Here is a 57,671-nt window from a genome sequence, read left to right as displayed (position 1 = left end):
AGTGGCTCTGTTTGATAATAAATATCAATACAATCAGATGTTGGTTGAAAAGGATATCACCTTCTATTCCAACTGCGAACATCATTTTGTGCCTATTATTGGCAAAGCTCATGTAGCCTATATTTCTTCAGGGAAAGTTATTGGTCTTTCAAAGTTAAATCGTATTGTGCAATATTATGCTAAAAGACCACAGGTACAGGAGCGCTTAACCAATCAAATAGCAATTGAATTACAAACTATTCTTGACACTCAGGATATTGCGGTAATTATAGATGCAAAGCATTTATGTGTTTCATCAAGAGGTGTTAAGGATAATACCTCTGCCACTGTAACTTCCTACTACGGAGGTGTCTTTAAATCGTCTCAAAAAATTACTGAATTACAGAATTATATCAATTCTTAAGCAGCAGCTAAACCTTCAGTGCTCTGGATAAACATCATCATATTCGACATCCCTGGAATTAATTCTGGGCTACAAAAGCTTATATAATGCTGATCTTACTAAGAAATAATCATTTATTGCTAAATTTGCCCCTGAATTAATAAACTCAAAACTGAACTTAATGAAATATCCAAAGATCTTTTTCGCACTGGTTGTGCTATGTTTAACATTTAATACAACTGCATTTGGTCAGGCCAATATTGAAGCAGGGGTTCGAATTGGTGAGAACATAGGAATTGATGCCACAATCCCACTGGGAATATCTCCCAGGCTCCATCCAACGGTCTATTTAGAAAATTTTGGAGTAGGAGCCTATTTCGACTGGATGTTTGCCTTAACTGACGGACCCGAAGGATTGAAATTTTATCCCGGGGTAGGTCCGGAATTTTTCTTCGAAAATGATTTTGACTTTAATATCGCAGGCAATTTTGGCGTAGAATATTCCTTTAGATTTCCTTTAACCATTGGATTTGATTGGCGGCCTGGTTTTGCGGTTACTAATGATTTTGACTTTTACACGAATAATTGGGGTTTCATGGCAAGATTTCGCTTTAAAGAAGGGGGATTTAAAAAGGTAAATTAGTACGAATATAAAATACTCTTCTTACCATTTTGATTCTTGTTTTCTGCAAACCAACTTATTGAAACCAGACAACAAATACATTATTGGTTTATGATTTTTTTCTAAGGACCAAATAAATCACACCGCCATATGTTCTCATTTTCAAAATCAGGGATAAGCTTTTTCCTTATGCTCATTACTTGTGCAACCACCCTGGCTCAACAAGATTCTCTCCTATTAGATTCTAACACTACAATTATTGGTGAGATTAAATCTATGGACAAAGGCGTTTTGGTTATCGAAACTAATTATAGCGATTCTGATTTTAACATTGAATGGTTAGAAATTAAAAAAATCTATACTCAGTCTGTATTTTTAACAAGTTTGGCAGACGGAAACAGACTCGTTGGAAAACTAAGATCTAATGAGGATAACTCTATTACTATTACCAACCGCGAAGGAGTAGATGAAAGAGAAGTATTGATATCTGAAATTGTTTATCTGCAACCTCTTGAGAGAGGGTTTTGGAGCCGATTAGACGCCGCTATTGATTTTGGTATAAGTTTTACAAAAGCTAATAACCTAAAACAGTTTACCCTGGGAACCAATTTGAAATATACAGAGGATAAATGGTCAGCAAATATCAATGCCAATTTACTTCGTTCCACTCAAGATAATGCTGAAGATATCAGAAGGGAAGACTAATTATTTTCTTCCAAAAGACTGGTACCTTTCTCCCCAGGTATCTTTGTTGTCAAATACCGAGCAACTTTTGGATTTAAGAACAGTAGTTTCCATGGGGGTTGGTAATTACCTTGTAAATACCAATAAAATGTATTGGGGTGTGTTAACCGGTTTATCCTATAACAATGAGAGCTTTTCAAGTGATACAGAAGGCAGGTCAAGTTTTGAAGGCATATTAGGTACTGAACTAAATTTATTTGATGCAAAAGACCTGAGTATTATTACCCGATTAATAGCCTATCCAAGTTTTAGTGAAAGTGGTCGATGGCGTGTAGATTGGAATTTTGATTTGAAATATGACCTTCCATTAGATTTCTATGTAAAAACAGGGATTACCTTAAATTATGATAACCAACCAGTAGCCGGGGCCAGCGATTCAGATTATTTCTGGAATTTAGCATTTGGCTGGGAATGGTAATTAAAATGGTATTTTAAAAGCAGTTGAATAAATAGCCAAATTTTCCTTCAACCAGGCCGTGAACCTTAGTAAAATGATGCGTTTCAATACATTCTTAATTGTTATAAATGCGATTTAAATATCCTATTACAACAACTTTTCAGCAACTTCTTTCCAGCTATTTACCCGTTCAAAACCATTAGTGTTTATATTATGAGGTGAGCTGAACATAATAGATCGCCCCATAAAATTTTCCAGGTTGTATTTGCGGTCGTCAATTAGGATATCGCCCCTAAGGATGTGCTTATCTCCACATAAAATGCGTTTCTTCCAATCTATGTAAGGAAAATGTTCATCCAACCAATAGTGCTTTTCTATTAATGAATTAGGAAATTGCATTGCGGCAGACGCAATAAAAACATCGTATACTTTAGTCAACTCCTTTATCACTTCTTTACTTCCTTCAATTGGGGGCAGAGCACGAAAAAACCCTACTTCATGGCAGTGTCGGTGAATTCGGTTTCTGCGATGTTCCGGTACACTTTGCCATACCTCACCTCCTATACAATCCTGTGCCGTAAGGTTTTCGCCAAATTCCTTATTATAAAGTGTAATATGCGCCTTGTAGGTGTCGGCAATTACCTCATCCATATCTATAAACAATGTCATTTCTAAATTTGTATTTGCTAAAAATTAATAATTATAAGTTTTGAGATTTCTTAATCGCTGGTATCACTCTCCCAAAAATACTCAATCCCATATTGAAAAAATTCTTTTTTGGTTTTCATAGTGAATATATTGTTTTCATCGATATGGCCAAAAAGATAACAGCCGTTTCCTTACCTTTAAATTAGATATGAAGATTTCCATCAAGAAGAAATATCGCTTTCTATTGGCCCTATTGCTGCTCTTGTCAATTCTGGTCGTAATTATTTCCAATTTTACGATTGAAGTTTCAGCCAGGGGGAAAACTTTCACAGATCCTGCCAATACCCCAAAAAACAAAGTGGGCCTGGTTTTAGGCACCTCAAGGATGCTTGTGAAAGGAGGAGTAAACCCATATTATGCCAATCGCATCAAAGCTACCATTGAATTGTATAAGGCCGGAAAAATTGAGTTTATCCTGGTAAGCGGAGATAATGGAACTATTTACTACAACGAACCAACTACAATCAAAAAAGACCTGATCAAAGGAGGAATCCCGGATGAAAAAATATTTCTTGATTATGCCGGTTTCCGAACCCTTGATTCAATGGTAAGGGCAAAATATATATTTGGCCTAGATAGTGTTACGGTAATCTCACAAAAATTTCATAATGAGCGGGCTATTTATTTGGCTGAGAAAAAGGGCCTTAAAGCTATAGGGTTTAATGCCGAGGGAATTACCGGAAAACAAGGTGTAAAGGTTCAGTTTCGGGAATATTTTGCCCGGGTAAAAGTGTTTTTGGATCTTCTTTTCAATACACAACCCCGCTTCTACGGTGATAAAATAGAGATAAAATAGGCGTCTGTAAATTTTGCTTGAAAAAAACCTATTTTAGTCACAGAAAATTAACCTTAGCTCCCATGTCAAAGTTTAAAACGCTGCTTAGAAACCTCGGACCGGGTTTGTTGTTTGCGAGTATGGCAATAGGCACTTCACACTTAGTATTATCCACTAAAGCAGGTGCACAGTATGGCTGGGTAATGGTTATTCCTATTATTCTGGCAAATATTCTTAAGTACCCTTTTTTTGAATTTGGTATCCGATATACCAATGTCACCAATAAAACCCTTATAGAAGGCTATCTTAATCGGGGAAAGGGCTATTTATGGCTTTATGCCTTCATTACACTTGTTACAACATTTACTATCCTTGCCGCACTTTATGTGGTTACTGCCGGATTGTTCATCAACCTGTTTAAGGTACAGGACATTTCAGTAGCAATGGTTGCCCTTGGCTTATTTGCTTTCATTAGTACGCTTTTAATTATTGGTCGTTACCGATTTTTGGAGACCTCTTTGAAATTCGTAATCTCCATCTTGTTTATAGCCTTATTGGTAACCACGGTCCTTGTTATATACAAAGGGAAAGTGGAACCGGTCCCGGATTTCGCTCCTCCTTCCATCTTCAATGAAGCGGGCATCCTCTTCTTAATCGGATTAATTGGCTGGATGCCAACAGCAGTGGAGGCTTCCAGCTGGATTAGTCTGTGGAGCCTCGAGAAATATAAACTAAACAAAATTAAGCCTACACTCAAAGAAGCATTGCAGGAATTTAATTCAGGATATTTGATGACTGCAATACTGGCTATATTCTTCTTAATTATCGGATGGATGACCCTGTATGGGACGAATACTGAACTGAGCAGTAACGCCATTATTTTTGCAGATCAGGTAGTACAATTATTTACCACCCATATCGGAGAATGGGCCTATATATTTATTGCCGTGTCTGCATTCGCTACCATGTTTAGTACCTGCATGACAGCCCATGACGCCATATCGAGGGTATCTATTGATATCATTGGTCTATTAACTCCTAAAAAAAGAAATTTTTCAGGAAGAAAGTACTATGCTTCCGGGGTAATAATTTTGGCCTTAGTGAATTTTGTGGTGATAACCGCCTTCAGTGCAAATATGGGTGACCTGGTGGCTCTTGCTACTTTTGTCTCCTTTGTTTTAGCCCCTATAGTAGGTTATATGAATTTAAAAAACGTTATGAGCCATGACCTTCCAAATAGATTTCATCCGGGCAAGGGGTTACAAGTCCTGACGTTTGCAGGCATAATATTCCTGTCCCTGTTTGCAATTTATTATTGCTGGATGGTCCTTTTTTAAGATTCGTTGACCTGAATGAAATGTGTCATACAACTTAAGTTATCAATATGCCTTTTTATAGGGTATTATCCATAATTTCCTTAACTACTTCGGGATTTAATAGGGTGCTAATATCTCCCAGGTTTTCTGTGTCTTTGGAAGCGATTTTTCGCAAAATACGCCTCATAATCTTACCACTTCGTGTTTTAGGCAAACCTGGAACAAACTGAATCTTGTCTAGTTTGGCAATAGGGCCAATATGTTCGGTTATTTGCTGATTTATTTCCTTCCTGAGATTATCCCTATCGCGTGCTTCGCCAATTTCCTTAAGGATCACAAACCCATATAAAGCATTCCCTTTTATATCATGTGGAAAGCCCACAATAGCAGATTCCGCTACGGCAGGATGTTCATTAATAGAATCCTCAATGGGCGCAGTACCCAGGTTATGTCCGGAAACAATAATTACGTCATCAACACGCCCTGTAATCCGATAATAGCCTACTTCATCACGCAAAGCCCCGTCACCTGTAAAATAATTATTTTTATAGGCTGTAAAATAGGTATCCCTATACCTTTCATGATCACCCCATATCGTCCGGGCCATAGAAGGCCACGGAAATTTAATACACAGACGGCCATCTACCTGAATTCCCATAATTTCATTTCCTTCCTCATCCATTAAAGCTGGCTGAATTCCAATAAAGGGTAAGGTGGCATAGGTTGGTGTTGTTGGGGTCACATAAGGCAAAGGGGTTATCATTATTCCTCCGGTTTCCGTCTGCCACCAGGTGTCTACAATTGGACTTTTACCATGTCCAATATTATTATTGTACCAGTGCCAGGCTTCTTCATTAATTGGCTCACCTACAGAACCCAGGACCTTGAGGGAGCTAAGATCGTATTTCTCAACATACTCCAGGTTTTCCTTGGCCAGGGCCCTTATAGCTGTTGGAGCAGTATAAAACTGATTTACTTTATGTTTCTCAACCACCGCCCAAAATCGTCCATAATCCGGGTACGATGGCACCCCTTCGAACATAACTGTGGTAGCTCCGTTGGCCAATGGACCATAAATGATATAGGAATGACCGGTTATCCAACCAATATCTGCCGTACACCAATACACATCACCCTCTCTATATTGAAATACGTTTTTAAAGGTATAGGCTGTATAAACCATATAACCTCCACTGGTATGTACCATTCCTTTAGGCTTTCCGGTAGATCCGGAAGTATAAAGAATAAAAAGGGGGTCTTCAGCTTTCATCCGTTCAGCATCATTGTCTGCGTATGCATCATTTAATAAAGGTTTTAACCAGTAATCCCGGTTTTTCTTCATCGTAATTTTCCCTCCTGTACGTTTTGCAACCAATACTTTTTCTACCCCGGGACAATCTTCAAGAGCAGCATCAACGATACCTTTCAGGTCAATGATTTTATTGCCCCTGAACGAACCGTCAGAGGTAACAACCATTTTACAATCACAATCATTTATTCTCGCCGCTAATGCGTTTGAAGAAAAGCCGGCAAAAACTACCGAATGTATAGCTCCAATCCGTGCACAAGCCAATACGGTATAGGCCAATTCAGGGATCATCGGAAGGTAAACACAAACACGATCTCCTTTATTTATTCCGCTTTCTTTAAGGACATTAGCCATCCTGCACACTCTTTCATGCAATTGCCCATAAGTAATGTGTTGTGCTTCTTCTTGCGGGTCATTTGGTTCAAAAATGATTGCAGTCGAATTTCGCTTCGTGGGTAAATGCCTGTCCAGACAGTTTTCTGTAATATTAAGCTCAGCACCTTCAAACCACTTGACCTCGGGTTTTGTAAAATCCCAACTGAGCACTCTATCCCATTTTGAACGCCAAACAAAATGCTCTTCAGCAATTTCTTCCCAAAATGCTTCAGGATGTTGTACTGACTTTCGGTATACCTGAAAGTATTCCTCTAAATGTTTAATGTGATAATTGCTCATGCTGCTTATTTTTAATGCGAATTCGCTTCTTTAACTCCGCTGGGTATTCTAATATTCTCCACTATTTCCTGGACCTCTTTTGGAGGATCCGGGGTAAATAAAGAGATAATTATGGAAACCATAAAGTTAAGTAACATAGCTACAGTACCAAAGCCTTCCGGAGAAATTCCAAACCACCAGTCTTTGGACGAGCCACCTCCAAACATGTCGAATTTAAACTTTAGCATATAAAACAGCATAACAACGATACCCACCAGCATCCCTGCCACCGCACCTTCTTTATTCATCTTCTTATAAAAAATACCCATTAAGATCGCAGGGAAAAAAGAAGCTGCAGCTAAACCAAATGCCATGGCCACTGTGGCTGCTACAAAATCGGGTGGGTTAATACCAAAATAACCTGCAATACATACAGCAACGACAGCAGACATTCTTGCAATAATTAATTCACTTTTATCAGAAATTGTTGGATCGATCTGCTTTTTAACCAGATCATGTGAGATGGAGGTAGATATCACAAGTAATAAACCCGCTGCAGTAGAGAGTGCCGCGGCAAGTCCTCCGGCGGCTACCAGAGCGATCACCCAATTGGGTAAATTTGCAATCTCAGGATTGGCGAGGACCATAATATCCTTGTCCACATCAAGTTCATTAATTACCGGATCCGCTACATACTGAATGATACCATCAGAATTTTTGTCATCAAACTTTAACAGGCCCGTAGATTCCCACTTGGAAAACCATTCCGGCATCTCTTCATAATTCTTATTACTTACGGTCTCAATTAAATTTGTTCTGGCAAAAACTGCGATTGCCGGGGCAGTGGTATACAAAATAGCAATAAAAAGCAGGGCGTAACCTGCAGATTTTCGGGCATCTTTAACTTTGGGAACAGTAAAAAACCTAACAATAACATGTGGTAAACCAGCCGTTCCGACCATTAAAGCGGCTGTAATAAAAAAGATGTCGATCATGGGCTTGGAACCATTTGTATATTTATCAAATCCGAGATCCATAGATAATCCGTCCAGTTTGTCAAGCAGGGAAACACTTTCTCCAATGACATTGGCTCCCATCCCCAGTTGAGGAATAGCATTTCCTGTCATTTGAATGGATATAAAAATTGCCGGTACCATAAAAGCAAAAATCAAGACACAGTACTGGGCAACTTGCGTATAAGTGATTCCCTTCATACCACCCAGGACAGCATAAAACAAAACGATTATCATTCCAATGATAACTCCGGTATTAATAGGGACTTCCAGAAATCTGGAAAAAACGAGTCCTACCCCGCGCATCTGACCCGCCACATAAGTAAATGAAACCAACAGGGCACAAACAACTGCTACGGAACGGGCTATATTAGAATAGTAGCGATCCCCAATAAAATCCGGTACTGTAAATTGTCCAAATTTTCTGAGATATGGTGCAAGCAGAAGGGCAAGCAGAACATACCCCCCTGTCCAGCCCATTAAATATACCGAGCCGTCATAGCCGTTAAATGATATTAATCCTGCCATTCCGAGAAAGGATGCAGCGGACATCCAATCTGCCGCAGTTGCCAATCCGTTTGCAAAGGCTGAAACCCCACCTCCGGCAACGTAAAAATCTTTGGTAGAGCTGGCTCTTGACCAGATTGCTATGCCAATATAAAGCATGAAGGTGAGGATCACTATTGTAAGCGTCCAGGTCTGTACATCCATAGAATGAATATGTTTGGTTGGCTTGATTTATTCGTCGAACCCGTATTTCTTATCAAGGCGGTTCATCAATCTAACGTAAATAAATATCAGGATAACAAAAACGTATATAGATCCCTGCTGGGCGAACCAAAAACCAAGTTTAAAGCCACCTAAGTGAATTTTATCGAGATCTTCCTTTAACAGAATTCCAAAACCATAGGAGACTATAAACCAAATCCCCAACAAAACGGCAAGGTATTGCAAGTTTTTTTTCCAATACCCCTTGGCATTAGTATCATTACTCATTTGAATAATTATTTGTCTAAATATAAGTATTCCGAATAATTAATAGGTATTGGAAAGAAAAATTTTGAATAGATGTCCTGTTGGATTATTTTTTGGCATGCAAGCCGGCAACTGGCAAACCATGAAGTGTAATTTAACCTAATATAACAGGTCGTAATTCAATACAACTATTAATTGTCGTTCATTCTGATTATGCAATTGCTCCAGACAGAATACACCACTTTTACAGGAATTAATTAATTTGTCTTCTCCGTATCCGATGGAGTACAAAATATTTGAAGTCGCCACCCCATGTTGTTCCAGGTAGTCCTTAATGGCATCAGCGCGTCTTTGAGATAATCTAAAATTTGTAGCACTTCCACCCCGACTGTCTGTGTGAGATTCTATTCGCAATTGCATTTGTGGAAAACTCTTTATTGCAATAACGGCTTTGTCAAGTTCGGTCGCAATTTCCGGGGTTATAGCATACCTTCCTTTTTGAAAATAGAATTTTTCCATTTTAATCACTGTCTGATCCTCCTTCTCCTGCACAAGGTCATCCAGAAATAAAAGTTCAATATCCACGAGGCTATCATCTTCCAGTTTCTCAACAGCAGTTTTATCAAAAGATTGTAATTTGGGAGAATACCGGTCTTTCGATACCTCTAGCACCATAGATTCCCTCCAGGGGATTTCCAACCTGTAACTCCCATCATCTTTTGTATAAATTTCCCTTATAAGATTTTTATCATTATCATAAATTCTGACCGCAGCCTTTGAAACACCTTCTTTTGAGCCAGAATTTCTTATGCTCCCTCTAAGGACTAATGTTTTAAGACCAGGTTTATTAGCCACTGTAAAGCCATAAATATCGTCGTTACCCTTACCACCGGGACGATTAGACGAGAAATATCCTATTAGACCATCGGTTATGTTATTCCTGATAATAAAACCAAAATCGTCTTCCTCAGAATTGAGACCTAAACCTAAATTAACCGGAATGCTAAAGAACTCACCGCCCTGTATTTCAGATTTGTAGATATCCATCCCCCCAAGTCCGTAAAAGATATCAGAGGCAAAGTATAAACTATTTTCAAAAACAAAAGGTGATACTTCATTACCGGGAGTATTTATCCTTGATCCTAAATTAATTGGTGTGGACATGATCTTGCCATCATTCGTATCTACATAATAAATATCAGTCCCTCCGTATCCATCCGGAAAATTTGCAGCGAAATAAAGTCTGCTGGTATTGCCGTCATAGAAGGGATAGTAAAATGAGGTGCTTAGATCTCTTAACAAATATTGCGATGATTCATCCTCTGAGGTTCTCATTACAGCCAGGCTGTTTTTACCATTTTCATTGAAGGTCAGTATATCATCTTCCGCATTGGAGCTGACATAAAAAACAGCGTCCATTGCTTTGGAATAAAAAGGAGTTGCCTGATGGAATTTAGATTTGGGAACCTTATCAAACGGATTTGGGTTAAGAATCTGACCATCCCCGCCTATTTTGGAAACAAATATTTTTAAGTACTCGGCCTCAATCGGTCCTTTTTTCTTAGAGGAAGCAGGCCTCCTCGAACTCGTGAAGAGCAATTTATCATCCTTGTAAAAAGATGGTGAAAAATCAGCTGCCGCGCTATTTGAATTAATATTGAATATCTGATATTCAGAATCATTGTTATTTACGGCCTCCTGAAGTTCATAATTGAATTCCGCGTTCTCCAGGAGTTCATTGGAAAGAACATCAGTTTTTGTTGCCAGAAATGCTTTGACCCTGTCCTGGCCGGAAGTTTTAGCCATAGCTTGCAACATATTATTAAAATGAAAGGTAGATATTTTAGTGTCTTCTTTATATATAGAAAGATAGGTGTCCGTAGCATTTTTATAGTTACCGGTATGCAAATAGGAATCTGCTAAATTCAGCAATTGTCTTTTACTTAAAGGATGATCATTTTTTTCCTTTTTATATTCAATAATTGCCTGTGGATATTTGTAAGCAAAAAAGAAGTCATCTCCTTTGGATTTTTTATCCTGGGCAATAGAAAAGCCATTAACAAACAAAAAAGCAATCAGAATTAAGAATGTATATTTCATTGCCTATACGTTTAGAAAAATCGTGGTGTATCTATTTGTTTTGGTTTGCCTTTAAGATTCTCGTTTTTTTCCTTTTTAGTTTTACTGCCTCTTCCAACATAAAACTTAAGTATTATTTCATGTGAACCATTATTGTATTGTCCAATTGGATTGGTATTATAATCGTAAGAATATCCTGCGAACATGCTGTTAGATATCTGAAATCCTACCAATCCGCTTATTGCATTATCAAATCTGTAAGAAGCCCCGGCAGTAAGTTTGCCATTAATTAGAAAGTTAGCCGATAAATTTGCGGTTGCCGGTGCTCCGGATACGAAATTTACTAAAAAAGCAGGTTTTAATTTAAGCTTTTCGGATAAATCAAATACATAACCCCCTATTAAATTAACCTGCAGTTTGTCATCTATAACCTGGGCCACATCGTTATTATAAAGCCCTCCGGGCAAGAAGTTGGGTGCAGAAGCCCCGAAATACCATTTGTCGTGATATAAAAACAACCCGGCACCAACAGTAGGGTAAAAGTTATTGATTTGTTCCCGACCTAAAATTGGCTCCCCGGGGTTTTCAAAATCTCCTTTGGAAAAATCGACATCTAAAAATGAGCCCCCCACATCAATACCAAAAGACAATTTGGTGATTGCGGAAATGTATATTTGATAGGAATAGGAAATATCTACAAACGTATTCGTTGTAGGCCCCAGCTGATCGCTTTGAACGTTAAAACCGAGTCCCATCCTGTCATTTTCAAAAGGGTAATTTACCCCAAACCTTATGGTTCTGGGTGCGCCTTCGATATCTATCCATTGTGCCCTGTAAAGACCTGTAATGTCTAAATTTTCTACACTCCCCACATAGGCAGGATTAAAACTGCCAATATTATACATATACTGCGTATACTGCGGTTCCTGCTGCGAATAGCTCGCACTGAACGTTGCTATTAAAAAGCCCAGCAATACAAAGACATTCCGATATAAAGTGTTACTTGTGGTACAAGTCATTATTTTTATCATCTTATGAGCTGAATCCAGCCTTTTCTAATTTCTGAACCATCTCCTAAATCCAGCACATAGTAATATGTCCCTGAAGGTACCTGTTCGCCATTTCTTGTTCCATCCCAGGTATTTCCTTCTGTCATACCCTGTACATCTAATATTTTGTTTCCGTATCTATCAAAAATCTGCAAGAAATTGTTAGGGTAATCTTCCAGATTGTTGATCTTAAGAAGGTCATTTGTTCCATCCCCGTTTGGTGAGAACTGATTAAAAAGGAAGCCGGGTTCTGTATTAGTGGGTTCACTTACATTTACACGGGCAAATGCTGCAGGATCCAATCCAGGTAGCAGGGGAGGACTAATAATAGTTGCTGTATTTCCCCATATACCTTCCCTTGGCACCGAGACCGTAATCTGTAATGTTGCCTGCTGGTTTAGCAATAAGCCGGGTATTTCCCATAAGCCGGTTGCACGCGTATATTCACCAATGCTCGCAGTATGGGAAACATACACAAATTCAGCATCAGCAGTGTCCGGTATTATATCTTCAACGATAATCTGAGATACCGTCCCTTCCAATGTTTGGTTTGTAACTACAATGGTAAATACAACTTCTTCGCCCACTAATGGGTTTGGGCTCTCAACGGTTTTCTCAATTAACAGGTTTACTTCTTGTGGCGGAACTATAGTAAGTGTTACACTATCCTCGTTATTTGTATCGTTGGTATCCGCCGGCAAAGAACTCACAAGAGTGGCAGTATTGGAATAATCACCCTGATCTAAGACCACTGCAGTTATATCAAGGGTAGCACTTTCCAAAGGCAGTAATTCACCAATGGTCCATTCTCCCAGGACATTATCATAGATTCCTAATGAAGTGGATTCTGATATATACTCAAACCCGCTTTGCAAGGTATCACGTATAATTACGTTCAATACCGGACTATCCGATAGATTGTTTACGGTAACCGTGAAAATCACTTCCTGCCCGATTTGGACATTTTGAATGTTTACTGTTTTTGTTATTTCAAGATCTGTATCTGAAGGCGTACTGCAGTCGGTCACAACAACCGTTACATCAACAGACTGGTTGGTACATGGCGGTAAGGCATCTGAAGTGGTATAGGTAAAGACGTAACTACCATCTGCAAGCCCATTGAAATCCACGATATTCTCACTGTCTATGACAACACTTCCTCCTGAGGGATCTGTAGTTATGGCCCAGGTCCCCGGATCGGCAGCTGTAAGGAGACTATCAAGATCAATGGTCGTTGCTCCGTTGTCTGCAAGGTTACATGCCGCACCATTGGCAGGGGTTCCGGGAGACGGTTGTAAATTAACCGTGACTATTACTTCTTCCCTGGCCGAAGTACAACCATTTGCGGTTGCCTCTACCCAAAAACTGGTAGTTTCGGTTAAAACAGGGGTGTTATAGGTGTTTGAATTAGATAAAACAACCGTACTGGTCTCTGTGGCATACCAGTTAAAATTTGGTGCATTTGCGCTGTTGGGAATTTCGCCTTCTACTGTAAGTACTGCCTGTCCGGAATCACAGAAGGTATCACCTGTGGTGGCAGTTATGACGGGTGTACTATTAACATTCAACGTAACTTCTGAAGAAGGACTCCAACATAGATCATCAGTGGCATAGAAAAAAGTATAATATGTACCAATGGTAGGATTGTCTATCTCAGCCTGACTTAAGTGATCGGTATCAGGGTCTGTTGGATTGGGGTTCCTGCTCCAAACCAAAATGGTCCCTGTCGGGGCAGTGCCATCCGTATAATCATCCAAACTAAGTGCAGGGTCTATTTCGTCACAAAATGCAGTGGGTATATCAGGGTTTATTGAAGGTGGTGCAACATCACAATCGAATTCACATGCTGTTACGGTTATTGTAACAGTGCTTGTTGCCTCTGGGCAAGCCCCCTGAGCTGTGTTTGTCGTATACGTATATACATATGTCCCTATATCCTCATCTTCAAACTGAACTCTGTTACCGCCATCCGGATCTACCTCCGCAGGACCGCTGGTCCATGCCCAACTACCTTCATCCTCACCCGTAATAAAGTCATCCAAATCTACTCGTGTTACACTATCATTTCCTCGATTACAGGCCGCTGTGTCCGACGTAGTTCCGGCAGATGGTGTAGTATCAAATTGAAGATCTATCTGCAATACCGGGCTGGCGCAAGCATTAAGCGCATCATAGAAGAAGCCATAGTATCTGTCAGTATCTGTTACAACACTACTAGGTAAGTGCGCCCCAGTATTTAGAGGGTTAGAATTAGTACTCCATGTAAGTACTGAATTCGGTGGTGCGGGGGTATTTGTATAAGCATCTAAATCCTGCCCGGTACTGTCGCATAATTCGGTGGGTACACCTGCATTTAAAACTGGTGCGCTGGTACCTGCGGCACAACCGTCATCGTTCTGTATAATCCCTTGTCCATTCCCATCAGCAATTGTGGCATTAATAGGAGCACTTAAATTCACAAAAAAAGTTTCGTCCGACTCAATTTTTAGGTCCCCGATTACATTCACAATTAGTGTAGTACTAGAATTCCCTATCGAAATCGTGCCCGTGCCATTGACTACCTGAGCATAATCATTATCTGCCAGGGTCGCAGTGCCATTAACCGTATTATAAGTAAAACCGATATTATTTGAGGCATTCTCACCTCCAACAATACTTACCGTAAAGCTAAATGCCGTAATACCGGAATTTGTTTCTACCTGTGAAATATTGTTGATGCTTATTTGTGCGGCTATTTTTGTTGAAGTATCTGTAGCAGCCACACCAGTGCCATTGAGATTGGACAAGGTAACACTCAAAGTAATTGTGCCATCCGGCAATGTGCTCAAGTTTATCCCCGATATGGTTTGACCAGCATTCGCCACTGTTCCTGATCCCGTTATTGAACCTCCACCTCCACTACTGGTAAAAGAATAATTGTAGGTAGCACCTACTTCGGCTCCCGTAAATGTAAAACTTACTGCATTCTGGTTACCCGCATTGATCGGGTCCTGGTTTATGGTCACCGAATAGCCTTCAGGTACTGCAGTGTTCTTGATTGAAGTATCAGTGGCCGGTATACCCAGGTTACCATTACTATCTGTCAAGGTAACACTCAAGGTAATGGTACCATCTGCTAAACCACTTAAATTTATCCCTGAGATCGTTTGTGCTGCACCTCCTACAGTTCCGGATCCCGTTACTGAACCTCCTCCGCCACTTGTGGTAAAGGAATAATCGTAGGTAGCACCTACTTCTGCTCCCGAAAATGTAAAACTTACTCCATTTTCATTGAGCGCATTGATCGGGTCCTGATTTATAGTTACGGAATAACCTGCAGGTGCTGTAGTATCCTTGGTTGAAGTATCTGTAGCCGCCAAGCCAACGCCATTGATATTTGTCAAGGTAACACTCAATGTAATGGTGCCATCTGCTAAACCACTTAAATCTATCCCTGATATCGTTTCTGCTGCACCTGCCACTGTTCCTGATCCCGTTTCGGAACCTCCTCCACCACTAGTGGTAAAGGAATAATCGTATGTAGCTCCAACTTCTGCGCCGGAAAAGGTAAAACTTATTGCATTCTCATTACCCGTATTGATCGGGTCCTGATCTATCGTTACCGTATAGCCAGTTGGTGGTGCCGTATCCTTGGTTGAAGTATCAGTAGCCGCTGTACCCAGGTTACCATTAATATCTGTCAAGGTAACATTCAAGGTAATGGTACCATCTGCTAATCCGCTTAAATCTATTCCTGGTATCGTTTGTCCTGCACCTCCTACAGTTCCGGATCCCGTTACTGAACCTCCCCCGCCACTAGTGGTAAAGGTATAATTGTAAGTAGCTCCAACTTCTGCTCCTGCAAATGTAAAACTCACAGAATTCTCATCGACCGTATTGATCGGGTCCTGATCTATAGTTACGGAATAGCCTGCAGGTGCTGTAGCATCCTTGGATGCAGTATCAGTAGCTGCTATACCCGGATTACCATTACTATCTGTCAATGTAACACTTAAGGTAATGGTACCATCTCCCAAACCACTCAGGTCTATGCCCGTTATCTGATCCGTTGCTGTTACGATTGGCCCACCTCCGGTGAGCGTTACAGGAGTCCCACCGCCGGTACTGGTAAAACTATAATTGTACGTTGCACCTACTTCGGCTCCCGCAAATGTAAAACTTACCGCATTTTCATTGCCTGTATTGATCGGGTTCTGGTCTATAGTCACTGAATAACCACTGGGTACAGCTGTATCCTTAGTGGCTGTATCAGTAACATCTGCTCCCGTTCCATCAATATTGGTTAAACTTGCTGTTAATGTAATAAGGCCATCCGGCAATGTACTCAAATCTATCCCCGGTATGATCTGAACCCCACTTACTATAGTTCCTGTATCCGAAACAGACCCTCCACCCCCACTACTCGTAAATGTATATTCGTAAGTTGCATCAACTTCTGCTCCTACGAATGTAAAATCTACCGCATTCTCATTGCTTATATTGATCGGGTCCTGGTTTATGCCAACAGAATAGCCACTTGGAGGCTGTCCATAAGCATTAGATACTAAAAGCAAAAACAGTCCGAAAAAAGAAAGTCCTTTTAAAAACTTAATTCTGAAATCTCTTACTAAAACGATATTTCTAAGGTTTACACCCATAATTATCAGCATTGAATTCATTAAAATTCAAACCATAGCAGTTTATGCAGGTTAGGCAAAATAGGGGTCCAATAATACTAAAAATGTAGTCCTCAGACTAATAAAAAGGCTTAAAACTGCCTTTTTCGGGTGAAATACAAAATCTGTGGGTTTTTGTTCTATGGAACTTCTGCCGAAATAGCTTCTGCAGTAGGTTCAATTTTCTTAACAAGGCCCTGCAGAACTTTCCCGGGGCCTACCTCCGTGAAGAGGGTTGCACCATCAGCAACCATTTGCTGTACACTCTGTGTCCACTTTACCGGATTTGTAAGTTGTGCGATGAGATTTTGCTTAATCTCGTCCGCATTTGTTACCGCTGTGGTTGTCACATTCTGGTAAATGGGACAAGTAGGATTACTGAAAACCGTATTCTCTATTGCTGCTGCCAATTCTTCCCTGGCAGGTTCCATTAGTGGCGAATGGAATGCCCCGCCTACCGGTAATACCAAGGCACGCCTTGCACCCGCCTCTTTTAAAGCTTCACAAGCACGATTTATAGCATCTATTTCACCGGAAATAACCAATTGTCCGGGACAATTATAGTTCGCGGGAACCACAATACCTTCAGTTGCTTCACAAATTTGTTCTACTACGGCATCTTCAAGCCTTATTACGGCGGCCATAGTACCGGGGATAAGTTCACAGGCTTTTTGCATGGCAATTGCCCTTTGTGAAACCAGGGATAAACCGTCTTCAAAGCTCAATGCCCCATTAGATACCAAAGCGGAAAATTCACCTAATGAATGCCCTGCAACCATATCCGGCTTAAAACCTTCTCCCATCATCTTACCTAAAATTACCGAATGCAAAAAAATAGCAGGCTGCGTAACTTTTGTTTCTTTTAAGTCATCGGCCGAACCCTGAAACATGATGTCTGTAATATTAAATCCAAGTATATCATTGGCTTTTTCAAATAGCTCCTGAGCCTGCCTGGATTTTTCATACATATTGAGTCCCATGCCGGGAAATTGAGCCCCTTGTCCGGGAAAAATAAATGCATTCATTCTAGTCTGTGTTTTGATTATATAAAAATAATGATAATTGCACTCTAAACACTAATTTTCTTTAAACCACCCTGAATATTTCACGTAACTATTTGCTATACGGTCTATTTCCCCTGCACTTAGTTCTACGCTGATATCCTTTATTTTTTTGGCGGGCATTCCTGCAAAAACGCTCCCGGCCGGAACATGGGTGCCCGCAGTAACCACAGCCCCTGCAGCAATAATACTATTACTCTCTATCACACAGTTGTCCATGACAATACTACCCATTCCAATTAGTACATTATCCTTTATAGTGCAACCATGTACCAGGGCATTATGGCCAATTGAAACATTGTTACCTATGGTTGTAGCGCATTTTTGATAAGTTCCGTGAATAACCACCCCGTCCTGCACATTAACTTTGTTCCCCATAGTAATATAATTCACATCTCCCCTTACTACAGCATTGAACCAAATACTGCACTGATCGCCCATGGTGACTTCACCCACAATGGTGGCATTTTCCGCGATAAAACAATCCTCCCCTATCTGAGGTGTTTTACCATTAACTGATTTAATGATCATAACAACTAAAATTATTTTGGTACCGGTTAAAGTCCGGAAAGTTATTCAAAATACGATAATAATTGTTTCTTTTTCGAGGCGGAAACCAATAATTCTTTTCCATTAGACACAATAACACTTCCCCCTTTACCTTTTCTATATTTAATAACTTCATTTACGTTTACGAGATAGGATTTATGGATGCGTGCAAAAAAATGGTCGGCAAGAGCCTCCTCAAAGTATTTTAAAGTTTTACTCACCAGCAATTTTTTATTTTCCAGGTAGATTTCAGTGTAGTTGTCATCTGCTTTGCAATATAGGATGTCAGCAATATTCAGTACCTGAAAACCGTCTTGCTGGGGCAGCGTTATTTTTCCTTCGGCCTTATTGAGTTTTGATTTTAAGATACGGTTGTCCAGAACGTTTTCTTTTTCCTTCACTTCATTGACATAGGAGACCGCGTTAATGAGTTCATCTATGTTTATGGGCTTCATTAAATAATAAGCAGCATGATTGTTTAATGCTTCCAGGGCATATGAATTATAGGCAGTCACGAATACGGTTTCGAAAGTTCTATCCGGCAATTGCTCCAGTAGATCAAAAGCATTTCCATATGGCATTTCTACATCTAAGAACACCAGATCTGGCTGCTTTTGCAATATGAGTTCTATGCCTTCTTTAACACTTGCCGCCTCACCGAGTATACTTACATTTTTGCAATATTTAAACAGGTAATTCCGCAGAATTTCTCTACTCCCACTTTCATCCTCAACAATAACTGCCTTTAACATCATGCCCTTTTTCTTAAAGTTAGATTAACCACCGTTCCTGTGCCATCTTCATTCAGATCTTTCAAAACTACCGACACTTTATCTTTATACATGGTATTTAGTATAGCTATCCGTTTCTTAATATTTCCCATCCCCTTAGAACTTTGGTTCTTCTGATTGCTTGTTTTTAATTGCTGAGATTTCTTTCGCCCTATCCCATTATCAGCAATTATTATCTCAATAACATCCGGTCCTTTTTGCTTTAAGTCAATATTCAGGCTTCCCTTCTCTTTTTTATAACGAAGTCCGTGCCAAATTGCATTTTCTATATATGGCTGGAGTAGCATGGGAGGTATTTGAAAGGCCTCCGTATCAATATTTTCATCTAAATTTATAGTATAGTCAAACTTCTCCGGAAAACGGGAATGTTCTAATTTCACATAAAGTTCTAGCAGCTCCATCTCCCTTGAAAGGGAAATAAAATCTTCTTCGGAATTTTCAAGAACAGCTCTCATCAAAGTAGAGAACTCGCTCAAATATCGGTTGGCACTGCGTTCGTCATTTTTAGCAATGTAATTATTGACAGAATTCAGGGCATTAAAAATAAAATGGGGATTCATCTGGGAACGCAAAGACTTTAATGCCAATAAATTATTTGCCAACCTTTGTTGCTTGTTACTTCTGTAAAAAAAATAAGCGGCCAAAGCAGTAAGCAGCATTGCCAACAAAAGTGAGTATATAATCCATTTCTGTTTTTTATTACTTTCAAGGGCTAATTGTTGTTCTGTTATCGCGAGATCATATTTGCTCTGTGAAAGTTCCCGTTCTTTTTCAAGACCTGCTATTCTGCTTTGTCCGGTTGCAATCTCACGACTTAATCTTGAAGCCTGTGAAATCTCCAGCTCTTTTCGAAGATAAAGTGTATCTACTATGGCTACATATTTCTGATACGTTTCAAATGCTTTAGTAAAATCTCCTTTGTCCCTATATACCTCTGAAAGTTTTCGCGTGGCATCTTTTTGCACCATTAGGTCATCTTCAAAATCAGCTTCTTTTATACTTTCTTCCAGATAGGGGATAGCTTCATCATACTTGTCCTGCGCAACATAGGCATTTGCGATTTTGTAGTTGATCCGTTGTGACGTTATAGAATCTGATTCATTGGGCGCTTCGACAGATATTGCGACCCCTCGTGGCAGAGCTTGTAATTCATTCAGGCTTTTTTTTCTTAGTTCAATTTCATCATCATACTGATTTTTCTTATTGTAGAAATCTGCTACCTTTTCCTTCTCTTGAATTGATCGCTGGGGCGCCTGCCTACTGGAAAGCTGCAAAGAATTATCATAATATCCTTCCGCTTCTTCCAGCCTGTTATCCTGTGCATAGGCATCCGCTATCTTCGAATTTAAATCCGGTATTTTTGGGCTAACCTGATTCTTTTTAGCCACTATAAGGCCTTCCTCGTAATATGCTATAGCCATATCTATTTCATTTAACCTGCTATAGACGTCCCCTAATGATTCATACAAGGTTATTTTTTGATAGGGCACCAAAACAGTTACATCTTCAAGAGGCTTTAATACATCCAAAGCATTTTTATAATCCCCTGTCTGAATGTAGGCTCTTCCCAATAACAAAGCTGTTCGGGATGTCTTATAAATACCCTGAGCGTCCTTAAAACTGGAAATAGCAAGATCGAATTGTTTGTGATATTGATACACTTCACCCAGATATGTGAGTGTCAGGGCCAACTCTTTTTTATCCGGGTTTTCGCCAAGACTACCTATGGCCTGTGCTATAAAATCAATGCTTTTGGCAATATTGGATTTTTTGTAAAATTTTGCCGAATCTAAATAAATTACATAGGAACTCTCTCCTGATACAGGCCTTTGACCTTCATCTTCAGCCTTCTTTTGAGGCTGGGAAAAGCCTGCAAAAAGAATAAGATAAAAAACCGTAAACAGATAGCTTTTCTTATACATGATCCGAATATATAAGGATAAACTTACTGGAATTATGCGGTTTTAAAAAATGCGTTTATTTGAAATTCCAGCCTGATTTTCACCAAATATTGTACTTAACGCAATCATTGTACCATTTCACTCATTGAGGAGTTCGTTTGGCTCATTCCTCATTTTTTAAGAAAAAGTTCAGATCTATTTTTAATGAATAATTATCACTAAAAAAATAAAAATTATGAAAAGTTTAAAAAGTATTATGGGCTTAACAATTCTATTAGGTCTGACAATGGGAGCAGTTTTTGGTTTTAATAGTTCATATAAGAAAAGCGTAATTCACTCCGAAAACTATCAATATTTTATGGACAAAGGGAGGAAGGGTAATAATACCGTAAAGATTGCGCTTTTATTAGATACAAGTAATAGTATGGATGGACTTATCAATCAGGCCAAAGCACAGTTATGGGATATTGTCAATCAGTTCTCCTATGCAAAATGTGGAAATGGACACCGGCCTGAATTACAGATTGCGCTTTACCAATATGGGAACGATGGTCTTTCTTCAAAAGAAGGCTATATTCAACAGGTGATTGGCTTCAGCAGTGATCTGGATGAAATTTCCGAGAAGCTTTTTTCATTAAGCACCAATGGAGGCGAAGAGTATTGCGGTGAAGTTATACAAACTTCATTGCGCCAATTAGACTGGGGTAAGAATCCTGACAATTTAAGAATGATTTTTATAGCTGGAAATGAACCTTTTACCCAGGGAAAATTAAATTATAAGGATGCCGCGGCTAATGCCAGAGAAAAAGAGATCATTGTGAATACCATCTTTTGTGGCAACTATCAGCAAGGTATTAACACCCAGTGGAAAAAAGGGGCTACCCTGACCGGTGGTGAGTATATGGCAATAGATCATAACAAACAGATTGTTCATATTGATACACCTTATGATGATATCATCATTAAATTGAATTCAAAATTGAATAGTACCTATATCTCTTATGGCGCCAGCGGTAATGCTAAGCTTGCATTGCAATCTCAGCAAGACAATAACGCCATGGAACTGGAAGAGGCAGTAGCCGTTAAACGGGCAGTAAGCAAAAGTTCCGGAATGTATAAGAATTCGACCTGGGATTTGATAGATGCCTCAGAAGATGATGCATTTGATGTTGCTGACCTGAAAAAGGAGGAATTACCCAAAGCATTGCGAAATAAATCAAAGGCAGAGCTCAATGCGTTTATAGACGAGAAAAAGGCTGAAAGAACAAGGATTCAAAAAGAAATTCAGCAGTTAAATGCTAAACGGGAGGTTTTCATAAGCGAACACGCTCAGCAGGAAAAGGGAGAGCTTGAAAATGCGATGTTAAATGCCATAAAAAGACAGGCCGCCGGTAAAAAATTCATATGGGAGTAACCTAAAGTTGAAGCATTTATTAAAAGTGGGTTTAGCAGAAAAAAATGTTAAGCCCATTTTTAATTTGCTCCGGGACAGAAACAATCATATCTGTTTTCACGGACAGGTCCAAAGTCATAACCCAGCGTAATCTGGTGGAACCCGCCGTTATCTAATCTAATATCACCGGATTGATAGGAATAATTATAGGAGAACATAAACCGGTTATAATTAATGCCCACGATTGGGGTAAAAAGCTGTAGTCTTTGTTCGCCAAAAGTACCATCAACCTGGAATTGCGCCCCATCGAAGCTCCTTCTGTAAGAAAGACCGGCCCAGACTGAACCAAAACCTAATTCTCTATAGACTTTCGCATTAAAGTCTACCGTTTTCTCCTCTGTAAAATCCGTCAATTGAAAGAGCACGGAAGGTTCAACTTTCCACAAATTTTTACCAAAAATATATCCTACAGAAAACAAATAGCGTCGTAAATTATCAAATTCAATAGCTGTGTAAAGATCCCGTCCAGTCCCAAGAATATTTAAAGCGGCAACGTGCGCATAGAATTCCATGTAGTTATAGGACATTCCTAAATCAATATTAAAATAGCCAACGCTATTTTTCGCACCTGTTATAACCGGATCAGGGATAACAGACCTGAATTCTGTTTCATCCAGACTACTTTGGAGAAATCCGGCGCTCAATCCAAAAGATAATTGGTTTAATAATCTTATTTCCGAACCTAATTGCAAATGGTGAGCATATGTTAATTTTGCACCTGTTTGTGAGTGATACCCATTGGCATCATTAAAAATGATAATCCCCACTCCACTGGAACTCTCAGGAATTCTATAATTTGCGCTGAGTGTCTGCATACTCGGTGCTTCATCCACGCTAAACCATTGCTTTCTTGCGGTAAGCCTTATTTTTCCGCCATCACTAATACCCGCCATGGATGGATATACGAGGTAATAGTTATCGGCTAAATAATCAAAATACACGGGAATACCTTCCTGAGCAGCTGAATAATTGGAAAAAGCCACATATGTAATTAAAATAAACAGGAGTTTTTTCATCAAAGAATAGGGCGCGTTTATCGTGGTTACGGTCAAATATAAAGTATAACGGTTGAAATACAACATTATTATATATCCCCAAGATGAGAAAATGGTTGTATTTTTGACGAAAACAAATTCCATGAAAGAATATAATATTACCGTCATAGAAACCAATAACCCGGCCATTTTGAAATTTGAAACAAATCATTTTCTTACCAATGGTGGCAATTTCGAATTTAAGAATATAGATGATGCAAAAAACTCACCTCTTGCTCAGCAGTTATTTTACCTTCCATTTATCAAAACTGTATATATTTCCGGAAATTTTATAGCCCTGGAACGCTTTGACATTGTGGACTGGCCATCTGTAAAGGATGAAGTCGCACAACAGTTGGTTGAATATCTAAACGCCGGTGAACCAGTTATAAATGAAGAAGTAGAAACCAGGAAAGTAGCAATTACAATATATGCCGAAATTACTCCCAATCCGGCGGTAATGAAATTCGTGGCAAATAGAAAAATTGTACCCGCAGTTTTTGAGTTTAAAAATCTTGATGAAGCAAAAGGCTCAGGTCTTGCCAAAAAGCTATTTCACCTGCCCTATGTGAAAGAGGTTTTTATGGACGAAAATTATGTCTCAATTACGAAATATGATGTTGCCAGTTGGGATGAAATTACCATGGAATTGCGCGAATTGATCCGGAATTTTATAGCAGATGGCAATGAGGTGGTTTCGAGCGAGGAGGTTTCCAATACTTCTTCTGTCACCTCAACCGGACCTGCTGAAAACAAAACCTTTGATTCTACTTCTCAGGAAATTATTGATATTTTGGAAGAATATGTAAAACCTGCAGTTGCCAGCGATGGCGGAAATATACTTTTTCAGTCCTATGAGGAAGAAAGCAAAACAGTAAATGTAATTCTACAGGGTGCCTGTAGTGGTTGTCCTTCTTCTACCTTTACACTAAAAAATGGTATAGAAACTATGCTGAAAAATATGTTAGGAGATAAGGTTTCAGAAGTGGTTGCCTTAAACGGATAATTTAACCTCTGCATCTTGTTCCTTAGCGTTTAATTTGGTACCTTATGGTAACACCAAAAAATAAGTATTATGTCAATTTTAAAAGTTATTGAAGTATTAGCGAATTCCAATAAAAGTTGGGAAGATGCAACTGAAAATGCGGTTTCTCATGCATCCAAATCCGTCAAAAATATACGTTCTGTATATGTAAATGAACAAAGTGCAACAGTTAAGGATGGAAAAGTAGATGAATATCGCGTAAATGTCAAAATCACTTTTGAAGTTAAGTGATCGATCTGAAAAAAAGTAAAAGCGCCTTTATGGCGCTTTTTTTGTGCTCTTCAATTAATGGTAACTTTGTATATGTCGAAATCCAACGTCACATTACTCTTACTATTAATTACCTTACAAGGTTGCTCTCAAAAAAAAGAACCTATGTCAAACAAGCATACCAACGCCCTCATAAATGAAAGTAGTCCATATTTGTTGCAACACGCACATAATCCGGTGAATTGGGAACCCTGGAGTTTAAATGCTCTGGAAAAAGCGAAAAGAGAGAACAAATTAGTCCTGATTAGTATTGGTTATGCTGCATGCCATTGGTGCCATGTAATGGAAAAAGAATGTTTTGAAGACGAAGAAGTGGCAAAAATTATGAATGAAAACTTTGTCAACATTAAAATAGACAGGGAAGAGCGGCCCGATATAGATCATCTGTATATGGATGCAGTTCAAATGATGACAGGAAGAGGTGGATGGCCATTAAATGTGGTTACCCTGCCCGACGGACGTCCATTTTGGGGGGCGACTTATGTAAAGAAAGAAGACTGGATGAAGGTTTTATTAGAACTGACCCGCCTTTACAAGGAACAACCGGATAAAATAAATGGATACGCAAAAGACCTCGCAGAAGGGATTAAGGCAATTAATCTTGTAGAAGTTGGCTCCAATTCCGAGGTTTTAACTGAAGATCAATTAGATATTTCGGTAAAAAAGTGGTCTCGCTATTTTGATCATAATTATGGTGGATATAACCGGGCACCAAAATTTATGATGCCCGGGAACCTTGATTTTTTATTGCATTATGCCACAACCAAAAAAAATGATGATCTCCTGGAATATGTAAATTTAACACTTACAAAAATGGCCTATGGCGGAATTTTTGATCATTTAGCGGGTGGGTTTTCGAGGTACTCTGTAGATGGAAAATGGCATGTCCCTCATTTTGAAAAAATGCTATATGACAACGGCCAATTAATAAGTTTATATTCCAAGGCATACGCTATTACGAACAATGCACTTTATAAGAAGGTTGTGGAAGAAACTATTGCATTTGTTACAACAGAACTTATGGATAGTACAAATGCCTTTTATGCTTCACTGGATGCCGATAGTTTAAACGAAATGGGCGAGTTGGAGGAAGGGGCATATTATGTTTGGCAGAAGGCAGAACTTCAAACGCTTCTTGGTGACAAATATGCGCTTTTTAAAGACTATTACAACATAAATGACTTTGGCCTTTGGGAACACGGAAATTATGTTTTGATAAGAGATACTTCAGATGAGAAAATTGCTGAAAAACACAAGATTTCCGTTTCAGAAGTCAAAAAAGTTATTTCGGAATGTAAACAAATCTTAAACAAGGTCAGGAATAATAGAAAGCGCCCCAGATTAGATGATAAAATCTTATGTTCCTGGAATGGGTTAATGTTAAAGGGGCTAACGGATGCTTACAGGTTTATCAAAAATGATCAATATCTGGATCTGGCCTTAAAAAATGCCAAATTCATAAAGGAAACATTTATCAGGAAAGATGGCAGCCTTTACCACAATCACAAAAACGGAAAAAGTACCATCAATGGGTATCTTGAAGATTATGCCTCAGTAATAGATGCTTTTTTGGGACTCTATGAAATTACCTTTGATGAAAATTGGCTTAATGAGGCCAAAGCATTAACGGATTATTGCATTGCCAATTTTACAGATGATCGCAGTGGTTTATTTTTCTTCACCCCCAAACAGGATTCATATATTATTAGGAGAACTATTGAAAAAGCAGATAATGTAATCCCTTCATCAAATTCCATTATGGCTAAAAATCTGTTTAAATTATCCCGGTTTTTTCCCGATGAGGATTACGAAAAAATAACGCAAAAAATGGTTGTTAATCTACAGCAAAGTTTTGAGAAAGATACTGCAAGCTATGCCAATTGGCTTCACCTTGTATTGTATTTTCAAAAGCCCTTTTACGAAATAAGTATTGTAGGAGAAAATTATAAAAAGACTGCAAGTGACATGCAGCTTTCCTATTTACCCAATGTAGTTTTTGCGGGCGCCAGTGCAGAGAGTGAGTTATCCCTAATACAAAACAGATTTGTTGCGAATAGTACGCTTATTTACCTCTGTGAACATGGATCATGCAAGTTACCCACCGAGGATATGGCTCAGGTCTTGGATCAGCTTAAATAAAAAATGTATGTTTTTTCATGGCTTAATTAAAAACTATTTTTAAATTTATTTAATATCATTGTGCTTAAAATAAAACATATGGAAGAATTAGCTAATTACGATCAGCATGTTGAGAAGGCCATCGACTGGATTTGGGAATTGCTACCATCTATAATCACTGCCACTATCATTTTAATAGCTGGTTTATGGCTGATAAAATTTATAAATCGCCTTGTGCGTAAATTTTTTGAAAGGAAAGATTATGACCTTGCGCTGGAATCTTTTCTTATGCATTTTATTAGTGCTGCCTTAAAGTTGCTTCTTTTTGTTGCTGTTGTTACGCAATTAGGGGTAGAATCTTCTTCCCTGATTGCGGTCATAGGATCTGCAGGCCTTGCTATTGGACTTGCACTACAGGGCTCTTTGGCTAACTTTGCAGGTGGCATTTTAATTTTATTTTTCAAACCTTTTAAAATAGGAGATTTTATTTCCGCCCAGGGTGTAGACGGTACAGTCAAAGAAATAACCATTTTCACTACCAAGTTAAATACATTTGGCAATCAGGTTGCTATTATTCCAAACGGTCAGCTCTCTAATAATAATATCATTAATTACAATGCGGAAAAAACCAGGAGGGATAAGATTGATGTAGGTATTGGTTACGGCTCCAATATTAAAAAAGCCAAAGATATTCTCCTTGAAATTTGCCATGAGAGAACAACAATTCTCAAGGACCCTGAACCAGCAGTATTTGTCGGTGAATTGGCAGATAGTTCAGTTAATCTCTCTTTGCGTTTCTGGGCGAATAATGAAGATTTTTGGGACGCTCATTTTTTTGTGCTGGAAGAGCTTAAAAGAAGGTTTGATGAAGCCAATATTGAAATTCCATTCCCGCAAAGAGTTGTGCATAAAGCGGATTAAAATCGAAATCTAATAATGTAAGTCTTTAGTTGCAGGAAAGTTTTACTTCTTTCTTTGTTGAAAAACAAAATCCTTTAAATAATCCGGTTCAAAGTAAGCGGTGTTTTCAAAGTCCTCAATACCATATGCTTCATGGGATAATTGACACATTTCTTTGGCTGAAGGTATAATTGTTTCGTCAAATACAAAGTTAGGGTGTTCCAGGATTTCATGACACTTAACTGCTCCGCTTCCTATAATATGGACCTTTCCAAGTCTTGTAAATTCTGCAAATGAATTTGGCGTTATCTCCTCCACCCCGGTTTCCCTTATGCTATCATAGTTGGAACTATAAACTGCAGAATATACTTCCATTCGTCTTGCGTCCAGAACAGGAATCACAACACCATCCTTTACTTTTAGCTGTGTCGCCATACTCTTTAAGGTGGAGATCCCAATGAGAGGAAGGTCTAAGGCAAAACAAAGGCCTTTTGCCGCAGAAACCCCTATCCGCAATCCGGTATAGGAACCCGGGCCCTTACTAACAGCTATTGCATCCAAATCAGCCATGGACAAAGAAGCCGATTCCATTGCTTCTTTTATAAAAAAGTGCAAGTCCTCTGAATGCGAATAGGATACATCATTCTGTTCCTTTAAGGCAATCATTTGACCATCCTTACTAATGCTCACAGAACAATTGGTAGTAGCCGTTTCAATGTTTAGAATTAATGCCATAATTATTAAGCAAATATAAAAAGACCTGTTGGGCAATTACATCACAACAGGTCCAAATAAAATTAAATACTGTCTCTAGTCAATAACAATAGGAAGTCCGAAGTAAAATTCCAGAACTTTTATTCGAAATACATAATTGTATTTAGTTCGTATTACTTCGGCCTCTGCATTATCCACCCTTGCTTGTGATTGACTATAATCAAAGGAATTCATAATCCCTACATCAAATCTTTCTTTGGAGTAATCCAAAGCCAATAGTCTTGCTTCCCTTGTCTTTAAGGCGGCTTCATACTCCTGAGAGCTATTAATTACATCTACATAGGCCTGATTGATATTTGTTTCCAAATCCAATTTATTCTGCTCCAGATCTAGCTCAGCTTTTTTAACATTAATTTTAGCGCGCTTTATATTATTTCGCGTACTAAACCCATTAAAAACAGGAATATTTATTTGCGCTCCAAAGGCAATTCCGTCATTAATCCAAAGCTGATCTTTAAAAGGGATCACCTGCCCTGTAATAGGATCAAGAAATTGATCAGAATACCGTGTATTGTAATTAATAAATGCGCTAAGAGTTGGATATGCGGCTCCTTTTGCAATGGATAAATCTTTTTCAGCCAGGTCCACACTAGATTCAAAAAATTTAGTTTCATACCAATAGCTTAAAGCTTTATCGAATATTACCTTGGGAGAATTCTTTAAAATGTCTGCAGCAGGAACTTCAAATTCCGCATCAGAAACATCAAAGTTTTCATAGTCTGTAATCTGAAGTAACTGGGCTAAATTAATACGTGATATAAGGACATCGTTTTCCGCATTGATGATTTGCTGCTCACGGGTTGCTGCTGTAGCTTCTATTTCCAATAAATCTCCTTTTGGAACTACCCCGGACTCTACTAATTCTCTGGTTCTATTCAAATCCTGTTCTGTTACAGCATATAGGGCTTTGGCAACTTTGGCAGTCTCTTTATTTGACAAGATATTTAAGTAACTTATGGCTACATTCAGGCGTATGTCGTTTACCAGGTCATCCAGACGGTATTGATTAGCAACTGCATTGAGTTTCGCCCTGTTTAGCCTGTGTACATTCCTGAGGCCATCAAATAAAACAACGGAGGAAGTCACACTCCCGGAGGAGGTTAATTGTGTCGTGTTCACAGGTTGATTATTAGTTGGGTCGAAAGAAAGACCTGTATTACTTTGGCCATTTAAGGTACCATTTAAATTAGGGAGAAAGTTACCGATAGCGTCAGATTTGTCAATTGTAGCATTCTCCAGATCCAATTCGAATTGTTGAATGGAAAGGTTATTTTCCACGGCATAGGTAACGCATTCCTCAAGGGTCCATATTTTTTTCTGAGCAAAGGCTATTCCGGTCATGCACAGGAATAGCACTACAGTTATTTTATATTTCATCTGTCGTTTTTTGATAATTATAAATGATTGACTATTTGAATTTCTTCTATTTATGCATCTTCTTCACTTTCCCCTTCCTCTTCCTCTTCTTCATCCTCTCCTTTTTTAATCGGTTCGGTTTTATTCCATATTTTGACATCGTCTTCTTCTGTCAATCCCGATACAATCTCCACATTGACACCATCAGAGATCCCAATTTCAACATCCTTTCGTTCAAATTGTTGATCTCCTGTGGCAATTTCAACATAGGGTTTATCGGTTTCCTTGTCAAATTGCAGGAGGGCTTCGGGTATAACCAAAACACTGTCTTTTTTCTCCAGCACCAGAGATGCATTGGCGCTGTATCCCGCTCTGATCATGTAGTCGCCTTCAACAACCACATCACCCTCAATTTTAAATTGCACGGCACCTGATTCTTCTATTCCTTTTGGAGCAATGAACTTTAATCTAGCTTCAAATTTTTCATCATCAATAGCTCCCAAACTAATTTCTAAAGGCATACCTATTTCCAGCTTCCCGACTTCCCCTTCATCAACTTTACCTTCGAAAATCATCTTACCCAAATCGGCTATGGTAGCTATTGTAGTTCCATCATTAAAATTATTACTCTGAATTACCTGATCTCCTTCCCTTACAGGAATCTCCAACAAGGTCCCGGTAACCGTTGCCCGTATGTTGGTATTTGCACTTGAAGAACCACCAGCAGATCCTCTCCTGATAATTTGATAATCTGCACGAGCATTATCCAATTCCTGGATGGCTTGATCATACTGTAGTTGCAGGGCATTAAAGTCCTGGCTGGAGATAACCCCTTTATCAAAGATGGCTTTATTCCTTTTATACTCTATTTCGGTATTATTCAAAGCAATTTCAGCATTCCTTACCCTTCCACGAGCCTGGTTCAGGGATTGTTCATTAGGAACAACTTTAATGGTAGCAATTAAATCACCGGCCTTAACCTGGGCCCCTTCTTCCAAATAAATTTTTTCAATAATCCCGGAAATTTGTGGTTTGATTTCAATTTCATCTTCAGGGATTACTTTCCCGGTAGCCACTGTTTTCTTCTCAATATTAGAAATAAATGGTTTTTTCGTTTCATATGTTATGGCTGATTTGCTATTGGATTTTATAAAAAATGCTGCAGCCCAAAGTGCTCCCAGACCCACAACCGCAATCAATACATATTTTACAATTTTGTTCATTTTAAATATCTGTGTTAGTATAGTTAATGGTTTATTTTATTCTTCTCTTAATGCATCTATTGGCTTTATGCTTACCGCCCTTTGAGCAGGTATAGAACCTATTAATGTTCCCAAAATGATCATTATGGCCAAAGCTCCCAATACAAATGGTATAGGAACGGTCGGGTTTGTATATGGAAAATTGATGTCCTTGGTCAGGTTATTTATAATACTTAAGACCCCTGCTCCCAGGATTATTCCAACAATACCGGCTATCATAGTAAGAAATACCGATTCTAAAATAATAAGGGAGCGTACTTCTCTTGGTGTTGCTCCCAATGCCCGTCTAATCCCTAATTCCTTGGTTCTCTCCTTAACGGATATCAACAAGATGTTACCAATCCCAATTACACCTGCAAGAATGGTTGCAACACCTACTATCAGAGATAAAAAGGTAATCCCGTCGGCAAATCCCATAATTTTGTTAAATATTTCATCACCGGTATTGTATAATTTTTTGAAGGTTGTAAAAGGAATAAAAATATCGCCATCTGTACCAAATGGTGTTGTCTGAGTGAATTTATGAACCCCTACTACCTGAAAATAAATATTTTCCACCCTGATGTAAGCCCCTATGGGATCCTCATCCTCATCAAATAATTCCTGTTGTGTACGTTCACCAATAACACAAACTTTTCTGGCCTGGGCTATATCTTCGTCGTTTATAAATCTTCCGTTATCATAAATTTTTTGGGTTGCAATCTTAGCAATCTCCGGAAAATACCCGTATACAGCATAACTGTTAGATTTAATCCCCCTTACAGTAAGCGCTGATGCACCTCCAAAAGCACCTTTTGTATTTACAGGTGCTATATATTGTATTTCAGGAATCCTATTTTTCAAAACCTCAGCGTCTTTTACTTTTATTCTCAAGGTCCTACCGGTCTTAAATCCTGCATAAGGTATACTGGTACTCTGAGACCATGCCCAAATACTATTTTTAGCTACGGTTTCAAAGTTCTTTTCAAATCCGTTATCCATCCCTTTTGCCGCCCCGGCCAGAGCTATATAGATAAATATCCCCCATAGTACTCCTATGACAGTAATTATGGTCCTGGTCTTGTTTTTTCCGATTGAACCGAAAATTTCCTGCCAGGTATTTTTATCAAATAGAAAACGAATACTATTCATCTCGTAATGCTATTATTGGTTTAATACGTGCTGCCCTTTTGGCCGGAATATAACCTGCTATTGCCCCAAAAATTATTAAAACAAGGGTAGCAAAAACAGCCACAGTAGTATTTATATACGGATTGGTAATAAAATAGTCTTCAGCCAAACTCTCACCTAAAGAACTCAGCAGGGCAATTCCAATCAACATTCCCGTAAAGCCCGATATTGTTGTAATAAAAACGGATTCCAATAAAATTGTACTGATTACAGCTTTGGGTGTAGCTCCTAAAGCTTTTCTTATTCCCAGTTCCTTGGTACGTTCTTTTACAACAAACACCATGATATTACTTATCCCGATAATACCGGCAATGATTGTCCCAAAAGCGACGAATGCGACAATTAATTGCAACACACGGGCAAACTGCTGATTTTGTTGCAATTGATCTGCCACGTTTCGGATAAATAGTCCATTCTGATCTTCCGGATTAATGAATTTCTTTTCTTTTAAAAATTTGTCAAGACCACTTTCAAAAGCCATTGCACCCACATAGCCCAATTCGGGTTTAAAGGCAACCACAATCTGATTTATTTTATCGGTGTTTTTTTCAATTAACTGAAGTGTTGTGTAAGGAATATAAATTCCACGTTCTTCCCTATCTCCTCCATCGTCCTGGAAAACACCAATAACTTTAAATACACTTCCACCAATATCCAAATACTTGCCAATCGCATTTTTAGACCCAAAAAGATCTTGTTCCACTAAACGTCCTATGACAGCATGCTTTGTCTTATTTTTAATGTCTTCCACATTTAAATACCGACCTTTCATTATGATCGTTTTCTCTGCAAACTGATGGCCCCAATCCACCCCTGTGGTGTTATAATTATCTGACTCTTGTTTGTATTTCACCAATTTGTTTCTGTTAATTCTGGGCGTTATATATTCGAGGAACATAGGGAAGTTCTTTTTGATATCCGCCAGATCACTATTTTCAAATTCAATTCTCCGGGACGATTTATATCCTTTATAAGGCATTGTGGTCTTTCCCGGGAATAAATAGAATACATTAGTGGCATCTTCCTGGAAGAATTTATCAAAGGTGTTTATTAAACCATTCCCCAGTCCAAAAAGCGAAACAAAGATTAATATCCCTAAAGCCACTGTAAAACCTGAAAGAAAGGTCCTAAGTTTATTCTTTTGGATAGTTTCAAATATTTCGTTCCAGGTGTCTCGGCTAAACATATTCTGATGCCCTTACTTGCTTTACTTTTTTATCTTCAACAATAACGCCATCTTTAAGGTAAACGATCCGTTTACACATATGCGCTATATCATCTTCGTGTGTTACTACCAAAATGGTATTTCCCTGATCATTAATTTTTTGAATTAAGTCCATAACTTCATAAGAAGTAGTGCTATCCAAAGCTCCTGTAGGTTCATCTGCAAGTAGCACTTTTGGTTCGGAAGCCATGGCTCTGGCAATAGCGACTCTTTGATTCTGACCTCCGGAAAGTTCACTAGGCAAATGAGTTGCCCACTCTTTCAGGCCAACCTGTTCCAAATATTTCAATGCCCTTTCCTGGCGTTCTTTTCTCGGAACACGCTGATAATATAAAGGTAAAGCCACATTTTCCATGGCACTTTTATAATTGATAAGATTAAATGATTGAAAAACAAATCCTAAAAATTTATTGCGATAATTGGCTGCTTTTGTTTCGTTCAGATTTTTGATAGGTACACCATCAAGTGTATACTCCCCTGAATCTGCCACATCGAGCATGCCAAGGATATTTAATAATGTAGATTTTCCAGAACCTGAAGAGCCCATAATTGCGACTAATTCACCTTCCTCAACGGTAAAATCGATTCCCTTTAATACATGAAGAACATTGCTGCCCATCTTATAGGATTTATGCAGATCCTTAATTTCAATCATGGTTAGTGTCTTAAATTATTATGATTCAATTACTTCTATAGGACAGGTAATATGTTAAAATGTTACAAATAAAGCTCAAAAATTTATGTTAAAATGTTAACCGTCAAACTCATCGGGTTTGACTTCATTCCAGACTTTTATTTCATCTTCTTTTCCAATTCCCGACTTAACTTCTACAAATATTCCATCACTTATTCCTAATTCTATATCCCTTTTCTCAAATTGCTGGTCTCCGGTAGCCACTTCCAGAAATGGTTTTTTTGTTTCCGGGTCAAATTGGACCAGTGCTTCTTTTATAGAAAGAACACTATCTGCCCTATCAAGGATTATAGAAGCATTGGCACTCAGACCTGCCCTGATAAATACTGAATCCTGTTTCTTTAAGGTTCCTTTGATTTCGAACTGGATTGCTCCATTTTCTTCATTTCCCTTTGGAGCGATATAATCCAAAATAGCATCAAAAGTAATGTCCTCAAGTGCCCCAACAGTGATTTCCAACGGTAGATCCTCCTTTATTTTGCCCACTTCCGATTCATCTACTTTGCCTTCAAAGATCATCTTGTCAACGTCAGCTATTGCCGCTATAGTAGTTCCTTCATTAAAATTATTGCTCTCAATTACCTGGTTACCCACTTCTACAGGTACTTCTAATACCATTCCGGTTACGGTAGATCTGATTAACGTATTGGCTGCATTTCCGTAGCCTCTGGTAGTACCTGTTTTAACAATATCATACCTTTTATTAGCCGCACTGTAAGCTTGCTTGGCCTGATCATAGCTCACCTGTGCCCTTTCCAGATCAACCTTGGAAATCACCCCTTTGTTAAAAAGACTACTTTGCCTGTCAAAATTTCGTCTTTGGTCATCCAAAGCAATTTTAGCTTCGTCAATGCTGTTTTTAGCATCATTTAGTGCATTCAGATTAGGAACCACTTTGATCTTTGCGAGCAGATCACCAGATTTTACAAAATCCCCTCCTTCAACAAATATTTCTTCAATAACCCCAGAAATATTGGGTTTAATAAGCACTTCTTCCAAAGGAAGAATACTTCCTGTTGCCACGGTTTTTTTAATTATAGTCTTGGTAGTTGGCTTTTCGGTTTCATAAACAATGGGGTCTTGTTCGTTCTTTTGATACAGATAATACATTGATCCCCCGAAAGTCACAAAAATGACTACTAGAATAATGATGGTTACTGACTTTTTCATAATTTATAGTTTACTGATTGATGTTTTCAAATTTATTCTGTTCTTAAGGCATCTATGGGCTTAACTTTTATAGCGCTTTGAGCGGGGATGAAACCGGCTAACAATCCTGATAAAACGAGGATTAAAAGAGCTACCATTACTACCCCAAGACTTACACTCGGATTCAGAAACATATCCACCGGACCATTTGCGTCTAATAATGCATTTACCCCATAGATAAACAAGGCTCCAATAGTGATCCCTGCCATTCCTGAAATAATCGTAAGAAATATGGACTCCATGAGTATTTGCTTCTTAATAGACCATGGATCTTCACCCAGAGCCCTTCTGATCCCAATTTCTTTGGTTCTTTCCTTAACCACAATAAGCATGATGTTACTTACGCCAATTATTCCGGATAACAGGACTAAAATTCCAACAAAATAGGCGATAAAACTCATTGCTCCGAACAAGCTTTCAACCCTGTTATACTGTTCATACAAGTCAAAATAGCCAACAGCCCTTGTATCTTCCGGGTGAATTTTATGCGTGGTTTTCATTAAATTAACGATGTCCTCTTTAATGCTGGTTATTGATGTTCCATCATGCGCCGTAATCGCCATCCAACCTACATCATTGCCCCTATTAAACGCCTGAGAAAAAGAGGTAAAGGGAACGAATATCTCTTTCTGGGCCTCTTCACCATCGCCATCATTGCTATTCTTTTTATAGGTCCCCACTACCATAAAATTTACGCCTTGAATTTTAATATAACTTCCTAAGACCTCTTCACCCTTATCGTATAATTCATTTTTTACCCCAGCGCCGATTATGGCTATTTTTCGTTTTTCCCGAATATCATTCTGATTAATAAACCTACCTTGAGTTACGGTCATTGGGTCCTGATTAATTATCTCAGGATAATCACCATAAACATTATATGCCCCGGTATTTAACCCTCTAACTACATTGTTATCATTACCAAAACCACCTAATTGATTTCGGGGGGATATAAACCGCAGATTGGGGATATTTTCACGAATCGTAGCAACGTCTTCTACCTTAAATCGAAATCTTCTTCCAATAGGCAGACCCATATGTGCTTTTGTTGTACTTCGTGTCCACATAAACATGGTATTCGTGGCTATATCCCCAAAATCTGCCTTTATTCCGTTCTCCAGTCCTTTACCTGCGGACAGTAAGATTATTAATATGAGTATCCCCCAGAAAACACCAAAAGCTGTAAGTACCGTCCTGAACCAATTAGTGGTCAGTACTTCCAATATTTCTTTCCAACGATCTCTATTAAACATATACAGAATTTCCTATTCGTCTCGCAACGCATCTATTGTATGAATTGTTGCCGCTCTCCAGGCCGGGAAAAATCCGGCGATTACCCCTGCCAAAATAAGTACTAAGACCGTTGAGATGGCTACAATAAAATTTACGGAAGGGTTAAGAATATAATCTACCTCAACATAGGGACCCACAATTTCCAATAGTCCCATACTAAAAATAAGTCCGGCAAAACCGGAAATGGCAGTAATGAAAATGGACTCATGCAAAATCATTCCCACAATTGACCAGGGTTTTGCACCTAAAGCTTTTCGGATCCCTATTTCCCTGGTTCTTTCCTTAACTACAATAAGCATGATGTTACTTACCCCAACTACCCCGGCAATGATCGTACAAATACCAACAAACCAGAAAAAGAACTTTATATTTCCTACAAGGCTATAATAGCGCTTTGCTTCTTCCAAAGCACTCCAAACCTGTATTGCCCCAGTATCATCCGGAGCTACGGTATGGACTTGCTGAAGATGTGACTGCAGATCTTCCTTAAAAGCTACGGCCTGAACCACTGCCTGGTCAAAATTTTCCATCACTGGCAGCGTAAAGCTCATATTATTTAATCGGTCTCCCCCATTAAAAACGCGCTGAGCAGTTGTTATAGGGATGTAAATACGCTCTTCTTCCCGATCTTCCCGCTCTGAGTAGACGCCCACAATCTTAAATAATACCCCGGAGATATTAATAAATTCTCCTATGGGGGTTTCTACTTCCTTAAAAACATCCTGCTTAATTTTGTTTCCTATAATGGCGACCTTAGCCGTACTGACTTCATCCTGGTAATTTAAAAATCTTCCATCCGCCATTTTAGCGTTTTCAATAAACTGAAAATCATAAGAAACTCCCTGAATGCTGTAAACCAGGGCCTCTTTCCCATAATTTACTTTTAAATTGCGCACAAAAACCCTTGGCGACTTATATTCAATTTCCTCTCCGAACAAGGCAAGGGAAGAGGCATAATTGTCGTTTCGTAATTGTATGGTCCTACCGGGATTAAGGCCCTTAAATTCTTTTGAAGTTGTCCCAGGCCACACCCAGACACTGGTGGCAGAATCCTCTTCAAATTCATGTGCAATACCATTTTGCATTCCTTGACCAAAACCCAATAAAATAACGAGAATAAAAATTCCAGAGGCAACAGAAAGACCTGTAAGGAAGGTCCGTAATTTGTTTTTACGGATAGTGTCGAAAATTTCCTGCCATCTTTCGAGATCGAACATGAAACGGGTTGATTAGTGTTTATTGATAAGACCTATAAATAATAAGACTATCCTACTTTAAAATTGTTACAGTTCTAAATGCAAAAAAATGTTAAAGTTGGGCCTATTATTTTATGACCTTATCTTCCTGTAGACAAAGTAAAAAATGACTCCTACCAAAATATAGGGTACCGCCATTAGATATACAATCCCATTATTAATACCTTCGGCCATCGAATTGTCATCCTGACTTTCCAAAACCGCCCTGCACATGGCACATTGAGCTGTTGATAGCCATGGTAACATAAAGGATAAAATTAGTAGTATGTGTCCTTTAATTTTCAAACTTCTAAATTTTTAATATTCATAATAGGGTGAAATCATTAAATAAACGATGACTCCGCTAACCGCTACATATAACCAAACAGGGAACGTAATTTTGGCTAGTTTACGGTGACGTTCAAAATCTTTTAAATAAGCACGGGCATAAGTCTTAAGTACCAGGGGTATAATAACTATGGACAGGAAAATATGTGATATAAGTATGAAAAAATACACATATTTAAGTATGCCATCACCTCCATAGGAAGTAGAATCTGCTGTCATATGATAAGCAATATACATGAGTAAGAAAAGCAATGATAGAATAATACAAGTACTCATTATATTCTGATGTAATATTCTTTTCCCCTGTTTAATAGCCCAAACAGCATATATTAATAAAACAGCTGTAAGACCATTGATAGAAGCATAAATCGGAGGTAGAAAACCCAAAGGTTCCACATCAGGGATTTTAACACCAAACAGAACGACCACAACCAAAGGGACCAAAATGGACACAATAGTAATTATCTTATTAAACTTCTTCTCCTTGTTCTTATTTATCACTTCATTCATTTAAAAGCTTTCTTATATCTTCCTTTAAAATTGTAATCTGTTGTTTTTCTCCTTCTTCATTCTCTCCCCGGGATTCGGATATAGTTCCTCTGTAGTAAATTATTGGATTCCCAAACTCATCGGATCTTGAACGCAAATACCCATTTTTATCCACCAGGGCAAATAAGCCGGAATGTTCAAAACCACCCGGAACCCCCGGAGCTTCTGCTGCAAAAATATTAAACCCAATATTAGCCAGGTCATAGATTTCTTGGCGATCACCGGTCATTAAATGCCAATCCATGTCATTTATACCATATTTTTCGGCATACTCTTTTAGAACTCTTGGGGTGTCGTATTCAGGGTTAATTGTAAATGATGCAACTCCAAATCCATCAAAATCTCTAAATTCTTCCTGAATCTCCACTAAATTAGTATTCATTACAGGACAAATTGTAGGACAAGTTGTAAAAAAAAACTCAACTACATAGACCTTTCCTTTGTAATCTTTATTGCTAATTAATAAACTATCCTGATCCAAGAATGCAAAAGGAGGAACCTTTCTTTTCTCGTTGTTTAAATAGATAAAACCCAGTGTTTCATCATCCTCTGAAAGATTAATGCGATCATGTTCAGTGACGTTTCCGGCCACAATCCGGTCTATTATCCTGGGAATAAATATGATCCCAAAAATCAATATAATCAGCGAAATCAGGATATAAGAATATTTATTTTTCATCAATTGGTCCTTTCAGCATTATTCTTTTTGAGCGCCAGGCGGTACTCCGCTAAAATAATTTTGACGTCGTCCTCCATTTTATTATTCAGTTCGGCGACAGAGGTAGCGTTATAACCATATTTTTTGCCTTCGTCTTCGTCATCCAATCTACCCCTGAGATTTTTATTCTTATCAATTATAAAAACATAATCTGAGCCTAAATCTTTATCAAGCTTAATGTTTGTCCCCAAGGAATTGAAAACGTTTCGGATTTGATCGTCATCTGTAAATACAAATTTCCAGTTCCTGATATCCGTTAAATTAGAGAGTTCATTTACTATTTCCCCAACTTTGTCCTCAGTTCCATAGGGCATGATCATTACCATCTGAAAATCATTAAACTCATAGAATGGTTTATAAATTTTTTGATTTAGATTAAATGCATTTCCTTTTTTAAGATCTATATCGTAACCCAAAAAACCAAGGATAGTGATCTTTTCTTCCAAGGTGATTTGATCCTTATTTTCCGGAACATCCAATACCCCTTCCTTAAGCACAGCCAGTTTGCCAAAGTTATTTACTCCGGAGGCAAAAAATAAATAGGCAACGAGTGGCAGAATAAAAAGGACCACTAAGACGAATGTCTTTTTCATTAGTCAACATTTAGACATTGCAAAAATAAAAAAGACGGCTGTTATACCGTCTTTAAGTGCTGTTAATTCCTTGTTAGAAATCCCAGGTAACGAAGCCATCTTTAAAGACATTGTAAATATAGTCGGCTTCAAATAACAGAATAAATATCAGATAGGCGACCAGGAAAATGGGGGTCCACACTATAGCTCTTCTCAATGAACTTTTTTCATCACGTAAATGCATAAAATCCCATGCAATATAGTATGCTTTAACAAGCGTAAGGATTATAAATATCCAATTCAGAAGTTTCATGCCCAGGAAACTATTTACAACCAGAATATGTGGTTTGGATATTCCCAGTGCTACTTCCACAGCAGTTACAATGGAAAGGAATACTAATACACCCCAAATTTTTTGAGTGTTGGATTTAAATTTCAATAAACCTCTAAAAATTTCCAGCTTATGTTCGTGTGCCATTCTAAATTATGTTGTTGTAATTATAATAACTCTCTTAAACCAATATTCTTTTAGACCAGATAGAAAAATGTAAAAACAAATACCCATACCAAATCTACAAAATGCCAATATAGTCCAACTTTTTCAACCATTTCATAATGCCCTCTTCTTTCATAGGTACCCAGAATAATATTAAAGAAGATAATGATATTAATGACTACACCTGAAAATACGTGGAAGCCGTGGAAGCCGGTTATAAAGAAAAAGAAATCGGCAAAAAGTCTGCTTCCATATTCGTTTCTTATTAGGTTAGCCCCTTCGACTACTAATTTTCCATCTTTAATTTTAGCCAAAGATTGTTCTCTGGTCAAAAGTGTTTTTTCACCTTCAGAATTGATCGTTTCTGTTCTGATCAGAATATTTGGATTTGATTTTAATCCTTCTGTAACTTCATTCAGGGAATAAGAGGGAAGTGCTTCTCCTTTATAAAACCAAACCCCATTCCTCATTTCATGATCAACACGTTCGGAGGGTATGGTCTTAGCAAAATCTGCTAAAGCAGCTCTTTCTCCCGTATCTGCCTGTACAAATTGTAAAATTCTTCCACCTCTTGTTTCTATGGCACCGTAGTCTCCCTTTATGAACGTTGCCCATTCCCAGGCTTGAGAACCAACGAAGATAGCCCCGCCAATTATGGTCAGGAACATGTAGATAATTGCCTTATTTTTCATCATCTTGTGACCAGCATCAACGGCAAGTACCATAGTCACGGAGGACATAATCAAAATAAACGTCATAAATGCAACATAGTACATCGGGAAATTCCCATGAAAAAACGGAACGTGTGTAAATACCTCATCCGCTATTGGCCATGTTTCGATAAATTTAAATCTGGAAAAACCATAAGAGGCCAAAAATCCAGAGAATGTCAAAGCATCAGAAACAATGAAGAACCACATCATTAGTTTTCCATAACTTGCTCCCAGCGGTTGATTTCCCCCGCCCCAAACGCTTTCTTCTGTACTCGTTGTTACCGTAGAATCCATAAAAAAATTTATCGTGTTATAAGAATAATCGCAAATTTACATTTTTTTTAACTATACAAAAGCCGAATTATAAAGGAATCAGGTTTTGCCAACATTTATTACTTGAAAAAATAAAAAAATAATATCAGATAGACCCATAAAAGATCTAAAAAATGCCAAAAAGTTGCTCCCAGTTCAACACCTAACATGTTTTTATCTGAGTATTTATTTGCCAGGTTATTATATAAAACGACCAAAAGCGAGATGAGGCCTGCAATAACATGAACGATATGTACAGCAGCTATTAAAAAAATATAGGACATTGTAATATTACTGGTTGGTCCTGTAAAGTAGTACCCCTGGCTAATCAGCTGCGAGAATCCCGAAAACTGAATTAAAATAAATGCAATACCAAGCAATAAGGTAATGAATAACCATTTGGTTCCTAAACTGCTATTGTTAGATTTGATTGCCTTTTTTGCAAGAATATAGGTACCACTGCTAATAATTATAATTAGCGTACTATATAAAAATGCTGTGGGAATTTCAAAGTCTTTTAGCCAATCTTTACGGGAACTACTTACAATATAAGCGCTGGTCCATCCCGCAAAACCCATAATTAAACTAGCTATCCCAAACCAAAGCATCATCTTCTTCGCCCTGTCCTTCTTTTCTTTATCAGTTCCTTCTGTAAGATCCATATAACCTATATAAATTTATCAATAACATAAACCAACTGCATAAGTGTAATATAACTTACACTGATATACATTAGCTTTTTCGCCGATTTATTATCTTGTTCTTCATATAACCTGACCGCATAAAATAACATTACCAATCCCATAATTAGAATTATCACAGCCGCCGGAATTGACAGGTGTAATCTCCCTGTTATTCCAAAAGCCGGAATTACCGAGATAATTATCATCCAAATGGTATACATGATTATCTGAACCGCCGTTCCCCTGTCCTTTTTGCCAGTTGGCAACATTTTAAAACCTCCTTTTTGATAATCATCATCCAACATCCAGGCTAATGACCAAAAATGAGGGAACTGCCAGAAAAATTGTATCATAAAAAGCGTACCCGGTTCAATTCCGAAATCATCCGTTGCAGCAACCCAGCCCAGCATAAATGGAATTGCTCCTGGAATGGCCCCTACAAATACCGATAAAGGCGTTTTTGTTTTTAAGGGCGTATACACGCTGGTATACAGGAATATGGATATAGCGCCAAACATAGCCGTTTTCGGGTTCAGTATATACAAGCTTACTACCCCCAAAATTGTCATTATAATAGCCAGAGTCAGCGCCTTATTGCCAGACATCCTGCCAGCAGGAATTGGCCTGTTTCTTGTTCTGTTCATTAAGGCATCGAGATCTTTTTCAATGACCTGATTAAAAGCATTTGAAGCACCTACCATACAATACCCGCCAAAGGCTAAAAGAAGAATGGCGGCAGGGTTCACTTCATAAGCACCTAAAAGATAGCCTGCCAAGGATGAAAAGACGACGCTAAGTGCGAGACGCGACTTAGTAATCTCCTTAAAATCAGCGAAGGTCAATATACTTTTTGAATTGCTTGCCGTTTCAACAGCCATCTTCATTTGTATTCCTTAATGTGGTGAGTGCGAAGCAAAATGATCGCTTAAATTAGCTGGCAAAGATAAGGCCCATTAAATTTTCCTGCAACGAAATAGGTTTGTTTATGCTATCTTTAAGAGTGCTACTCATATAAAATACACAACTATGGTCTTTTATAAAATGAAAGTTACGTTAATCATACTTATTTGTGCCATTTGCCCTCTAATGGTATCTGCACAAGAGAAGGATGTGGTCATAAGCGTTGACAAGCTCTCAAATGATGTTTATATGCTAACAGGGCAAGGCGGGAACATAGGGGTTTATGTTGGGCAGAAAAACGTTTTTATGATAGATGATCAATTTGATCGTCTTAGCGGTAAGATAAAAGCTACTATTGATTCCTTAACGGATAAGCCCATTGCTTTTCTGTTTAATACGCACATGCATGGCGACCATACCGGCGGAAATGCCAAGTTCAATAATGATCTTACCACAATAGTAGCGCATGACAATGTAAGGAAACGAGTCATGATCAACCAACAAAAAAAGTTGGATAACAAAGATATTACGGAGTTATATTATACCAAAATGTTACCTGAAGTTACCTTTTCAGAGGATATTACTTTTTATGACGGAGAGGAAACTATTATGGCATTTCATGTTCATAATGCCCATACGGACGGTGATGCTATGGTCTATTTTGTAAACAATGATGTTCTGCATATGGGAGATACTTATTTTGCAGGGCGGTATCCGTATATAGATTTGAATAGCGGTGGTAGTTTAAAGGGATATATTAACGCACATAAAAAGGCTCTAATGGTTATTGGTGACGAGACCAAAATAATACCCGGTCATGGCCGGCCCTCATCAAAGCAAGAACTTGAAAATTATGTTTCCATGTTAGAAGATTTGATGACCAAAATTCTGGCAGCTATTAAAGCCGGTAAAAATCTTGAAGAAGTAAAGGCAGACTCCCTTATAAGTGCAGCATATGATGCCACTCACGGTACTGGCTATATTAAACCTGAAGCTATGCGGGAAATTTTTTATAAAAGCCTGGTAAACCAATAAAAGCGAAAAATAAAAAAACCCTGATGCCTTACGATCAGGGTTTTACTTTTTATTTAAGTTTTTACTTACTGTAATTTAAATGTAATAGGAATACTAAAAGGAACTCTCACCGCTCTTCCTCTTTGTTTACCCGGAGTCATTTTAGGAAGTTTTTCTATAATCCTCAGGGCTTCTTTTTCCAGGTTTTTGTCCGGACCCCTGTATCTGATATTTCCAATGCTTCCATCCTTCTGAATCGTAAACATAACATTTACTCTTCCCTGTACACCCATTTCCTGAGCAATTTCAGGGTAACGAAAGTTTTTACGAATATGCTTTTGCATCATTTCGTTAAAGCAGGCCCTTTTATCACTAGCCCCTTCACAACCCGGGAAAATTGGCACATCTTCAATTACTGCAAAAGGTACATCAACGTCTTCTTCCATTTCGTCCACATCAACGTCTTCTATTTCAATTACTTCTTCTTCCTGGCTAGTTTCTGTTGATTCAATTACAGTTTCTTCAACCTCTTCCTCATCTTCTACAACTTCAATTACTTCAGGTGCAGCAGGCGGTGGTGGTGGTGGTGGAGTTTTAATCTGTTCAGTCATGGGAACTTCCTCATCCAAATTATCCTCAACATTTAATGAAATATCGTATTCATTAGTCTTATCGTAAGTTTTCCATTCAAAAGCTGCCCATACGATTGCCATGACAACTGCGAGCCCTAAAACAAAATAGAGACTGCTATTTCTTCTCAAATCGGCTTTTGGATTCTTTTTTAGTTCCATAATCTTTATTTTTAGTAGTCGCTAATTTAACTATTAATTTACTTAAAAAACAACTAATTTTTCCATTTTAACGGCGTTTTACCAGAAAAAAGGATAATTATCAAGCCTGCTCCACAAAAAGCACCAAGACTATTTGCAAGAACATCAAATAATTCCCCACTCCTGTTTTGGGTAAATACACTTTGAATTACTTCAATAACTATACCATAAACAACCGCAAAAATTGTAGCCAATAATGCTGCTTTTAAAGGGTTTAGAAGTCCTTTGCTATTTTCCTTTAAGAATAGGGAGCCTAGGATTGCCGCCACAAAATAGAATATGAAATGAACGACCTTATCCAGATGAGGTATGTTTAATCCTCCGGTATCCAAATCTTCAAACGAGCTTAGACTTAGAAAAGTTATAATTGCTATCCAGATGCTAAAGCCAATTGTAAACCTATAATCTTTAAGCACCAATTAGCTCTTTATACTCCGTCTCTCCCAGCAGGCTGTCTATCTCAGAAGTATCACTTATCTTAATTTTTATCATCCAACCCTCACCATAGGGATCTGAATTTACTTTTTCGGGCTCATCCTCAAGTAATTCATTTAATTCTATGATCTCACCGCTTAGGGGCAGAAAAAGATCAGAAACGGTCTTTACGGCCTCAACAGTGCCAAAAACCTCATCCTTACCTAAAGTTTCATCCAGGGTCTCCACTTCAACATAAACGATATCGCCCAGTTCTCCCTGAGCAAAATCGGTGATCCCTACAGTGGCAATATCCCCGTCAATCCTTATCCATTCATGATCTTTTGTATACTTTAATTCGGATGGTATATTCATTTTTAACGTTTTGTTTTGCCCGCAAATGTAGTTGATAATCTGAAGGTTTTCAAAAAAAGTAGGTAAGATAAAAGGTGAAATACCAAATTATATGGACCAGAAATTAAAAGATATCCCATAAATGTGCAAGAGCATCTTTAGTTTCCGAAATTGTATCGGATGGTAAACCCTGTATTTATCGTTGTTGTAGGAAATGCTGTAGAAACGGCAAATTGCGAGAATGAATAATCAAAAAAGAATAGCGCGTTCAGATTTTTATTGAGTGCATAATCAGCTGTGAATTTACCGGATAACAAATTTTGTCCGGATGTGATCTGATTATTATCAAGGTTCAGATTCCTGATAATTGTGATGTTATCTCTTAAGGTAAAATCTGCCTTTAGATTTAAATCGCCTTTTAATCGCTGTTTCTTTCCACCTATATTTGTGACAAACTTTACATCTTTAAAACGGTATCCGAGTCCCACCGTATAGTTCTCACCATTAATCTCGGTAAGTAAATTATTGTCGAAGCTAAAAGAATATGCCCTGTCAGTTCCTACTTCGGCCAGGACACTAAGTGAATTTTGCATTTCAAAATCTACCCGAATCAGAGGATTGAACTGATCTGTAAGCGTAACGTTGTTGATAATATTCTCCGGAAGCAGATCCTGGGTATCCGGATTGATTGCAGGGAGATCGTCATTAATTAGCTGAGATCTTTCTAAATTGGTTTGGAAATTATTAATACTATATGCGGCACGATATCCATGACTTAATGAGAATCGTTTAAATTTCTTTTTAAAAGATTTAATTCGCATTAGTCCTGTGTATTTAATATTCCAGTTGGGGATGGGAATCTCTCTGAAAGCATCCAGATTGACTCTATTCACATCTTGTCCGCTATATGCGGCAATAAAGGCAGGCAATAATACATCCTGGCTGGTTGGACCATATCTTAATGGATATCCATTCTCATCGACCCCTTCATCAGGACTCGACCTGTCTGAAAATAATCTGTTTGCAATAACAAGCCTGTTATCTTTAAAAGTTTCAAAATTCTTTGATTCAAATTCATCACTTTTACTGAAATTAGTACCAATCATTATGGTTGAAATACTAAAATTTCCGAAAGTATTCGGTGCCTGTGAAATATACTCTCCCCCTTGAATCTCAAAATTCTCTTGCAGACTGCTGGAAATTTGCCTGTCAGCTAATATATCAATTGTCAAATCCCTTACCGGTTGAGCCGTTGCGGTAATATTCAGTTGCTTATTGGTTCGTTTTATAAACTGTTCATTAAACTCATTATAAGGTGTTAGCCATCCTTTGCGGGCTGCTTCAAAGCGCACATCGGCCTGACTTCCAAACACAAATCCAAAGGTTGGCCTTGTTGTTCCAATAAATCCTATTGATTGGGTGTATCCAGGTAAAACTGTTCCATTATTCTCTCTATAATTTACATTGATACGTTTTACCATGGTTACAATATCAATTACGGTATTTATACCACCACTGCGTTTCTTCTTGGGTTTCTCTTCCCCGGTTGCAGGATTGCCTGCTTTATCCTTCCTGACGGGTGTATTTGCGGCAGTTCCTTTTGTATCTCTTCTTTTTAGCCCTATTTGATCATAAAAACGTTGCATGCTTAGTGCTGCAGTGATCGTATGTGTATTGGCATTCTGTATAGTATTGATTACGGCATTAGGATCTCCAAGGGCATCCTGAACCACTTCATTAACTGCATCTCCTCCACGTTGCCAATCAAAATTACTGGTGTATGTATATTGTGCATTTATGAAATCGAGAATTGGAATCTTATTTAATGGAATATCGTAATTTAATTGAAACTGTTGCGAATGCCTGTTAGGTTCTCCCGTATCAAAAAATCCATTCCAGAGATTCAGGTCTTTATTAATATCTGAATTAGGATTCCCGGGTTCCTCAAAATAATTACGGACTATACTATTATTGGCAGTAGTAATATTAAGCCTTAATGATTTGGACAGGCTATAATTAAGTGCATATTGCCAATTAAACAGATAATTCCGCTGTTGTAGTAATGGCAATGGAAGCTTATCTACTCCCGGTTCCAATACATCTCTAAAACGCTGTTGATTGAATTGACGGTTTATATCTGACTGCACCGATAAGCTGGTTGGCAACAAATTAAAATTAATGTCTTTTAACAACTTCAAATAACTTCCGGTAAACAAGGAATCGTTCTTTTCAAATGGTGCCACTGAGGCAGGTTTAAAATTATAATTATAAACAAATCCTGTTTTTACATTCTGCTCCCTTAAACTGGCTACTTCAAAATCCCTGTGATCTGTTTCATTATAAGAGTAATTAAACGTGAAATTTTCAATATCATAAACATGTGGTTTTGCTTCCGGACCTCGATTTTTCCGCACACCTATGAAATTGATACTTGTCCTTTTCGTATAGTCTTCAGCCTGTTCAAGAATTTCTTCTCTCTCATCCTGTGTGTCCGCTGCATCAATCCTGTCCTTAAGTTTTAAATCGTCATAAACCGGATCAAATTCAGGAGTTATTATTTGTTCCGCAATACCATAATTAAAAGGTATTTGAACGTTCCATTTTTTTGGCAGAAGCTGTCCGATTGAGACGTTTGTCACTAAATCATAGGCTACTGCGTCCTCCCTTGAACGTTCATTTGGTCTTTGATCCACAGAGCCAAATCCCGGTGTACTTTTATTTCCGGTAGCTGTAACATTTGCAAAATCTGCAAGATTTGCATCAACCGCTGCCACTGCTGCCCAACCACCTTTATTATCAAGGCCTGCCATCCGTAATTCGTTAAACCAAACTTCACCACGGGCCGGAAGATTATCTATATTTTTTATCCCCAACATAGCGCTTCGCAGCGTACCCAATGAAGGGTTTCCTCTAATACCATATCGGATCTGCCCGGGTGCTCTGGGAGCAAATTCATCAACAGAAACAACTTCACCATCCACGATTTCATAAAAACTCAAATCACTCAGGGATTGATCTGCAATACCCTGTGATTTAATCTTGGTAAGATCACTAAGTGCAATATCCATTTCATTAATGGCAGGCCAAATTTCCTCAGGGGTTGTGGATCCGAATGGTGTAAATTCCAAAGGGATTTCTATTTGATAAAAATTTTCAGAGAAGTCGGTACCTATTCTCAGGAATGCTACCAATGGCACATCGTCATCCAAATAATCGGAGTCCACTATTTTTTCGGCATGTAAAAACATCTTCAATCTTTTGTACTGTCTGATATCGATATTTACATTTTTAAACACACCTCGTGAATCCTGAGCTTCAAGATTATCCACTTTAAAAGATAATGACTGCTCATTCTGACGTATAATAGTATTGTTATTATTCAATTGTTCTCTTTGGACACCGGGAGGCAATACATAGGGAATTGGTGTTCTGGAACTATTCTCTTCCACATTCACGGTATTTACATCTACAATTGTCGCATCATCGGATGGTTCATCATTGTCAGACGAAAGGGTTTTGGTATAATTTCTCCAATCGATTCGAACAAGATCCATCGTTGCAAAACGCAGAACAACGGGATCTGTAAAGCCTGTAAGATACATCCGCATAAAACTGATTGACCTAAAATCTGAGATTCCTCCTACCGCATTCGTAAAATTACTCAATGGTATTTTGTACTGAATCCATCGGCGATTTAATTGAGTCCCATTAGGCAGATCGGGGGTACTTCCTTCCGTAATATCAGTAACATAAGGATCATTAATAGTGGTATTTGGTTTTATTTCTATACGGTACTCATAATAGCTATTGATCGTATTCATGGTAAGGTCCCTATTCACATCTTCTACGTCAGGTAAAGTTGTGGAACCCCTATTTGTATCGGTCACGGCAACCGGTGAATTTCCTTGCGGGTTATTGAAGTCAATATATCGCTCTAAAATCCCACCTTCCCTGTTTAAATAGTATTGAAAGTTATCAAGGGCCGGATCCTCAGCTGGTCCATTATACCCCTGGGCAGCTTCAAGGCTATCATCAAGGCCGTCAAAACCAATATCCTGTAAAGAGCGATTGGTTTCACTAGCGTCAAAAGCATAGACAAGGGATTGGGTAGATGGAACTACCCCCCATGGTGTTGGTGTTGTCAGATCATTACTGTTGAGACCCGGTAATCCATTTTCATATTGTTTACGACCATCGTTCAGGATATCTTCAGAGATATTACCTAAATTAACTACCAATTCGCCGGGACCTGTAGCAATACCATCCACGTATGGGTCCATGACCCAGAATTGAACAAACTCAACATTCGATTGCTCAAAATTTGTACTGCTCAATGAGCGCATCATACCTGCCCATCTTTCGTTTGGCTGGAGGCCATTAAAATTTGTACTGGCATTATATGGCCCTTTTTGATCTGGATAATATGCCATATCCAATGTATTCTGAACCGTAGTCTGTCCCTGAGCGATATCTACCTGAGGAAATATTTCATCAATAAAGACCCTACGCGTTTCATTTGTAGAAATATCGTCATCGTTAATCCCCGAAGGTCGCTGGTTCGTATAAAAAATAGGGTCTATAGTATACCATGCCATTTTAGCTCTTTCAAAGCCGGTTTCAAGATCGGGTTCTCCAATAACTTTAAATTCTTCAGGCGTACTTGCCAGGGACCATCCCAGGGAAGAACGTATATCAATAAGTGCCTGCGCACCTTCAAAATCATCTAAATATGTGGTGGTTTCTCCCTGAAAATCAGCATTTTTAGGAGAGTTGGGATTAAGATAAGCAGCTTCTCCACGCACTGAGACATTAGATGGAACATCTGTATCTATATTAGGCAATTTATTTACCAATCTGGTTAAAAAAGGAACCTCTGTTGAAAAATTAGCGTTTATGCCAAAAATACTGTTGTTGACAGGCTCAACACCATAATTCGATTTCTGTGTCAGGGGCCTTTCATTAAGGTTTTGAAAAGTTCCACCCACAAGAAAATTCTCATTGAACTGATGTGCCACATTAAATCCGGTAAATCTCCTTGTTTGCTGACCAAATACAGCATTGTTTTCTACAGAAATATCAATGGGCGTATTTGAAGCCTGTAAACTGGGATCTAATATCTGAACTGTACCGGCTTGATAATTAACCGTATAATCAATGCCTTCCTGTAATTGTCTTCCTCCTGCAGAGACACGTACAGATCCCCGGGGTACATTAAACGCTCCAATTGGTATACCACTAGACCCTTCAGATTTATAACGCCCTTTGAGCTTAAACCTGTTTTTCTCAGCATCTTGTAAGGAGGCTGCCTTTGTGAGCGCGTACATATTTCTGAAAACATACTTTTGCTGGTTTTCGTTGTACCCCTGATCATCGTCTACATCGTATGTACCTCCACCCAATACATCGAATAAAAATTCTCCAAATGGTTCCACTTTTGTAAACAGAATTAGTCCATTCTGGGTTTTTACCGTAATCCCCGGTACAAAATCGAAGAAACCATCACCACCTCTCTGAACATCATTGAAAGCATTCAAACGATCCAGATTAAAGACATCCAGAAGAATTCGATCTTCTAAAGGGCCATCCGGAGAACTTTCATCGGGCCATCCGGATCCGGGACCTTCAACAACAGGAGTAATATAATTCCTGGGTGTTGGATCTGAATATAGAATATTGAATTTAAACCCTTCCTGGCTCAATTGAAAAGCACCGGTAGCGTAAATATTTTTCATCATCAAATCCCAGATTGGGTCACTCACATTGGTAATATTACTCTTAAGTAATTTCAGAATAAGGGTATTATTACTGACCTGAGGAACTTCTATGCCGGGACTTACAGTGGTTGCATCTATTGAGCCATTGGCAAATTCTCCAACCTGATATATTTCGCCATCATAGGTATACTGAAATGCTACAGCTAATACCTCGTCATTACTTAAACGTTGGTTCAATGAAATATAACCCAATTGAGAATCAAACTGATAATCCCTGCCCGATTCCAGTTTTCTGGCATTTTCTAAAATCGCATAGTCAAATCCCTGATTTACCTGGTAACCCGTGTTTATATCAAAACCATCATCTACCGTAGCGATATCTCTTATTGAAGAATTTAAAACTCCCCCATTATCGATTAATTGGGGATCATAATCATTGGCATTATTCCTTGGTAAATCCTGATTTGAAGCGGCGGTGTTAAAAAATCCTGCGGGTTCACCATTGGCCAGTCCAATCCTGGTTTTTTCCTTAAGGGCCTCACCTAAATCCTGTATGGCAACAATGTTTCTAACATTAAGCGTTTGCTGACCTCTATTTGTAACCCAAACTTCGAGACGGGTTATTTGAACCTGACTTTTAATAAAGGGATAGTTCGTTAAAGCGCCATCATATTCATCCCTGAAATATTGGGCAAGAAAAAAATGTTTATCCTCATCATAGTCCAAAGCGGACAATTCAAAATCATTTAAGGTACCCCCGCCTTGCGCAACAACCGAGCTATTTTGCGATTGCTGCTCTGAAAACACAGCAGTAATTGTAGTTCTTCCAAACTGCAACTGGGTTTTAACACCAAAGAGGCTTTGCGCCCCTCTGATTAATGAGCTGTTCAGAGGAAAGCTAACATTACCAACCTCAATTTTTCTTATGATATCATCTTCTGTAGGGGTATAGTCTAATTTTATTAAATTCTGAAAATCGAAAGTTGCTTCAGTATCATAATTCGCAGTTACCTGCAAACGTTCACCGATTTTTCCGAGCAAGCTCAAACTAATACGCTGATCAAAATCAAAGGAAAGATTTGTCCGGTTTCTAGGTGAAAGTGCCGGATTATCATTTTTTTGCCAAATAACACCCAGGTCCATAGCAACAGATCCCTGGGGAATTACTTCAATTGTATTTCCACCAAATATGGTTTCAAAAAAACCGCTATTTACATAAAAATTAGGGAGCAGGTTTTTTCGCGCTTCTTCGGAGCCTGCCTTTTTTCCGGAGAACGCATCTATTTTTTCTTTAAAATAGGACTTCATGCCTTCTTGCTGCACGAGATCCAGATATTGCTGAGGGGTAAGTATAATAGGGTAGCTGATATCAAAATCACCTACCATTTCGGAATAGATATACCTGTCGAGCTTAGGATCATAAGTATATTTAGAAACAATACTATTTGGGTTTTCGAGCAAGATTTTACCCAGGGCAAATCCGGTTTTAACCGAATCAATCTGCACAGAATCCGCTTCCTGTTCATTAGTTTCCTGAGCCCGCATTGAATTCACAACTCCCAGGAAAATGAAGGAAAGTAAAAAAAGCTTAAATGAAAATGATTTAAGAATTGATTTTGCCCCTGTTTTCAAACTTATTTACAAATTTTTAAGCGCGCGTTTAATAATGTCCTCTACGCTTAGAGTGGGGTCCTAACCTCTAAAGCAGATAACGCTTCTTCTTTATTTGTATTGTTTGAATTTGGTGAAACTTCGTCAATATCATAGATTTTTAAAACCTTGTCTTTTAGGTCTAAAATAACCCGTTGTGCTGTTTTAGCACCTATCCCCTTGACTGCCTGAATTGTAAGAACATCCCCACAGGCAATTGCATTACGAATTTGAATGGGTGTAAGCGAAGAAAGCATTGTTCTCGCGATACTCGATCCAATTCCTGAAACAGACAGCAATAACCTGAATATTTCTCTTTCAGAATTTTCAGCAAATCCATAAAGGGTATGAGAGTCTTCTTTTATTTGTAAATGTGTGTATAGTTGGATACTTTCCGAATCGGATATTTTTGAAAAAGTGTGAAGGGAAATGTTCACAAAGTATCCTACTCCGGCACATTCAATTACCACGTATGTGGGGGTTTTTTCTACAAGCCTACCTTTTAAATGGGTAATCATTTACTCTTGAATTAATTATTTAATTCGAATCGCTGGACAATTCCATTTTTGCCTTCTTCCTTTTCTCTCGCTCCTGGGCATCTATAACTGCCACGGCAGTCATATTAACCATCTCTTCCACGCTTGCGCCTAATTGTAGTACATGCACAGCTTTCCTGAGGCCCAGCATAATTGGCCCAATTGATTCTGCAGCATGAAGCTCTTTAAGTAATTTATAGGTAATATTTGCAGATTCAAGATTAGGAAAAATTAATGTATTTACTTTTTTACCTCCAAGTGTGGAAAAAGGAAACAGAGTTTTACGAAGCTTTTTATTGAGTGCAAAATCGGTTTGAATTTCTCCATCTACTATTAATTGAGGGTTTCTTTCATGTAATAGTTTTATAGCTTCTCTTACTTTAACGGCATGTGGATGGCTGGAAGACCCAAAATTAGAATATGAAAGAAGCGCCAAAACAGGATCAAATCCAAAGGCAAGACCCAGATTAGCTGTCATCTGAGTTATCTCAGCTAATTCTTCAGCATTGGGATCAATATTTATAGATGTGTCTGAAAGGATTAATGGGCCTCTTTGGGTAATCATTATATGAGCTGTTGCGGCCCTTGAAACATTATTTGCCTTACCAATGACTTCAAAAATTGGTTTTACCACATTGGCATATGCCCTTGAATGACCGGAAATCATGCCATCTGCATCACCTTCAACAACCATCATTGCCCCATAATAATTACGTTCCCGCATTTTAGTAGTGGCTCCGTAGAGTGTTACCCCGCTTCTTTTTCTGGCTTCAAAAAATTTAGCAGCATAGGTATTTCTCTTTGCTTCAGAATCTTCATCCTTAGGATCAATTATCATTACATTGGCATCAAACTCCAATTCCTTTTTTAATTCTGTAATAACCTCTTTATTACCCAATAAGATAGGAATTGCAATGCCTTCTTCATGAACAATTTGGGCAGTTTTTAAAACATCTAAATGATTCGCTTCCGCAAAAACGATCTTCTTAGGATTATTTTTGGCCCTATTCATCAGAAGACGCATCACCTTATTGTCATCTCCTGATCGCTTTAAAAGTTCTTCTTTATACCTGTCCCAGTCCTCAATAGGATCTTTGGCAACTCCACTTTCCATGGCAGCTTTAGCGACAGCCGGAGGTATTTCAGCTATAAGTCTGGGATCAAATGGTTTTGGAATTATATAGTCCTTACCAAAAGTTAACCTGGTCTCACCATATGCTATATTTACTTGTTCTGGCACGGGTTGTTTAGCCAATTCAGATAAAGCTGTGACGGCAGCCATTTTCATGGCTTCATTAATTTTAGTTGCCCTGACATCCAATGCACCACGAAATATGAAAGGAAAGCCCAAAACATTATTCACCTGATTCGGATGATCAGATCTGCCGGTAGCCATAATAACATCGTCTCTTGTACTACAAGCCAGTTTGTAATTTATTTCAGGATCGGGATTGGCCATAGCGAAGACAATTGGATTTTTTGCCATAGAATTAAGCATTTCCGGAGACAGGATGTCAGCAATAGAGAGTCCTATAAAAACATCGGCGTCTTTAATTGCTTCGCCCAATGTATTTATCTTTCTCTTTGTAGCAAATTCGCGTTTTTCTTTGGAGAGGTTCTCCGCATCCTCGCGGATTACACCTTTGCTATCCAGCATTACAATGTTAGCTGCCAGGGCTCCAAAAGCTTTATAAAGCCTGGTGCATGAAACTGCAGCCGCACCGGCCCCACTAACAACGATTTTCACTTTATCTATTTTCTTATTGGCAATTTCCAGTGCGTTTAACAAGGCAGCGGCAGAAATTATTGCTGTTCCATGCTGATCATCGTGCATTACAGGAATATCAAGCTCTTCTTTTAATCTGCGTTCAATTTCAAAAGCCTCAGGAGCTTTAATGTCTTCCAGATTTATCCCGCCAAAAGTGGGTGCGATTATCTTTACGGTTTCTACAAATTTATCTACGTCTTTGGTATCCAGTTCTATATCAATACCGTCTATGTCTGCAAAAATTTTAAAAAGTAAACTTTTACCTTCCATGACAGGCTTGGACGCTTCAGGTCCAATATCTCCAAGCCCTAAGACCGCTGTGCCGTTGGAAATAACAGCTACAATATTTCCTTTGGCAGTGTATTTATAGACATTCTCTTTATCCTTTTTTATTTCCAGGCAGGGTTCTGCAACCCCCGGTGAGTATGCAAGAGCCAGATCGCGTTGGGTTGCATAAGGTTTTGTAGGAACAATTTTAATTTTACCGGGGCTGGGCTTAGCATGATAGATTAATGCCTCTCTTCTTTTCTTTTCTTCGGACATGGATACAATTTGATTATCAAATTTAAGAGTATTTCTTTGGATACAAACATATCTTTCAATACAATTAAAATTACTTCATTCTATAGATGATGCTTTTGAAGTCTTCATTAATTTGTGTAGAACTAAAGATATATCAATCCATAGAGGATATGGAGTAATTGAGTTTTTTGATTTCGGGTATTACCTTATGACTGGTGTTTTTCAGCAGTTACATTTAAACGCAATGCCAAAATTGCGGCAATAATAAAGAAAGTGCCTGCAAAAAGCATTGCATTAATAGCATTGCTACCCAAGAAGTTTTTAAAGATTGTTCCGAATGTAAGGGTTTCAATTCCCATTGGAATTACAATCATCATATTCAAAATACCCATATATACACCTCGCCTATCCTGAGGCACAATTTTAGAGACCATGGTATACGGAATACCCATCATAGCCGCCCAACCTATGCCGAAAAATACCATCGGAAACAGGACATAAATTGGATCTGTGATAAATGGTATTGTCATTAAGGCCAGCCCAGTACCGAACAAGCTCGCTGCATAAATTTTCTTTCCTCCATACTTCATTGTCAAGGGAACCAAGGCTAAAGCAACAAAAACGGTTGCAATATTGTAAGTGGTACTCATTTTTGCAGATTGAGCAGCGGCGGATGAGAGATCATATCCCATAGTTTTCATAAACAAGGGTGTTATAAACTGCCAATAAACAAATAACGCATACCATTGGAAAAGATATACGGCTGAGAGCTTCCACATAAACTTGGGCATTTCCTTAACGGCATTAGCAATTTCAATAAATGGCAATTTAAAACGTTCTGCAAAAGGCAATTTCTTATGCGCATTGATTACCTCAAGTTCTTCATCGCTTGGAGGAATTTCCGGGGTTTTGAGAACAGACCATAAAATAGTTGTTACAGACAAAACCGAACCTATAAAGAAGGAATAATACAACCATTTAGGAATCGAACCTGCTACCTCTGAACCAGCATCTCCACCAAACCAATCCTGGAACAAGAAAATAGAGGCATTGGCAAGTACTATACCTGCACCAACAAAAAGACTCTGCATTTGATAACCTAAACTCAGTTGTCTACGAGGCAACTTGTCGCCTACAAAGGCTCTGTAAGGTTCCATCGCCATGTTGTTGCCTACATCTAAAATCCAAAGTAACCCAACAGCAAACCATAGTGCCGGACTTAAAGGAAATGCAAACAAGCACAAACTTCCAATTATAGCCCCAATTAGAAAAAATGGTTTTCTCCGGCCCCACCGTGGCGACCAAGTTTTATCAGAAATAGCCCCTACAAGAGGTTGAATGATTAAACCAGTAACCGGACCGGCAATATTTAAAATTGGCAGCATATCTTCAGGTGCCCCTAAAAAAAGAAAAATAGGATTGATCGCACTCTGTTGTAACCCAAAACTGAATTGGATACCGAGAAAACCGACGTTCATATTGAATATTTGCCAAAAACTTAACTCGGGTTTCATAATCTTCATAGTACTCGCTGTGTAGATAAAACAAATTTAATTTTAT

The 57,671-nt window shown here is 38.5% G+C and carries 47 protein-coding genes and 1 pseudogene (1 of these 48 running past the window's edge); 12 read left to right on the top strand and 36 right to left on the bottom strand.

Going from position 1 to position 57,671, the window contains the following annotated elements:
* From folE to Q0X77_RS11605, 4 genes are all read left to right on the top strand, one after another.
* A protein-coding gene (folE, locus tag Q0X77_RS11620; RefSeq protein WP_297797521.1) for a GTP cyclohydrolase I FolE crosses the window boundary here: on the top strand, positions 1-403 show its 3' portion. 302 nt of this gene lie to the left of the window's left edge; only the last 403 of its 705 coding nucleotides appear in the window; its start codon lies beyond the left edge, outside the window; it ends in the stop codon at positions 401-403.
* A gap of 160 nt (positions 404-563) precedes the next feature.
* Entirely contained in the window at positions 564-1,025 is a 462-nt protein-coding gene (locus Q0X77_RS11615) for a hypothetical protein (RefSeq protein ID WP_297797519.1), read from the top strand.
* 129 nt (positions 1,026-1,154) lie between these two features.
* A complete protein-coding gene (locus Q0X77_RS11610) occupies positions 1,155-1,709 on the top strand; it encodes a hypothetical protein (protein WP_297797517.1) in 555 nt (184 codons plus the stop codon).
* Positions 1,681-2,166: a DUF481 domain-containing protein gene (locus Q0X77_RS11605; protein WP_297797515.1), complete on the top strand. Its 486-nt coding sequence runs from the start codon at positions 1,681-1,683 to the stop codon at positions 2,164-2,166. The genes Q0X77_RS11610 and Q0X77_RS11605 overlap by 29 nt, the downstream gene beginning before the upstream one ends.
* A gap of 126 nt (positions 2,167-2,292) precedes the next feature.
* Here the strand turns inward: Q0X77_RS11605 and Q0X77_RS11600 are convergent, their stop codons facing one another.
* Positions 2,293-2,814, bottom strand: a complete 522-nt coding sequence (locus Q0X77_RS11600; RefSeq protein WP_297797513.1) for a 5'(3')-deoxyribonucleotidase — start codon at positions 2,812-2,814, stop codon at positions 2,293-2,295.
* Positions 2,815-3,001: 187 nt separating this feature from the next.
* Between Q0X77_RS11600 and Q0X77_RS11595 the strand changes: the two genes are divergently transcribed.
* Both Q0X77_RS11595 and Q0X77_RS11590 read left to right on the top strand, forming a co-directional pair.
* On the top strand, positions 3,002-3,649 hold the full coding sequence (locus tag Q0X77_RS11595) for an ElyC/SanA/YdcF family protein (protein ID WP_297797511.1): 648 nt from the start codon (positions 3,002-3,004) through the stop codon (positions 3,647-3,649).
* A 62-nt stretch (positions 3,650-3,711) separates the two neighbouring features.
* Positions 3,712-4,965 (top strand): NRAMP family divalent metal transporter, encoded by a 1,254-nt coding sequence (locus Q0X77_RS11590; RefSeq protein ID WP_297797509.1) that lies wholly within the window; start codon positions 3,712-3,714, stop codon positions 4,963-4,965.
* A gap of 55 nt (positions 4,966-5,020) precedes the next feature.
* Here Q0X77_RS11590 and acs read toward each other — a convergent pair whose 3' ends face one another.
* The 10 genes from acs to Q0X77_RS11540 form a co-directional block, all read right to left on the bottom strand.
* The gene (gene acs / locus Q0X77_RS11585; RefSeq protein ID WP_297797506.1) at positions 5,021-6,928 is read right to left on the bottom strand and encodes an acetate--CoA ligase; all 1,908 of its coding nucleotides are present in this window, start codon (positions 6,926-6,928) and stop codon (positions 5,021-5,023) included.
* 11 nt (positions 6,929-6,939) lie between these two features.
* Positions 6,940-8,631 (bottom strand): sodium:solute symporter family protein, encoded by a 1,692-nt coding sequence (locus Q0X77_RS11580; RefSeq protein WP_297797504.1) that lies wholly within the window; start codon positions 8,629-8,631, stop codon positions 6,940-6,942.
* A 27-nt stretch (positions 8,632-8,658) separates the two neighbouring features.
* Entirely contained in the window at positions 8,659-8,916 is a 258-nt protein-coding gene (locus Q0X77_RS11575) for a DUF4212 domain-containing protein (RefSeq protein WP_297797502.1), read from the bottom strand.
* Between the two features lie 138 nt (positions 8,917-9,054).
* Positions 9,055-10,995: an OmpA family protein gene (locus tag Q0X77_RS11570; protein ID WP_297797500.1), complete on the bottom strand. Its 1,941-nt coding sequence runs from the start codon at positions 10,993-10,995 to the stop codon at positions 9,055-9,057.
* Between the two features lie 11 nt (positions 10,996-11,006).
* Entirely contained in the window at positions 11,007-11,993 is a 987-nt protein-coding gene (locus Q0X77_RS11565; protein WP_297797498.1) for a type IX secretion system membrane protein PorP/SprF, read from the bottom strand.
* 8 nt (positions 11,994-12,001) lie between these two features.
* Entirely contained in the window at positions 12,002-16,672 is a 4,671-nt protein-coding gene (locus Q0X77_RS11560) for a gliding motility-associated C-terminal domain-containing protein (protein ID WP_297797496.1), read from the bottom strand.
* 146 nt (positions 16,673-16,818) lie between these two features.
* A complete protein-coding gene (fabD, locus tag Q0X77_RS11555; RefSeq protein WP_297797494.1) occupies positions 16,819-17,703 on the bottom strand; it encodes an ACP S-malonyltransferase in 885 nt (294 codons plus the stop codon).
* A gap of 51 nt (positions 17,704-17,754) precedes the next feature.
* On the bottom strand, positions 17,755-18,270 hold the full coding sequence (locus Q0X77_RS11550; protein ID WP_297797492.1) for a gamma carbonic anhydrase family protein: 516 nt from the start codon (positions 18,268-18,270) through the stop codon (positions 17,755-17,757).
* A gap of 41 nt (positions 18,271-18,311) precedes the next feature.
* Entirely contained in the window at positions 18,312-19,043 is a 732-nt protein-coding gene (locus Q0X77_RS11545; protein WP_297797490.1) for a LytTR family DNA-binding domain-containing protein, read from the bottom strand.
* Positions 19,040-21,001 carry a tetratricopeptide repeat protein gene (locus Q0X77_RS11540; protein ID WP_297797488.1) on the bottom strand — a complete coding sequence of 654 codons (1,962 nt, stop codon included), beginning with the start codon at positions 20,999-21,001 and terminating at the stop codon, positions 19,040-19,042. The genes Q0X77_RS11545 and Q0X77_RS11540 overlap by 4 nt, the downstream gene beginning before the upstream one ends.
* Positions 21,002-21,215: 214 nt before the next feature.
* On the opposite strand from Q0X77_RS11540, the gene Q0X77_RS11535 reads away from it, so the two are divergent.
* Complete coding sequence (locus tag Q0X77_RS11535) at positions 21,216-22,394, top strand: vWA domain-containing protein (RefSeq protein WP_297797486.1); 1,179 nt, start codon at positions 21,216-21,218, stop codon at positions 22,392-22,394.
* Between the two features lie 59 nt (positions 22,395-22,453).
* Here Q0X77_RS11535 and Q0X77_RS11530 read toward each other — a convergent pair whose 3' ends face one another.
* Positions 22,454-23,449, bottom strand: coding sequence for a type IX secretion system membrane protein PorP/SprF (locus Q0X77_RS11530; protein WP_297797484.1), 996 nt, complete (start codon positions 23,447-23,449; stop codon positions 22,454-22,456).
* 121 nt (positions 23,450-23,570) lie between these two features.
* Between Q0X77_RS11530 and Q0X77_RS11525 the strand changes: the two genes are divergently transcribed.
* The 4 genes from Q0X77_RS11525 to Q0X77_RS11510 all read left to right on the top strand — a co-directional run bounded on the left by Q0X77_RS11525 (position 23,571) and on the right by Q0X77_RS11510 (position 27,821).
* Entirely contained in the window at positions 23,571-24,473 is a 903-nt protein-coding gene (locus Q0X77_RS11525; RefSeq protein ID WP_297797482.1) for a NifU family protein, read from the top strand.
* Positions 24,474-24,542: 69 nt separating this feature from the next.
* A complete protein-coding gene (locus Q0X77_RS11520) occupies positions 24,543-24,743 on the top strand; it encodes a dodecin family protein (protein WP_297797480.1) in 201 nt (66 codons plus the stop codon).
* Positions 24,744-24,887: 144 nt separating this feature from the next.
* On the top strand, positions 24,888-26,921 hold the full coding sequence (locus Q0X77_RS11515; protein WP_297797477.1) for a thioredoxin domain-containing protein: 2,034 nt from the start codon (positions 24,888-24,890) through the stop codon (positions 26,919-26,921).
* A gap of 78 nt (positions 26,922-26,999) precedes the next feature.
* On the top strand, positions 27,000-27,821 hold the full coding sequence (locus tag Q0X77_RS11510) for a mechanosensitive ion channel domain-containing protein (RefSeq protein WP_297797475.1): 822 nt from the start codon (positions 27,000-27,002) through the stop codon (positions 27,819-27,821).
* A gap of 42 nt (positions 27,822-27,863) precedes the next feature.
* On the opposite strand, the gene tsaB is transcribed toward Q0X77_RS11510, so the two are convergent.
* From tsaB to cyoE, 17 genes are all read right to left on the bottom strand, one after another.
* On the bottom strand, positions 27,864-28,535 hold the full coding sequence (gene tsaB, locus Q0X77_RS11505; protein ID WP_297797473.1) for a tRNA (adenosine(37)-N6)-threonylcarbamoyltransferase complex dimerization subunit type 1 TsaB: 672 nt from the start codon (positions 28,533-28,535) through the stop codon (positions 27,864-27,866).
* A 75-nt stretch (positions 28,536-28,610) separates the two neighbouring features.
* Positions 28,611-29,951, bottom strand: a complete 1,341-nt coding sequence (locus Q0X77_RS11500) for a TolC family protein (protein WP_297797471.1) — start codon at positions 29,949-29,951, stop codon at positions 28,611-28,613.
* A gap of 50 nt (positions 29,952-30,001) precedes the next feature.
* Positions 30,002-31,153, bottom strand: coding sequence for an efflux RND transporter periplasmic adaptor subunit (locus tag Q0X77_RS11495; protein ID WP_297797469.1), 1,152 nt, complete (start codon positions 31,151-31,153; stop codon positions 30,002-30,004).
* Between the two features lie 36 nt (positions 31,154-31,189).
* The gene (locus Q0X77_RS11490; RefSeq protein WP_297797467.1) at positions 31,190-32,323 is read right to left on the bottom strand and encodes an ABC transporter permease; all 1,134 of its coding nucleotides are present in this window, start codon (positions 32,321-32,323) and stop codon (positions 31,190-31,192) included.
* On the bottom strand, positions 32,316-33,548 hold the full coding sequence (locus Q0X77_RS11485; RefSeq protein ID WP_297797465.1) for an ABC transporter permease: 1,233 nt from the start codon (positions 33,546-33,548) through the stop codon (positions 32,316-32,318). The genes Q0X77_RS11490 and Q0X77_RS11485 overlap by 8 nt, the downstream gene beginning before the upstream one ends.
* Positions 33,541-34,242 (bottom strand): ABC transporter ATP-binding protein, encoded by a 702-nt coding sequence (locus Q0X77_RS11480; protein WP_297797463.1) that lies wholly within the window; start codon positions 34,240-34,242, stop codon positions 33,541-33,543. Before Q0X77_RS11480 ends, Q0X77_RS11485 begins: the two co-directional genes overlap by 8 nt.
* A 96-nt stretch (positions 34,243-34,338) precedes the next feature.
* Positions 34,339-35,451, bottom strand: coding sequence for an efflux RND transporter periplasmic adaptor subunit (locus Q0X77_RS11475; RefSeq protein WP_297797461.1), 1,113 nt, complete (start codon positions 35,449-35,451; stop codon positions 34,339-34,341).
* 32 nt (positions 35,452-35,483) lie between these two features.
* On the bottom strand, positions 35,484-36,743 hold the full coding sequence (locus Q0X77_RS11470; RefSeq protein WP_297797459.1) for an ABC transporter permease: 1,260 nt from the start codon (positions 36,741-36,743) through the stop codon (positions 35,484-35,486).
* Positions 36,744-36,755: 12 nt separating this feature from the next.
* Entirely contained in the window at positions 36,756-38,000 is a 1,245-nt protein-coding gene (locus Q0X77_RS11465) for an ABC transporter permease (RefSeq protein WP_297797457.1), read from the bottom strand.
* A gap of 111 nt (positions 38,001-38,111) precedes the next feature.
* Entirely contained in the window at positions 38,112-38,324 is a 213-nt protein-coding gene (locus Q0X77_RS11460) for a hypothetical protein (RefSeq protein WP_297797455.1), read from the bottom strand.
* Positions 38,325-38,336: 12 nt separating this feature from the next.
* Positions 38,337-38,876: a DUF420 domain-containing protein gene (locus Q0X77_RS11455; RefSeq protein WP_297797453.1), complete on the bottom strand. Its 540-nt coding sequence runs from the start codon at positions 38,874-38,876 to the stop codon at positions 38,337-38,339.
* Positions 38,869-39,594 carry an SCO family protein gene (locus Q0X77_RS11450; RefSeq protein WP_297797450.1) on the bottom strand — a complete coding sequence of 242 codons (726 nt, stop codon included), beginning with the start codon at positions 39,592-39,594 and terminating at the stop codon, positions 38,869-38,871. The genes Q0X77_RS11455 and Q0X77_RS11450 overlap by 8 nt, the downstream gene beginning before the upstream one ends.
* A complete protein-coding gene (locus Q0X77_RS11445) occupies positions 39,594-40,226 on the bottom strand; it encodes a hypothetical protein (RefSeq protein ID WP_297797448.1) in 633 nt (210 codons plus the stop codon). Before Q0X77_RS11445 ends, Q0X77_RS11450 begins: the two co-directional genes overlap by 1 nt.
* A 73-nt stretch (positions 40,227-40,299) precedes the next feature.
* Positions 40,300-40,683, bottom strand: a complete 384-nt coding sequence (locus tag Q0X77_RS11440; RefSeq protein ID WP_297797446.1) for a cytochrome C oxidase subunit IV family protein — start codon at positions 40,681-40,683, stop codon at positions 40,300-40,302.
* Positions 40,684-40,733: 50 nt separating this feature from the next.
* The gene (locus tag Q0X77_RS11435; RefSeq protein ID WP_297797444.1) at positions 40,734-41,708 is read right to left on the bottom strand and encodes a cytochrome c oxidase subunit 3; all 975 of its coding nucleotides are present in this window, start codon (positions 41,706-41,708) and stop codon (positions 40,734-40,736) included.
* Between the two features lie 98 nt (positions 41,709-41,806).
* Positions 41,807-42,388, bottom strand: a complete 582-nt coding sequence (locus Q0X77_RS11430) for a cytochrome c oxidase subunit 3 (protein ID WP_297797442.1) — start codon at positions 42,386-42,388, stop codon at positions 41,807-41,809.
* Positions 42,389-42,393: 5 nt separating this feature from the next.
* On the bottom strand, positions 42,394-43,293 hold the full coding sequence (gene cyoE, locus Q0X77_RS11425; protein WP_297797440.1) for a heme o synthase: 900 nt from the start codon (positions 43,291-43,293) through the stop codon (positions 42,394-42,396).
* A gap of 142 nt (positions 43,294-43,435) precedes the next feature.
* On the opposite strand from cyoE, the gene Q0X77_RS11420 reads away from it, so the two are divergent.
* Positions 43,436-44,344 (top strand): MBL fold metallo-hydrolase, encoded by a 909-nt coding sequence (locus tag Q0X77_RS11420; protein ID WP_297797439.1) that lies wholly within the window; start codon positions 43,436-43,438, stop codon positions 44,342-44,344.
* A gap of 65 nt (positions 44,345-44,409) precedes the next feature.
* On the opposite strand, the gene Q0X77_RS11415 is transcribed toward Q0X77_RS11420, so the two are convergent.
* The 7 genes and pseudogenes from Q0X77_RS11415 to Q0X77_RS11385 all read right to left on the bottom strand — a co-directional run bounded on the left by Q0X77_RS11415 (position 44,410) and on the right by Q0X77_RS11385 (position 57,634).
* On the bottom strand, positions 44,410-45,114 hold the full coding sequence (locus Q0X77_RS11415; protein WP_297797437.1) for an energy transducer TonB: 705 nt from the start codon (positions 45,112-45,114) through the stop codon (positions 44,410-44,412).
* Between the two features lie 53 nt (positions 45,115-45,167).
* Positions 45,168-45,569 (bottom strand): VanZ family protein, encoded by a 402-nt coding sequence (locus Q0X77_RS11410; RefSeq protein WP_297797435.1) that lies wholly within the window; start codon positions 45,567-45,569, stop codon positions 45,168-45,170.
* A complete protein-coding gene (gene gcvH / locus Q0X77_RS11405; RefSeq protein WP_297797433.1) occupies positions 45,562-45,942 on the bottom strand; it encodes a glycine cleavage system protein GcvH in 381 nt (126 codons plus the stop codon). The genes Q0X77_RS11410 and gcvH overlap by 8 nt, the downstream gene beginning before the upstream one ends.
* A gap of 137 nt (positions 45,943-46,079) precedes the next feature.
* Positions 46,080-53,267: a cell surface protein SprA gene (gene sprA, locus Q0X77_RS11400; RefSeq protein ID WP_297797431.1), complete on the bottom strand. Its 7,188-nt coding sequence runs from the start codon at positions 53,265-53,267 to the stop codon at positions 46,080-46,082.
* Between the two features lie 6 nt (positions 53,268-53,273).
* Positions 53,274-53,803 (bottom strand): annotated as a pseudogene (gene ruvA / locus Q0X77_RS11395) (Holliday junction branch migration protein RuvA).
* Positions 53,804-53,822: 19 nt separating this feature from the next.
* A complete protein-coding gene (locus tag Q0X77_RS11390; RefSeq protein WP_297797429.1) occupies positions 53,823-56,132 on the bottom strand; it encodes an NADP-dependent malic enzyme in 2,310 nt (769 codons plus the stop codon).
* 185 nt (positions 56,133-56,317) lie between these two features.
* Positions 56,318-57,634 carry an MFS transporter gene (locus Q0X77_RS11385; RefSeq protein ID WP_297797427.1) on the bottom strand — a complete coding sequence of 439 codons (1,317 nt, stop codon included), beginning with the start codon at positions 57,632-57,634 and terminating at the stop codon, positions 56,318-56,320.
* Positions 57,635-57,671: the final 37 nt, after the last annotated feature.

The organism is uncultured Eudoraea sp., from assembly GCF_947258925.1.
GTDB lineage: Bacteria > Bacteroidota > Bacteroidia > Flavobacteriales > Flavobacteriaceae > Eudoraea.
This window is presented reverse-complemented; position numbering and strand designations above follow the sequence as displayed.

Bases quoted from the DNA above. Each gene is read 5' to 3' on its own strand.
- Q0X77_RS11615 (WP_297797519.1), top strand. From the start codon at position 564: ATGAAATATCCAAAGATCTTTTTCGCACTGGTTGTGCTATGTTTAACA.
- Q0X77_RS11610 (WP_297797517.1), top strand. From the start codon at position 1,155: ATGTTCTCATTTTCAAAATCAGGGATAAGCTTTTTCCTTATGCTCATT.
- Q0X77_RS11605 (WP_297797515.1), top strand. From the start codon at position 1,681: ATGCTGAAGATATCAGAAGGGAAGACTAATTATTTTCTTCCAAAAGAC.
- Q0X77_RS11600 (WP_297797513.1), bottom strand. From the start codon at position 2,814: ATGACATTGTTTATAGATATGGATGAGGTAATTGCCGACACCTACAAG.
- Q0X77_RS11595 (WP_297797511.1), top strand. From the start codon at position 3,002: ATGAAGATTTCCATCAAGAAGAAATATCGCTTTCTATTGGCCCTATTG.
- Q0X77_RS11590 (WP_297797509.1), top strand. From the start codon at position 3,712: ATGTCAAAGTTTAAAACGCTGCTTAGAAACCTCGGACCGGGTTTGTTG.
- acs (WP_297797506.1), bottom strand. From the start codon at position 6,928: ATGAGCAATTATCACATTAAACATTTAGAGGAATACTTTCAGGTATAC.
- Q0X77_RS11580 (WP_297797504.1), bottom strand. From the start codon at position 8,631: ATGGATGTACAGACCTGGACGCTTACAATAGTGATCCTCACCTTCATG.
- Q0X77_RS11575 (WP_297797502.1), bottom strand. From the start codon at position 8,916: ATGAGTAATGATACTAATGCCAAGGGGTATTGGAAAAAAAACTTGCAA.
- Q0X77_RS11570 (WP_297797500.1), bottom strand. From the start codon at position 10,995: ATGAAATATACATTCTTAATTCTGATTGCTTTTTTGTTTGTTAATGGC.
- Q0X77_RS11565 (WP_297797498.1), bottom strand. From the start codon at position 11,993: ATGACTTGTACCACAAGTAACACTTTATATCGGAATGTCTTTGTATTG.
- Q0X77_RS11560 (WP_297797496.1), bottom strand. From the start codon at position 16,672: ATGCTGATAATTATGGGTGTAAACCTTAGAAATATCGTTTTAGTAAGA.
- fabD (WP_297797494.1), bottom strand. From the start codon at position 17,703: ATGAATGCATTTATTTTTCCCGGACAAGGGGCTCAATTTCCCGGCATG.
- Q0X77_RS11550 (WP_297797492.1), bottom strand. From the start codon at position 18,270: ATGATCATTAAATCAGTTAATGGTAAAACACCTCAGATAGGGGAGGAT.
- Q0X77_RS11545 (WP_297797490.1), bottom strand. From the start codon at position 19,043: ATGATGTTAAAGGCAGTTATTGTTGAGGATGAAAGTGGGAGTAGAGAA.
- Q0X77_RS11540 (WP_297797488.1), bottom strand. From the start codon at position 21,001: ATGTATAAGAAAAGCTATCTGTTTACGGTTTTTTATCTTATTCTTTTT.
- Q0X77_RS11535 (WP_297797486.1), top strand. From the start codon at position 21,216: ATGAAAAGTTTAAAAAGTATTATGGGCTTAACAATTCTATTAGGTCTG.
- Q0X77_RS11530 (WP_297797484.1), bottom strand. From the start codon at position 23,449: ATGAAAAAACTCCTGTTTATTTTAATTACATATGTGGCTTTTTCCAAT.
- Q0X77_RS11525 (WP_297797482.1), top strand. From the start codon at position 23,571: ATGAAAGAATATAATATTACCGTCATAGAAACCAATAACCCGGCCATT.
- Q0X77_RS11520 (WP_297797480.1), top strand. From the start codon at position 24,543: ATGTCAATTTTAAAAGTTATTGAAGTATTAGCGAATTCCAATAAAAGT.
- Q0X77_RS11515 (WP_297797477.1), top strand. From the start codon at position 24,888: ATGTCAAACAAGCATACCAACGCCCTCATAAATGAAAGTAGTCCATAT.
- Q0X77_RS11510 (WP_297797475.1), top strand. From the start codon at position 27,000: ATGGAAGAATTAGCTAATTACGATCAGCATGTTGAGAAGGCCATCGAC.
- tsaB (WP_297797473.1), bottom strand. From the start codon at position 28,535: ATGGCATTAATTCTAAACATTGAAACGGCTACTACCAATTGTTCTGTG.
- Q0X77_RS11500 (WP_297797471.1), bottom strand. From the start codon at position 29,951: ATGAAATATAAAATAACTGTAGTGCTATTCCTGTGCATGACCGGAATA.
- Q0X77_RS11495 (WP_297797469.1), bottom strand. From the start codon at position 31,153: ATGAACAAAATTGTAAAATATGTATTGATTGCGGTTGTGGGTCTGGGA.
- Q0X77_RS11490 (WP_297797467.1), bottom strand. From the start codon at position 32,323: ATGAATAGTATTCGTTTTCTATTTGATAAAAATACCTGGCAGGAAATT.
- Q0X77_RS11485 (WP_297797465.1), bottom strand. From the start codon at position 33,548: ATGTTTAGCCGAGACACCTGGAACGAAATATTTGAAACTATCCAAAAG.
- Q0X77_RS11480 (WP_297797463.1), bottom strand. From the start codon at position 34,242: ATGATTGAAATTAAGGATCTGCATAAATCCTATAAGATGGGCAGCAAT.
- Q0X77_RS11475 (WP_297797461.1), bottom strand. From the start codon at position 35,451: ATGAAAAAGTCAGTAACCATCATTATTCTAGTAGTCATTTTTGTGACT.
- Q0X77_RS11470 (WP_297797459.1), bottom strand. From the start codon at position 36,743: ATGTTTAATAGAGATCGTTGGAAAGAAATATTGGAAGTACTGACCACT.
- Q0X77_RS11465 (WP_297797457.1), bottom strand. From the start codon at position 38,000: ATGTTCGATCTCGAAAGATGGCAGGAAATTTTCGACACTATCCGTAAA.
- Q0X77_RS11455 (WP_297797453.1), bottom strand. From the start codon at position 38,876: ATGAATGAAGTGATAAATAAGAACAAGGAGAAGAAGTTTAATAAGATA.
- Q0X77_RS11450 (WP_297797450.1), bottom strand. From the start codon at position 39,594: ATGAAAAATAAATATTCTTATATCCTGATTTCGCTGATTATATTGATT.
- Q0X77_RS11445 (WP_297797448.1), bottom strand. From the start codon at position 40,226: ATGAAAAAGACATTCGTCTTAGTGGTCCTTTTTATTCTGCCACTCGTT.
- Q0X77_RS11440 (WP_297797446.1), bottom strand. From the start codon at position 40,683: ATGGCACACGAACATAAGCTGGAAATTTTTAGAGGTTTATTGAAATTT.
- Q0X77_RS11435 (WP_297797444.1), bottom strand. From the start codon at position 41,708: ATGGATTCTACGGTAACAACGAGTACAGAAGAAAGCGTTTGGGGCGGG.
- Q0X77_RS11430 (WP_297797442.1), bottom strand. From the start codon at position 42,388: ATGGATCTTACAGAAGGAACTGATAAAGAAAAGAAGGACAGGGCGAAG.
- cyoE (WP_297797440.1), bottom strand. From the start codon at position 43,293: ATGAAGATGGCTGTTGAAACGGCAAGCAATTCAAAAAGTATATTGACC.
- Q0X77_RS11420 (WP_297797439.1), top strand. From the start codon at position 43,436: ATGGTCTTTTATAAAATGAAAGTTACGTTAATCATACTTATTTGTGCC.
- Q0X77_RS11415 (WP_297797437.1), bottom strand. From the start codon at position 45,114: ATGGAACTAAAAAAGAATCCAAAAGCCGATTTGAGAAGAAATAGCAGT.
- gcvH (WP_297797433.1), bottom strand. From the start codon at position 45,942: ATGAATATACCATCCGAATTAAAGTATACAAAAGATCATGAATGGATA.
- Q0X77_RS11390 (WP_297797429.1), bottom strand. From the start codon at position 56,132: ATGTCCGAAGAAAAGAAAAGAAGAGAGGCATTAATCTATCATGCTAAG.
- Q0X77_RS11385 (WP_297797427.1), bottom strand. From the start codon at position 57,634: ATGAAGATTATGAAACCCGAGTTAAGTTTTTGGCAAATATTCAATATG.